Raw genomic sequence first — 56,556 nt, forward strand, 5'->3', positions numbered from 1 at the left:
GCGAGCGGACCACGGTCGAGAAGAAGAGCGCGATGGCCGCGACACCGAGCATGCAGAGCATCGCGTAGCCGAGCGCCAGGAAGGTCCGGGCGATCAGCTCCTGCTGGGAGAGCCCGCTGCCCGACACGCTGGTCGCGGTGGAGCTCGTGACGCTGTCGCTGCCGAGGAAGAGCGCGCCCACGAGGTACGCCGTCGCCGCCACCACCAGCACGGTGATGACGACGAAGGCCATCACGCTCACCAGCTTGGCGACCAGCAGACGGGTGCGCCCGACCGGCCGGATCAGGAGGTAGCGCAGCGTGCCCTGCTGGGCCTCGCCCGCGATCGCCTCGCCGGCCGTGACCGCGACGGCGATCGGGAGGAACAGCGGGAGCACGATGCCGAGCGCGGCGAGCGGGAAGAGGGTGCCGTCGGTCAGGACCGCGGAGAGGAACGCCGGGCCGGTGCCGGGGCGCGGGCCCAGGTCGGTGACGGCGAGCAGGATGCCGACCAGGGTGGGCAGGGCGTCGATGATGAGGATCGTGGCCCAGGTCCGCTTGCTCGAGACCAGCTTGCGCAGCTCGACGGCGATCATCGGCGGTCCCCGCTCTGCTCGGCGGCCTCGAGGACGATCTCCTCGAGCGTGCGCTGCTCGGGCCCGAGCTCGGCGACCCGGACTCCCCCGCCGACCAGCAGGGCGTTGAGCGCGAGCGGGTCGTCGGCGCGGATCCACAGCCGGTCGCCGTCGCGCCGTTCGACCCGTCCGTCGAGGAGTGCGTGTGCAGCGTCCCCGTCGGGAGTGCGTACGACGGTGCGCCCGGTCGGCCGGACCAGGTCGGTGAGCTGGTCCTGCAGCGCCAGCCGGCCGCGGTCGAGCACGCCGACGCGCGTGCAGAGCTGCTCGATCTCGGCGAGCAGGTGGCTGGAGAGGAAAACCGTCGTCCCGGCCCGGTTGAGGTCGAGCAGCAGCTGCCGGATCTCGCGGATGCCTTGCGGGTCGAGGCCGTTGGTGGGCTCGTCGAGCACCAGCAGCCTCGGCTTGCGGAGCAGCGCCGCGGCCAGGCCCAGCCGCTGCCGCATGCCGAGCGAGTAGGACCGGACCGGGCGCCTGTCGACGCCCCCCAGGCCGACCTGCGCCAGGGCGTCGTCGATCCGGCCGGCCCGCGTCCGGCGTACGCCGCCCGGGCCGCTGGCGTCGTGGAGCGCGAGGTTGGTGCGACCGGAGAGGTGGGGGTAGGCAGCCGGCCCCTCGACGAGCGCACCGATCTGCGGGAGGACCTCGCGGCCCGACGCGGGCATCGGCCGGCCGAGCAGCTCGATCGACCCCTCGGTCGCGAGCACCAGACCGAGCAGCATCCGCACGGTCGTGGTCTTGCCCGACCCGTTCGCCCCGAGGAACCCGTAGACATCACCCTCGCGCACGTCGAGGTCGACCCCGTCGACGGCGGTCACGTGGCCGAAGTGCTTGGTCAGTCCCTCGGTGCGGATCACCGGACGCCCCCACGGGCGAAGAAGCTCGTGTGGGCGTCGATGTCGGCGGCCGCATCGACGAGGGTGTCGGCGGTGACCGTCCCGGCGACGACCCAGCCGAAGTCGCCCTCCTCGCCGGTCACCAGCACCCCGAGCGGCCCGCTCGCCTCCATGACGCCGGCGTCGACCTCCTGGACGTCCGGGCTCTGCCGGAGCTGGTCGCGCAGCGCGTCGGCCTCGCGGTCGCGCAGCGGGATCGCGATCAGCTGGGTGATGCCGACGCCGTAGACGCCGACGGCGCCGTCGGACGCCCCGGTGCGCGCGAGGCCGCCGACCTCCTTGGGGGGACGCAGCGGCGCGTACTGGTTGGCCGCGTCGGCGATGTCGAGGACGTCCTCGTGATGGATCTCGGTGCCCGGCCCGGCGTCGAAGTCGGTGTCGTCGGAGCCGGGCGTGGCCGCGCTGAAGGTGCGGAGCTCGCTGACGAACGCCGGCGAGGACGCGCCCTCGCCGTACACCTCGACGCGCAGCGGGACCCCGCTGTCGGGGTCGGCCCACAGGTCGACGTGGTCGACGCTCGACTGCGGCGCGGACGGCTCGACCCGCAGCCCGGGCGCGGAGATGCCGGCGACCCGGCGGCTGCCGATACGGCGTACGGCGTCCGCGTCGACGTCACGCAGCAGTCGCTCGGCGAGCACCGGAGGCAGCAGGTCGGCGGTGCGCGGCAGGCGGATGCCGGGGTCACGGCTGAGCGTGGCCCTCGCATCCTCGTAGCTCCACTCGAGGGTCAGCCCGTGGTGGTGGACCAGGTCGGTCTCGCCGCTGACGAGCAGCCGGTCGACCCGCCAGTCGTCGCTGCCGCGCCACCAGGCGCGCAGCCGGGTGGCATCGCTGAAGAGCGCACCGACGTCCTCGAAGTCGTCGGTCACCGGCAGGTCCAGGGACCCCTCGGTCTCGACGAACCCCGACCACGGGTGGTCCGAGGACGCCGTCACCCGGTCGAGCAGCACCGTTGCGGTCACGTCCGAGCCCCCCGCCGGGATGGTCCGGAGCACGATCGGCACCCCGACGACCAGCCCCACCGCGAGTGCGACGACGCACCAGCGACGGAAACGGGTCATGCGACAAGACCGTACGTCGCCGTCCTAAGACGGCCGTGAGGCTAGGGCCGCCGGATCCGCACGGTGTTGTTCTGGATGTCGACCTTCATCGGGTCGTCGCCGTCGGGTGCGGGGGTGACCACGCCCTGGTGACGCTTGGACTCGAGCTCCAGCTCGGCGTCCTCGCGGGTCGGCTGGAAGACGTTGAACCCGCCGAGCGCGTTCGACGACGAGGTGGGCCCGCCCTGGCCGAGCATGCGGTTGCCCAGCCAGATCGCCGCGATGAGCGCGACCGGGACCAGCACGACGAGGGCGATCACGTGGGTCACACGCCGAGCCTACGCACCCGTCCTGAGTCGTCAGAGACGCGCGAGCACCGCCGCGGCCTTCTGGGCGTCGTCGTCGGAGACGTCGAGGTGCGTGACGAGGCGTACGGCGGTGGGGCCGACCAGCGACACCACGACCCCCTGCTCCCGGGCGGCCGTGACGAAGTCGGCCGCGTCGGAGCGCTGGACGACCACGATGTTGGTGTCGACGGTCGCCGGGTCGACGCCGCACGCCTCGGCCAGGAGGCGGGCGTGCGCGTGGTCGTCGGCGAGCCGCTCGACGTGGTGGTCCAGGGCGTGCAGCCCGGCCGCGGCGAGGATGCCGGTCTGCCGCATGCCCCCGCCCATCCGCTTGCGCCAGATGCGCGCCTCGGCGATCGCGTCGGCGGAGCCGACCATGAGAGAGCCGATCGGGGCACCGAGGCCCTTGGACAGGCAGACCGACATCACGTCCGCGACCGCGCCGTACTCCGCGAACGAGGTGCCGGTCGCGACGTGCGCGTTCCAGATCCGGGCACCGTCCATGTGGATGCGGGCGCCGACGCCGGTGGCGTACTCGCGCAGGTCGCGCAGGTCCGCGAGCGGCAGCACCGCTCCCCCGGCGAAGTTGTGGGTGTTCTCGACCGAGATCGCGACGGTCGGCACGAAGAACGGCCCCATGTCGGGGGCGAAGATCGACCGGATCGCGGGCAGGTCGACCTGACCGCGCGGGTGGATCCAGGTCCGCGTCGTGAGCCCCGTGTAGGCACCGTGGGCGCCCAGCTCCGCCCGCACGATGTGGGCGCTCGCCTCGCACAGGACCTCCTGGCCCGGACCGGCCAGGGAGCGTACGGCGAGCACGTTGCCCATCGAGCCGGTCGGGACGAAGAGCGCGGCCTCGTGGCCGAACATCCCCGCCACCCGCTCCTCGAGGCGGATCACGGTCGGGTCCTCGCCGTACACGTCGTCCCCGACCTCGGCGCCCGCAATCGCGGCGCGCATCTCGTCGGTCGGCTTGGTCAGGGTGTCGCTGCGCAGGTCGATCACGCAGTCATCCTGCCGCACCCGTCCGGTCAGCCCGTCGTGACCTTGACGGCAGGCGACCAGCCCGACGTGGCGGCGCCCTCCATGGTTCGCGCACGGACCGACCAGGTCCCCTTCTTCCTGAACGGCGCACTGGCGGCCGTCGTACCGTTCCTCAGCGCCTTCCACGCGCCCGTGCCCTTGCGGACCTGGACGTCGTAGGAGCGACCGCTGACGACACCGGTCGCCCAGCGCAGCGTCCAGCCGCTCGCCGACGAACCACTGCGCCCGACCGGGACGTTGACGACGCCGGTCATCGACGGGTGGATCGTGCACCGGTAGGGGTAGGCGCCCGACGAGGCGAACGTGTGGGCGTAGCTGTCACCGTCGCCCTTCGGGCCGCTGCTCCAGAAGCCCTGCGTGGACGTGGAGTTGTGGGTCATCGGGTCACCGAACTGCCAGGTGACCGTGCTGCCGAGCGGCGTGCTCAGCGTCGCGGGCGTGAACCGCATGTTCACGACCGAGACCGTCGGGCCGATGGCCGTGGAGGTGGCGACCGGCGTGACGGCCAGCCCGGTCGCCAGCACGGTGGCGCCCATGATGGACAGAGCGATGCGCGAGATCATGCGCCGGACGCTAGACCCGCTTGATGAGAGCCGAGACGACGTCGGCCAGCCGCGGGCCGGCGTCCTCCTGCAGGAAGTGGCCGGCGCCCGTGATCGTCACGTGCTCCTGGCCGCGCGCGCCGGGCACCCGCTCCTGGAAGATCGCCTCCCAGCCGCGCGTCGCCGGGTCGCCGTCGGAGTACGCCGTGACGAACGGCCGGTCGTACTCCTCGAGCGCCCGCATCGTGCGACGACCGATCCGCGCGCCGACGTCGTTGCGGGTCAGCGGCAGCAGCGCGATCATCTGCCGCAGGCCGGCGCTGTGGCGCTCGTCGGGGAAGGGCGCGTCGTACGCCGCGAGCACGTCGGCTGGCGGCGGGGTCGTGGTGGCCGCGCCGACGAAGACGCTGGCCCGGAGCTCGGGCGCGCGCTGCGTGTAGAGCAGGTAGTCGAGCAGTCCCTCCTCGATCACGACCCGTGACTCCCCCTCGCCGTGCACCGCCCACGTGAGCCGGTCGGCGAGGGCCGGGTCGGCCGTGTGCAGGATCGTGTTGGCGGCGACCACGCTCGCGAACCGGTCGGGCTCGGCCGCGAGGACGCTGAAGCCGATCGGGCCGCCCCAGTCCTGGGCCACGAGCGTGATGTCACGCAGGTCGAGACCGACGACCAGGCTGCGCATCCACTCGACGTGGCGCGCGAACGTGTAGTCGGTGGGGTTCACCGGCTTGTCCGATCGGCCGAAGCCGATGTTGTCGGGCGCGATCACCCGGATGCCCTGGTCGACGAGGACCGGGATCACCGTGCGGTAGAGGTAGGACCAGGTGGGCTGACCGTGCAGGAGCAGCGCGACCGGACCGTCCGCGGGGCCTTCGTCGACGTAGTGCATCCGCAGCGGGTCGACACCCTCTGCCGTGACCTCGGCGTAGTGCGGCTCGAACGGGTAGCCCGGCAGATCCGCGAAGCGCTCGTCCGGCGTTCGCACGACCTCGGTCATGCGTTGCGGAGCATCTCCGCGACGAGGAACGCCAGCTCGAGCGACTGCACCCGGTTGAGGCGCGGGTCGACGACGGACTCGTAGCGGTGCGCGAGCCCCGCCTCGTCGATCTCCTCGCCGCCGCCGATGCACTCGGTGACGTCGTCGCCGGTCATCTCGACCAGGACGCCGCCGGGCCAGGTGCCGAGCGCGCGGTGCACGTCGAAGAAGCCCTGGACCTCCTCGATGACGTCGTCGAAGCGGCGGGTCTTGTAGCCGGTGCTCGACTCGAAGGTGTTGCCGTGCATCGGGTCGCAGACCCACGCGACCTGGACGCCGGCGGCGGTGACCTTCTCGACCAGCTCCGGCAGGCCGTCGCGGATCTTGCCGGCGCCGAAGCGGGTGATGAACGTCAGGCGGCCGGCCTCGTTGTCGGGGTTCAGGCGGGCAGCCAGCGCGATCGCGTCGTCGGCGGTCGCCGACGGCCCGAGCTTGCAGCCGATGGGGTTCTGGATGTGGCGGAAGTACTCCACATGGGCACCGTCGAGCTGGCGGGTGCGTTCACCGATCCAGACGAAGTGGCCGGAGACGTTGTAGGGCTTCTCGGTGCGCGAGTCGATCCGCGTCATCGCGTGCTCGTACTCGAGCAGCAGCGCCTCGTGGCTCGAGTGGAAGTCGACCCGCTTGAGCTCCTCGGCGTCGACGCCGATCGCGGACATGAACCCCAGCGCCTTGTCGATCTCGGCGGCCATCGCCTCGTAGCGAAGGCCGGCCGACGACGACTTCACGAAGTCGGTGTTCCAGGTGTGCACCTGGCGCAGGTCGGCGTAACCACCGGTGACGAACGCGCGGACCAGGTTGAGGGTCGCGGCCGACGCGTTGTAGGCGTCCAGCAGCCGGCGCGGGTCGGGGATGCGGGCCTCGGGGGTGAAGTCGAACCCGTTGACCACGTCGCCGCGGTAGGCCGGCAGGGTCACCCCGCCGCGGGTCTCCAGGTCGGAGGAGCGCGGCTTGGCGTACTGACCGGCCAGGCGCCCCAGCTTCACGACCGGCACGGAGCCGGCGTACGTCAGGATCACGGCCATCTGGAGCAGCACCCGGAGCTTCTTGCTCACGTTGTCGGCGGTGACCTCGTCGAAGGTCTCCGCGCAGTCGCCGCCCTGCAGCAGGAACGACTCGCCCCGCGAGACGGCCGCCATCTTGGCCTTGAGGTCGTCGCACTCACCCGCGAACACGAGGGGCGGCATCCGGCGCAGGCGCGCGACGTTGGCCGCCACGGCCTCCTGGTCGGGGTAGGTCGGCTGCTGGGCCGCTCCGATGGCGTGCAGTGCTGCGAGATCGGGGATGGTGCTCACGCGTCAAGGGTACGGCGGGTCGCCGTACCCCTCCGATTCGGCGGGGTACGGCGAGACGGCCTCAGCCCGTCGTGTTGATCACGTGCGACCAGGTCGCGGTCGCGTTGCGGTACTTGTTGCAGATGTTGTCGTCGGCGGACGTGCACACGTCCCGCGGGATGTGGACGGTGACCTTGAACGACGGCTTAGCTCCCCGGGGGACCTTGACGATGCGTTGCGTCGAGAACCGCGCGACGTTGCGGGCGTCGTGCGCCATGAAGACGGTCCGGTTGGCGCCCTCGTGCCGGTCGATGTCGTACGACGCAGCCTTGTCGCAGAACTCGACGCTCCCCCAGCTGACCGAGGCCGACACCGGGCCGACGGCGTGCCCCATGGCGAGGCTCAGGCTCGTGCAGTCGGGGCTGTTCGCCGAGATCGACTTGGTGTCCGAGTAGTCGACCATGCGCACGGCGCGTCCCCGCGCGTTGGCGGCGTTCTCCACGAAGACCTGCGCCCAGCCGTTGTGCGACGCACCCCCGCGGGACCCGTTGTCGACGTCGACGTCGAGCACGTAGTAGTCGTAGTCGCGGATGCGCTCGACGAGCTTGTAGGTGTGCAGCTTGACGTGGAGGGTGCCGTTGGAGACGCGATAGCCCTTGAAGTAGCAGTGGGCGCCCACGCACGGCGTGATCTTCTCGGAGTAGTTGTTGTAGGCGAAGTCGTAGGTGCCGGAGACCGGCTGCTCGCCCACCATCCGCAGGTCACCCTTGACGTCGGCCGCGGCCGGCTCCATCGACACGGCGGTCAGCCCGGCCGCCACGACTGCCAAGACGGCAGCACCAGATATCCATCGCTTCACGTGCTCTGTCCTTCCCCGAGCCGACGCCCAGGCACGTCGGGCACGAGGGTCCTACCCCGTCCTCCCGGCTACGACACCGAGGAGCGGCGATCACTCCCCGAGGTGCTCGATGTCGCGGAAGCCGGTCTTCTTGGCGCGGACGCCGCGGTTGGTCAGCCAGGTGAACGCCCAGAGCACGATGCCGAGGAGCAGCAGCCCGCCGGCGACCTGGTACTGGATCCAGTCCTCCCGGTCGCGCGCCCACGGCCCCGCCAGGAAGAGGCACGCGGCAGCACCGGCGAACGGCACCCACCCGGGCGCCTTGAACCCGCCCTCGGCGCTCGGGTCGCGGCGCAGCATCACGCACGCGACGTTGACGACGGAGAAGACGCAGAGCAGGAGCAGTGCCGTGGTGCCGGACAGGGCGCTGATGAGCGAGGTGTCCGCGAGGAACGTGACCGCGATGATCAGCCCGAGCGCGAGGACCGTGGAGAACGCGATCCCGGCGTACGGCGTACGACGACCGGGCAGCACCTTGCCGAGCGACCGCGGCAGCACGTCCTGCTGGGCCAGGCCGTAGAGCAGCCGGCTGGCCATCAGCATGTTGAGCAGGGCGGTGTTGGCGACCGCGATCACCGTCAGGAACGGGAAGATCTTGTCGATCGGCAGGCCGGGCGCGCCGGTCGAGACGACGGCGAGCAGCACCTTGCCCTCGTCGGCGACCACCGACTCGATCTGGCCCTCGGGGATCACCGCGATCACCGAGATCGCGACCAGCACGTAGAAGACGACCGCGATCCCGAGGCCCGTCAGCATCACCCGCGGGAAGATCTTCTCGGGCTCCTGGGTCTCCTCGACCATGTTGACGGAGTCCTCGAAGCCGACCATCGCGAAGAACGCGATCGCGGTCGCGACCGTCACGGCGAGGAAGATGCCGCGGTCGGAGCCGGAGTTGAAGACCACGATCCGGCCCATGTCGGCGTCGCCCTTGGCCATCACCCAGAAGCCGATCAGGATCACGATCACCAGCGCGGCCATCTCGATCAGCGTCAGCACGACGTTGAACTTCACGCTCTCGCCGACCCCGCGCAGGTTGATCAGCGCGAGCAGGACCATGAAGCCCATCGCGACGACCGTGATCGCGGTGTTGCCCTGCGGCACGTGCCAGCCGAGGCCGTCGAAGCCGGCCAGCAGGTTGGTCGCCAGCAGGTTGGACGACGTCGACGCGCTGGTGATGCCGGAGCAGATCACCGCGAAGGCCACCAGGAAGGTGACGAAGTGGATGCCGAACGCCTTGTGCGTGTAGAGCGCGGCGCCGGCGGCCTGCGGGTACTTCGTGACGAGCTCGAGGTAGGAGAACGCCGTCAGCGTCGCCACCGCGAAGGCCACCAGGAAGGGCACCCAGACGATGCCGCCGACCTCGAGCGCCATCTCGCCCGTCACGGCGTAGATGCCGGCACCCAGGATGTCGCCGACGATGAACAGCAGCAGCAGCCTGGGGCCTAGGACGCGCTTGAGGTCGGGAGTCGGGCCGTTGACGTCGGGCTCAGCAGTCTCGGTCGTCATGGGGTCACCCTGCCCTGCCCCCTCCGCCTTTAACCAGCCCCTGGCCCGCTGGCCCGCCCGGGACGTCATACGGACGGAGCAAGGGGACACACCATCCGTATGACGTCCCGCAAAACCGTCAGCGAGGAAGGGTCAGCCGAAGAAGACCTGCGCCTCGGCGTACTCCTTGTCGCTGACCAGCTTGAGCTGGCCGGTGCCCTCGATGAGCGGGACGCGCACGATGTCGGTGCCGCGGAGCGCCATCATCGTCCCGAAGTCACCCTCGGCGACGGCGTCGATCGCCTGCAGGCCGAAGCGCGTGGCGAGCCAGCGGTCGAACGCCGTGGGCGTGCCGCCGCGCTGGATGTGGCCGAGCACGACGGCGCGGGCCTCCTTGCCGGTGCGCTTCTCGATCTCCTGCGCGAGCCGGTCGCCGATGCCGCCGAGGCGGACGTGGCCGAAGTCGTCGACGTCGCCGGAGACCAGGGTCATGTCGCCGCCGTCCTTGGGCAGCGCGCCCTCGGAGACCACCAGGATCGGCGCGTAGCGCGACTCGAAGCGGCTCTCGATGAGGGAGCACACCTCGTTGATGTCGAAGGGCTTCTCGGGGATCAGCACGATGTTGGCGCCGCCGGCGATGCCGCTGTGGAGGGCGATCCAGCCGGCGTGACGGCCCATCACCTCGACGACGAGGACCCGGTGGTGGGACTCGGCCGTGGTGTGCAGCCGGTCGATGGCCTCGGTCGCGATGTTGACCGCGGTGTCGAAGCCGAAGGTGAAGTCGGTGCCGGAGAGGTCGTTGTCGATCGTCTTGGGTACGCCGACGACGTTCACGCCGAGGTCGGCGAGCTTGGTGGCGACGCCGAGGGTGTCCTCGCCACCGATCGCGACGAGGGCGTCGACGCCGTCGCTCGCGAGGTTCTCCTTGATCCGTTCCACGCCGTTGTCGAGCTTGAACGGGTTGGTGCGCGACGAGCCGAGGATCGTGCCGCCGCGCGGCAGGATGCCGCGGCACTGGTCGATGCCGAGCTCCATCGTCACGCCCTCGAGCGGGCCCCGCCAGCCGTCGCGGTAGCCGACGAACTCGAAGCCGTGCTGCCTGACCCCCTTGCGGACCACCGCTCGGATGACGGCGTTCAGTCCGGGGCAGTCCCCGCCTCCGGTGAGCACTCCGATGCGCATGCCGCCAGTCTGGGGGGTCGGCGTCACCGGCTGCTAGTGCTGGGGCTGGCCGATCTGCTCCTGGAGCTCGCGGAACCACGCCACGGTCGGGTCGAACGCCTTGCCGCCCTTGATCCGCGAGAACTCGACGACCCGCAGCAGGTCGTCGGCCTCGTCGTCCTGGCCGACGACGCCGCTCTCGCCGCGCAGCGCCGCCTCGGCCGCGAGGTCGGCGCAAGCGCGGATCAGGGCGAGGTCCTCGTCGTTGGCAGCGGCGGAGCGGGCGAAGTAGCCGCTCTTCTGCACCAGCGTCTTCTCGGCCCCGAGCATCCCGGCGAACTGCTTGGCGAACCACGCACCCGGGTTGATCGAGTCGAGCTTGACGTGGCCGAACGCGTCCCGCTTCGGCTCCTCGCCGCGAGCGAGCATCTCCTCGACGATCGTCGAGACGCCGGCACCCTCGGAGAGGAAGACGTTGACGCAGCCCGTCTCGTCCATGACCGCCTTCAGCCGCTCGGCCTCGGCGGCGATGTCGAAGCCCAGCTCGGGCACGTAGACGCCGTGGAGCTCCCACGACTGCCGGGTGTTGTCGCCGAACCCGGCGAACTCCTGGGCGTCGAGCCACTCCCGGTACTTCACCGCGGTGGCAGCCGTCAGCCATCCGCAGTTGCGGCCCATGACCTCGTGGACGATCAGCATCCGCGGGTTGGAGGAGTGCTCGGCGACGACGTTGCGCGCGAAGATCGCGCCCTGCTCGGCGGCCGTCCAGGCACCCAGCGACTGCTTGATGGGCACGACGTCGTTGTCGATCGTCTTGGGCAGGCCGACGACCGTGAGCTCGTAGCCGTTCTCGTGGAGGTACGCCGCGAGGTCGGCCGCTGTCGTGTTCGTGTCGTCCCCGCCGATGGTGTGGAGCACGTCGACGCCGTCGCGGGTCAGCTGCTCGGCCGCGACGTGGAGGGGGTTCTGCCCCTCGGCGACCAGGCCGCGCTTGACGCAGTCCTTGACGTTGGTGAGCTTCACGCGGCTGTTGCCGATCGGGCTGCCACCGAACCCATGCAGCAGGTGGGCCCGCTCGCGCACCTCCGGCGTCACCGTGAGGTGCTTGCCGCCGAGCAGGCCGGCGTACCCGTCCAGGTAGGTGATGATCTCGATCCCGGGCTCGAGCTCGGTGTAGCGCTCGATCAGGGCGCCCACGGCCGAGGACAGGCAGGGGGCGAGGCCACCGGCGGTGAGGAGGGCGACGCGACGGACGGTCATGATCGGCACTTTCGGAACGAGGTTGAGTCTCTTGGAGACTAAAGTACCGCGGCCGACGCCTTGTTGGTGACTCGTTGGGCAGCCAGGGGCAGCACGCGCCCGAGCTGGGCCGCGAGCAGCGCGCCGACCAGGCTGAGGGCGACGAGCGCGAGCCAGGTCGGCGACGAGCCGCGGTCGAGCAGCCAGGCGAAGGTGACCGGCGCGATCGCGCCCGAGATCGTCCACGACAGCTGCATCAGCGACAGGTAGCGACCACGCAGGTGCTCCGGCGCCGCCTCCGCGCCGAGCGCCCCGAGCACGGGACCGCCGAGCAGCTCTCCGCCGGTGTAGACGACCGCCCCGATCAGCACCACGACGGTGGCGAGCACGACGGACAGGCCGCTGGCGCCGAGCATCACCACGAAGGACGCGGCGAAGACCAGGTTGGTCAGCACCAGCACCCGCCAACGACGGTGGCCGGTCAGCGCGCGCACCACGAAGCCCTGCCCGAAGCCGACCATCACCGTGTTGATCGTGAAGACCGCACCGGTCACCCAGCCCGGCAGCCCGAGCACCGTGACGGCGTAGATCGGGAGCGCGAAGTTGAGCACCATCATCGCCGTCGAGTAGGTGAACTGCGTCGCCCACAGGAGCCGGTAGGGCCGGTCGCGCAGGACCGTCGCCCACGCACCCTCCGGCGAGCGGTGCCCGGTCGCCCGGGTCGGCGGCACCGCCAGCAGGAGCAGGAACGCGACGGCGTACGAGAGCGCGTTGACCAGCACCACCGAGAGGTACGCCGCGTGCGTGCCGATCGTGATCGCGAGACCGGAGAGCAGGCCACCGACCGCGAAGCCGACGTTGCGCAGCGCGCCGAGGAAGCCGAACCACTTCTCCCGCTCCCCCGGCTGCGAGATCGCGGCGACGATGTTGCCGTAGGAGCCCCAGAACGCCGTGCGGCCGACCGCGACGACGACCGTCCACAGCACCAGCCCGGCGAACGAGTCGGTGAAGACGTAGGCGACGAAGCCGAGGAACTGCATCAGGTTGCCGACGAGCAGGATCCGCTTGGCGCCGTACGCGTCGACGAGCCCGCCGAGCAGCGGGCCGGCCGGGATGGCGACGGCCGACGCGACCGAGATCGCCGCGCCGATCTGCACCAGGCTCAGGTCGGTCGTGACGAGGAAGTAGAGCATCGAGACGGGCATGAAGACGCCGCTGCCGATGGCGTCGATCGCGATGGCGGTGACGAAGCGTCGGTGGTGGCCGAGGGACGGGAAGCCGAGCCTGTCGGTGATGCGGTCGAGCACCCGGACATCCTCGGACTTCAACCCCGCTTGAAGGCAAATCGTTGTCGCTAGTGTCTGGGCATGACCTTCTCGATCGTGGCCCGGTCCGCTGACGGTGAGTCGTGGGGCGTGGCGGTTGCTTCCAAGTTCCTGGCCGTGGGCTCGCCCGTGCCGGCCGCTGTGGCGGGGGTCGGCGCGATCGCCACCCAGGCCAGCGCCAACGTCGCCTACAAGGGCCAGGCGCTCTCCCACCTCGACGACGGGGCCACCGCGTCGGTCGCCCTGCAGCGACTGCTCGAGGACGACGAGGGTCGCGACCACCGCCAGGTCGGCATCGTCGACGTCGACGGCAACGCCGCGAGCCACACCGGTCCGGCCTGCCTCGACTGGGCGGGCAGCCTCACCGGCGACGGCTACGCGATCCAGGGCAACATCCTCACCGGTTCCGAGGTCGTCGAGGCGATGGAGGCGGCGTGGCTCGCCTCCCCCGAGGACGCGCCGCTCGAGCAGCGGCTGTTCGAGGCGCTGGCGGCGGGCGACGCGGCCGGCGGCGACTCCCGCGGCCGGCAGTCGGCAGCCCTCCTCGTGGTCCGCGACGAGGCGGGCTACGACGGCAACGACGACATCGCGGTCGACCTGCGCGTCGACGACCACCCCGAGCCGATCGGCGAGCTGGCCCGGCTGCTCACCCTCAACGAGCTCTACCTGACCGCCTCGACCGAGGAGGAGCAGGTGCCGATCACCCCCGAGCTGGAGGCCGAGCTCGAGCAGCTCGCGCACGCAGCCGGAGCCCGCGACTTCGCGGCCTGGGTCGGCACCGAGAACTACGAGATGCGGGTCGCGTCCGACTTCTCCTGGATCGACCAGCGGGTCCTCGACATCATCCGCGGCACGCGCGCATGAGCGTCCTCGCGATCGACGCCGGCACCACCGGCGTGACGGCGCTGGTCGTCGAGCACGACGGCCGGATCGCGGCGAAGGGCTACCAGGAGTTCGCGCAGCACTTCCCGAAGCCCGGCTGGGTCGAGCACGCACCGGAGGAGATCTGGCAGGCGACGCTGGAAGCGACCCGCCAGGTGCTGGAGAAGTACGACGCCAAACAGCTGCAGGCGGTCGGCATCACCAACCAGCGCGAGACCGTGATGCTCTGGGACCGAGAGACCCTCGGGTCGCCGCGGCGGGCGATCGTGTGGCAGGACCGGCGTACGGCCGACCTGTGCACGCGACTGCGCGACGAGGGCCACGAGGACCGGGTCCGCGAGCTCACCGGGCTGCGGCTGGACCCCTACTTCTCGGGCACCAAGCTGATGTGGCTGCGGGAGAACGAGCCGCACACCTGGGCGCTGGTCGAGTCGGGGCGCTACGCCGTCGGCACGGTCGACTCCTACCTGATCGCGCGGATGACCCGCGGCACCTGGCACGCCACCGACGTCTCCAACGCGTCGCGCACGCTGCTCTTCGACCTCGAGGCCGGCGACTGGTCCGACGAGCTGTGCTCGCTCTTCGGCGTGCCTCGCGACGCGCTGCCCGAGCTGGTGCCGAGCTGGGGCGAGATCGCGCGCACCGACGCCCGCTCGTTCCTCGGGTTGTCGATCCCGATCTCCGGGGTGGCCGGCGACCAGCAGTCGGCGCTGTTCGGTCAGACCTGCTTCGACGAGGGCGACTCGAAGTGCACCTACGGCACCGGGTCGTTCATCCTCACCAACACCGGTTCCGAGGTCCTGCGCTCCGATGCCGGCCTGCTGGCCACGGCGGCCTGGCGCTCACCGGACGGCGAGCTGACCTACGCCAGCGAGGGCTCGATCTTCGTGACCGGAGCGGCCGTGCAGTGGTTGCGTGACGGCCTGCAGATCGTCGGGTCGGCCGCCGAGACCGAGGCCATCGCGGCCACGGTCTCCGACAGCGAGGGCGTCGTCTTCGTGCCGGCGCTCACCGGCCTCGGCGCACCCCACTGGGACCCGCACGCGCGCGGCCTGATCATCGGCCTGACCCGCGGCACCACCCGCGGCCACATCGTTCGGGCCACCCTCGAGGCGATCGCTTTCGAGGTCCGCGACGTGCTCGACACGATGCCCGGCCTGTCGTCGCTGCGCGTCGACGGGGGTGCGGCCGCCAACGACCTGCTCTGCCAGATCCAGGCCGACCAGATCGGCGTACCCGTCGAGCGCCCGACCGCCGTCGAGACGACCGGCCTCGGCGCGGCCTTCCTCGCCGGTCTCGGCACCGGCGTGTGGGAGTCGACCGACGAGCTCCGCAACACCTGGTCGCTGGACCGTCGCTTCGAGCCCTCCTCCGACCGCGCCGCGGCCGACGCCACCCACGCCCGCTGGATGAACGCCGTCGAGCGCTCGAAGGCCTGGGCCGAGTAGGCGTCGTCGGGTTAGTAACGGACGTTCGGACCCATAAGAGGGCTCTCAAACCACCACAACGTCCGTGACTACCCCGACAGACGGTCCACCGCAGCCCGAGCGGCATCCCGGGCGCGGGTGGCCTCCTGGACGACCGACTCGGCCTCGGCGCGGGCGTCCTCGGACTCGCTGAGCTCGTCGTCGGTCTCCTCCGCCTCGGACTCGAGGGCCGCGATCTTGCCGCGCAGCTCGTCGATCTCGGCCTGGAGCTGGAGGCCGCGGGCCTCGAGGCGTTCGACGTCGGCGACGGTCTCGTCGTACGCCGAGGTCGCCTCGGCGAGCTCCTCCTCGGCCTCCTCGAGCTGCTCGTTCGCGGCAGCGAGGGCCTTCGCGTCGGCCTCGGGGTCGGGCACGACGCGCAGGTCCGGGCGGGCCGGCGGCTGCTCCTCGCGGGCGGTCGCCGCGAAGCCGAGGGCCGCGGGGAGGGCGACCGACGACGCGACGTCGGCGGCCTCCAGCCCGGTGGTGGCCAGCGCAGCGACCAGCAACCCGCTCCGCACGGCCAGCGAGCACTGCTCGTCGACCATCGCGGCCGTCAGCGTGCCCTCGACCTGGTCGGCAACGGCGTCGGTGACCTTGACCCCGGCCTCGCGCGCCGTACGCCGCGCCTGGGTGGTGACCGCCGCGGTCAGCTGCCGGCGCTGGCGGGTCAGCGCGCGCAGCTCGTCGGCCGACATCGACTCCTGGGCGGCCCGCAGCGCCTCGCCGACGGACAGCACCTGCTCCACCTGCTCGGTCTCGCGGCGCACCAGCAGGTTGACCACCCACGCGGCCGTCGACGGCTTCTTCAGCGCCTTCACCGGAGCGGCCAGCGGCGTGCCCTTGAGCTCCTTCGCCCTCGCATCACGGGCCGGCGTGAACTCGGGCAGCGTCAGCCCGTAGAGCTCGTCGGCGATCGCGAGCAGCTCGTCGTCGGAGTCGGCCATGACCGACAGCCTAGGGACGACCCGCCGCCTCCCAGGCGAGGTGGCCCGCCCACATGCGGTCGAACAGCGCCTCGAGCTCGGCGTCGTCGAGGCCGTCGAGCGGCAGCCCGAGGTCGACGAGAGCAGCACGCCAGGAGGCGAAGTCGGACAGCACGGTCGTGGTCTCCCCGCGCGTGCGCAGGCAGCCCCGGACCGTGTCGACGCCGGTCGCGTCGACCCGCTGGACGACCGTCAGCCCGGTGAACGGGCCGGGAGGCGTGGAGAGCACGGCGTGGGCCGCCTCGACCTCGGCGGGCCCGATCGGCGCCGACGTGACAGCGATGCCCGTGAAGGTGCCGCCCGGGTCGTGCAGGAAGCTCCAGCCGTCGGCCCGGACGTCCTCGAGCCGGTACGTCGCGCCGCCCTGCTGGTAGGTCCCGTCGACCAGCGGCAGCGGGTCGTGGAAGCCGTCACCGAGCCCGACGTCGAACCACCACTCGCCGCCCGGGTTGGCCGAGGTCGGGAGCCCGGACACGACCAGGACGAGGTGGTTGAGGTTCGGGGTCGCCAGCTCGTCGGGCTTGGTCCACACCTGGCCGTGCCGCCGCGACACGTCGTACCCGAGGTCGCGCAGCACGAGCTCGACCGCACCGTTCTGGTGGAAGCAGTAGCCCGCGCGGCCGACCTCGCCCACCCGGCGCAGGCAGTCGGACCCGTCCACCGACGGCGGGCGGCCGAGCATGATCGAGAGGTTCTCGTAGGGCACCTGCTCGAGGTGGCGGTGGTGGATCTCCACCAACGCGTCGAGCGTCGGCGCGGCGGGTCGGTCGACACCGAGCCGGGCGAGATAGGTGTCGACGGCGCTCATGGCCGGACCCACCGTCCCCGGCGGTGCACGAGCGGCTCGTCGTCCTCGCCGAGGTGGACCTCGTCGATCACGCAGGTGACCAGTGACGACCAGCCGACGGTCGCGACCGACTCGACGTGGACGCCGGCCCAGGTCGGTGCATCGACGAGCCGCGGGCCCCACGCGGTGTCCTCGAAGACGCCGGCCCGGAAGGGCCCGCCTGGCGAGGGCGCGGTGCCGGCGAACACCTCGGCGAGGTCGCGGTGCGGCCACGACAGCAGGGCGACGACGGCACGACCGGTGCGCTCGAGCTCGTCGGCCAGGTCGCTGTCGGGGTCGAGCAGCGCGAGCACCCGGGCCGGCTCGCCGTTGGCGACCATCAGGGAGGTGACGGTCAGCCCCGCACGACCTGCCGAGTCACCAGCGGTCCACAGCGAGACGGCGCCACCGAGGCGGCCGCGCAGCCGGCGTACGGGATCCGGGTCGGGATCCGCGAACGGGTGGCTCGCGTGGATCGTCAAGACGCGAGCTTGGGCTCGTCCGGCTCGTCGGAGCCGCCGTCGGTCTCGGCAGCCTTCTCGGCCTTGGAGAGCTCCTTGGCGCGGGTGGCGTACATGTCGACGTACTCCTGGCCCGAGAGCCGCATGATCTCGTACATGATCTCGTCGGTGATCGAGCGCAGGATGTAGCGGTCGTTCTCCATGCCCTCGTAGCGGGAGAAGTCGAGCGGCTTGCCGAAGCGCACCACCGGACGGGTGATCCGGCCGAAGGTCTTGCCGGGAGGCGCGACGACGTCGGTGCCGACCACGGCGACGGGGATGACCGGCGCCTTGGTCTCGAGCGCGAGCCGGGCGACGCCGACCTTGCCGCGGTAGAGCTTGCCGTCGTGCGAGCGGGTGCCCTCGGGGTAGATCCCGAAGAGCTCGCCCTCGTCGAGCAGCCGCTTCGCCGAGATGATCGCGCCCTCGGAGGCGTTGCCGCCCGAGCGGTCGATCGGCACCTGGCCGGATCCCGCGAAGAAGGTCTTCTGCAGCCAGCCCTTGATGCCCGGCGAGGTGAAGTACTCGGCCTTCGCCACGAAGGTGACCCGCCGCGGCAGCGTCAACGGCATGAAGAGCCAGTCGGCGTACGAGAGGTGGTTGCTGGCGAGGATCGCCGGACCTTCGTCCGGGACGTTCTCGGCTCCCGACACCCGGGGGCGGAAGACCAGCTTCAACCAGGGCCCGAGGGCGATCCACTTCAGGAACCAATAGAACACGCGGGCAGCCTAGACCGTCCTGCACCAGTTCCGTAGACCCCACTCAGCGGGTGGATCGGTGGTGCACAATCCGGGGCATGACCATCCATCCCCTCGCCTCGCCGTACTCCCGCCCGGCCCAGCCAGAGCTCACCGGCGGCCGCAAGATCGGCGTCCTGCTGAGCCACGGCTTCACCGGCCAGCCGGCCTCGATGACGCCGTGGGCCGAGTCGCTGGCCGCGAAGGGGTACGCCGTGGAGCTGCCGCGGCTGCCCGGCCACGGCACCACCTGGCAGGAGATGAACACGACCCGGTGGGAGAACTGGTACGCCGAGATCACGACCGCCTTCGAGAAGCTGGTCGCCGAGAACGACGCGGTCGTCGTCGGCGGGCTCTCGATGGGTGGGGCGCTGGTGCTGCGGCTCGCGGAGGACAACGCCGACCGGATCGCCGGCGTGATGGTGGTCAACCCCGCGATCGCCACCAAGCGCTTCGACGTCAAGCTGCTGCCGCTGCTCAAGCACCTGGTGCCGTCGTTCCCCGGGATCGCCAACGACATCAAGAAGGAGGGCGTCGAGGAGCACGGCTACACCAAGACGCCGCTCAAGGCCGCCCACTCGATGATGCAGGCCTGGCCGAAGATCGCGGCCGACCTGCCGAAGATCACCGCTCCGGTCATCTACTTCCGCTCGACCGTCGACCACGTCGTCGACGAGAAGACGCAGCCGCTGATCACGAGCAACATCTCGTCGCGCGACGTCACCGTCGTACCCCTCGAGAACAGCTATCACGTCGCCACCCTCGACAACGACGCCCCGCAGATCTTCGAGGAGTCGGCCGCGTTCATCGCCCGGGTGACCTCGGCGTCCTAACCCGGAGCGCCTACGCTTCAAGGGTGCAGCCCCAGAACGACGACGAGGCCTGGCGCGCGATCATCGAGAACTACGGCGACCGGCCGGAGATCGAGGAGCCGCCGGTCGCGCCTGAGAGCGACACTCCGACCGCGACCCCGGACGCTCCGTTCGGGGGACGCTTCGGCGTGCTCCCCGGGCCGATCGCACCCGAGGACGAGGACGACCCCTTCGTCGCCGACGAGGAGGAGGGCTACGACCCCCCGCCTCCCCCGCCCGTGCCGAGGACCACGCCCGACCGGCTCCTCGCCTGGATCGGGATCTTCGGCTCGCCGGCCGTGCTGCTCGCCTCGCTGATCCTGCAGATCAGCCTGCCGTCGCTCATCGGCTACCTGCTCATCCTCGGCTTCGTCGGAGGCTTCGTCTACCTGGTCGCCAAGATGCCCCGCGAGCCGCGCGACCCCTGGGACGACGGCGCGCAGATCTAGCGGAGACGCGCCAGCGGATCCGCTGATGGTGGTCGAGCGAGCCGCGCGACCGAGCCTGCGAGGTCGCGACCGGCGTGTCGAGACCCGGTGAGACGAAAGACGACGGTGATGGTCTCGATACGCTCGCTGGCGCTCGCTACTCGACCAGCGAAACGCGCCCGTTAGGGTGCACTCGTGAGCGCCAACGAGACCGTCGAGATCACCGGCCACCTGATGGACCACGGGATCCTGTCCCGGGTCCTCGACGACATCCGTGAGTACGGCGGCGACTACACCATCGACCGCTTCGACGTGGGCCGCGAGACCGATGACCCGTCGCACGCGCTGATCACGGTCACGACCGAGGACGGCGAGTCGCTCCAGCGCCTGCTGATGCGGCTGCAGACCCGTGGCGTCAACCAGGTCGACCCGGGCGAGGCCGAGGTCGCCGTCGCCGACCGCGACGGCGTCTTCCCGGACCACTTCTACTCGACCACCAACCTGGAGACCCGGGTCCGGATCGAGGGCGTCTGGCTGGAGGTCGGCAACCCCGAGATGGACTGCGGGCTGATCCTCGAGCGCGACGCCGAGGGCAAGCCGGTCCGGGCCTACACGCTGCCGATGTCCGACGTACGCACCGGGATGCTCGTGATCACCGGCGCGTCCGGCATCAAGGTCACGGTCCCCGCCCCGGACAAGAGCGCCGAGGCGTTCGGGTTCATGGAGTCCGAGGTCTCCTCCGAGAAGCCGCAGGCGGTGCTGGTCCGCCAGGTCGCCGACGGGATGCGCGAGGCGAAGGCCGCGGGCAAGAAGGTGCTCTGGGTCGGCGGACCGGGCGTCGTCCACACCGGCGCCGCTCCCGCGATGGTCGCCATGGTGAACGCCGGTTTCGTCGACGTGCTGTTCGCGGGCAACGCCCTGGCCACCCACGACATCGAGTCGGCGCTCTACGGCACCAGCCTCGGCATCGACCTGGCCATGGGCCGCGGGGTCGAGCACGGCCACGAGCACCACATCCGGGCGATCAACGCGATCCGCAAGGAGGGCTCGATCCGCGCGGCCGTCGACAGCGGCGTCCTGACCGGCGGGATCATGCACGCGCTGGTCAAGCACGAGAAGACGTTTGTGCTGGTTGGCTCGGTCCGCGACGACGGCCCGCTGCCCGACGTCTACACCGACGTGATCGACGGCCAGCGCGCGATGCGCGCCGAGGTCGACGGGGTCGGCTTCTGCCTGATGGTGGCGACCATGCTCCACTCGGTCGCGACCGGCAACATCCTCCCGGCCTCGATCCCGCTCGTCTGCGTCGACATCAACCCGGCGACGGTGACCAAGCTCGCCGACCGCGGGTCCTCACAGGCCCGCGGCATCGTCACCGATGTCGGGCTGTTTCTCGAGCAGCTCGCAGTCGAGCTCGTGCCCGAGTACCGGCGCTCCTGAACCGCTGACGCGCCAGGTCCGCAGCACCGATCGCCCCGGCCTCCGGGCCGAGCGCAGCGCGGACCAGCGGCGGCACGGTGCGGTACGGCGCGCCTACGAGCGACTCACGCAGCGCCTTGCGTGCGGGGGCGAGCAGCAGGTCGCCGGCGGCCGACACCCCGCCGCCGATGACCACGATCTCCGGGTCGAACGACGCGACCAGGTTGGCCACCCCGACGCCGAGCCACGTGCCGACGTCCTCGAACGCCGCCAGCGCGACCGGGTCGCCGGCCCCCGCCGCCGCCGTGATCGCCGGCCCGGCGAGGTCCTCGACACCCTGGGCCCGGACGAAGCGGGTGAGCGCGTTGCCGGAGGAGTACTGCTCCCAGCAGCCCGTGCCACCGCACTCGCAGGAGCGACCGCCCGGCACCACCTGGTTGTGCCCGAACTCCCCCGCCATGCCGTTGTAGCCGCGGATCACCTCGCCGTCGAGGATCAGCGCGCCCCCGATGCCGGTGCCGAGCGTGACCACGACGGCGCTCTCGGCGTCGCCGACCGCGCCGTAGGTCAGCTCCGCGCGGGCCGCGCAGTTGGCGTCGTTGTCGAGCACCACGGGGGCGCTCCACCGCTCCGCCAGCCGGGCCCGCACGCCCTCGTCGCGCCAGGGCAGGTGCGGCGCGAACCGGACCCGCTCCCCCTGCGCGTCGACGAAGCCGGCCGCCGCGATGCCGATCGCACCGACGCGTCGTACGCCGGCGATCTCCTCGACCGCCTCGGTCAGCGCGTCCTCGACCAGCCGGGCCTCGACCCGGCGTCCGGGCGTCGTACGCGTGGCGGTCCGGACGACCCGACCGGTCGACGAGACCGCCGTGGCGAGGACCTTGGTCCCGCCGATGTCGACACCGATGAAGAGAGGCACCCGGCTATTCGATCAGACGGACGGGATCTCCGCTGACGTACGCCGTCCACGTGGTCGTGTCCTGCACGGCGCCGGAGCCGAAGTTGACCTTCAGCCGGAACCAGCAGCCGCCGGGACTGTTGTAGGTGCAGGTGTAGCTCGACGGCACCGGCACCGCGATGGTCTCGGACTTGCCGTTCCAGGTCGAGTCGATGTTGATGGCGCAGGTCGGGAGCGTCTGGGTCTTGTACCCAGTCGCCTTGCAGCCGGTCAGCGACGTCGTCGTCTCCTGGGGCGGCATGACCGTCAGCGAGGCCGCGGCCTCGGCGTCACCGATGTCGAAGAACTTGAAGATCAGGGTCTGCCCCGCCGCGCCGGGGAGGATCCGGATCAGGTTGAAGGTCGGCGCCGCCGCGTTGGCGTTCGCGTAGATCGACATCTTGCCGAGGGCCGAGACCGAGACCGAGGCGGCCGGACCGCCGAAGGCCCGCACCGCGAACCGGTTGCTCCCGCCGCCGCGCACGCTGGTGTCGTCGCCGTTCTGGCTGTACATCGCGAAGCCGCTCAGCGACCCGGAGGGCGGCTGGTAGGCGCCACCGACCGCCCCCAGCGCGTTGTACGCCGCGAGGTTGCTCAGCGCAGGGCCCTTCCACGCGACGTTCGTGCGGACCTGGAGGTAGTAGTCGCCCGCCTCCGTCGGGACGAAGCTGCACAAGGTGTTCCACTGGTGGAAGACCTCGGCGAGCGCCCGGTTGTAGGTGGCCGCGTTGCTGGACTGCAGGGCCGCCGCCGTCACCTGGGCGGTGGTGTAGCCGGGGTACTGCTTGGTGCAGCCCGGCTGCGGTGTCGCCGCCATCGGGTTCTGGGAGTCCGAGGGCTCCCGGAGACCGAACGTGGTGACGGTCGGCGCGACCGAGCCGTCCGCGGTGTTGTCACCGGTGCAGTAGGCGCTGGCGGCCGTCTTCGACGGGCTCTTCAGGTAGCGCGTCTTGGCGTCGGTGGTGGCGTACGGGTTCCAGTTGTCGCTGCTGATCGTCCCGGTCGGGGCACTCGTGCACCAGTCGTCGGTCGAGGCGAACGCCGGGTCGTAGAGCTGCAGCGTGATGGTGCTGCCGACGGCAGCCGGCTTGACCCGGACCAGGTAGATGTAGCCCTGCGGGTCGAACTCGTCGTTGACCGCTCCGGTGCAGCCGGAGACCCCACTGGCGCAGCTGCGCACGGCGTACTGGTCGCCGTTGCCCTTCGGTACGTCGGGGCCGTTGACGTTCATCCAGAACTGCGAGACCGACGAGCAGTTGGCGCCGAGCGGGACGGAGAGCTGCGACGCCGCCGGACCGGCGCCGACCGTGCCGGGCGGCTCGTTGCCGAACGTGTTGCACGGGCTGCCCATCGGCTGCGGTCCCGTGTAGTCCGCCACCGCGTGCCGCGTGATCGTGCTCGAGTCGAGCCCGATCAGCTTGCCGAAGATGTTCGGGATCGTGCTGCTCACCGCGACGTCGAGCTGGCTGGGCTGGGTGCCCGGCTTCACGACGACCGAGCTCTGCCCGGAGTTGGGGTAGCCGTTGCGACCCGACACGTCGCGAGCGGCCGTCGTGGCCGCGGCGATGTCCTGCGGCATGTAGACGACGCCCGCCGACGCGGCCACGTCGGCCGCCTTCTGCACCCGCTGCGCCTCGGCGTACCACCGGGCGACGTCGACGGTGACGGCGCACAGCCCGAAGAGCAGCGCCGACACGAAGATCGTCACGATGATGGCGGCGGCCCCGCGCTCGTCGTCGCGGCGTTCTCCCCTGCTGCTCATGGGTGCGGGAACGGCGAGGTCGACTTGCAGTTGTCCGGCGGGAGCGGCTCGAACCTGCCGACCGCGCGGTCGTCGAGGCCGATGCTGCCCGGGAACAACCCGGTCAGGAACTGGTGGGTGATGTGCAGGTAGACGCCGACCGAGTCCGCCTCGCCGGCGCACGCGTTGACGCTCGTCGAGGCCCAGGTCCCGCTCTTGTAGCGGAACGCGTTGGCTGCGTCGGCCCACTGGAACTTCACACAGCTGCTGTAGCCGGCGCACGACGTCGGCATCGTCGTGTTGCCGTCGAGACCGGGATAGCCCTGCTTGTTGGCCTTGTAGACCAGGATGTAGTCGATCGTGTCCTTGTTCATCGAGGACCCCGAGGTCTGGATCGCGTCCGCCGCCAGCTCGGCCAGCCCGGGAGCCGGGCTGTTGCCGGCCGAGCAGGTCGTCGCCACGTCCTCGCGGTAGGTGCACGTGCCCGGTCCCGACATGACCGCCGCGGTCGTCGTCGCCGCACGCACCCCGACCCGGGCCGCGGACGCCACCGCGATGTTGTCGCGCACCAGCATCGTGAGCTCGATGATCCCGAACATCATCGTGACCAGCAGCGGCAGCACCAACGCCGCCTCGACGGCGACGGCCCCGCGCTGGTCGCGGGTCGTACGCCGCCCTGGGGTCTTCCCGAGAACACGCCTGCCGAGCACCGACGTCCCCTTCCGAGTGGTCCTCGGACGCTAGTGAGGACGCACCCGTGCAGGGGATCGGCCAGATGGCCAGTTTCGGGTCGCGGCCGGGCTATCTGCGCGAGAGGTCGGCGGCGCCGATCAGGCCCGCCTTGTTGCCCAGCCGCGCCTTCCGGATCTCGGGGATCGGGCGGAAGCCGCGGCCGACGAGCTGACCCGCGAACGCGCTCCGCATCGGCTCGAGCAGCAGGTCGCCGGCCTCGCTCACGCCGCCGCCGATGACGACGACGCCCGGGTCGAGGATCTCGGTCAGCGACGCGATGCCCTCGCCGAGCCAGCGGCCGAGCTCGGCCAGCTGCTGCCGGGCACCCTCGTCGCCGTGCTGGGCCGCGTCGGTGATCAACGGTCCGGTGATCTTGTGGATGTCGCCGCCCGCCCGGGCGAGCATGCCCTGGGCGATCATCGCGCCGCTCATCGCCAACGCCCGCGCCTCGCGCACGAGCGCGGACCCGCTGGCGTACTGCTCGAAGCAGCCGTGCTTGCCGCAGCCGCAGAGGATGCCGTTGGGGACGACGCGCATGTGGCCGATCTCGGCACCCACCCCGTTGGCGCCGCGGTAGAGCTCGCCATCCAGCACGAACCCACCACCGACTCCGGTGCCGACCGTGACCAGCAGCAGGTCCTCGGCGTCGTGGCCGGCGCCGTACGTGAACTCGCCCCAAGCCGCGGCGTTGGCGTCGTTCTCGATCACGACCGGGAGCTCGACGCGCTTCTCCAGCTCGCTCTTGAGGTCCTCGTTGCGCCACGCGACGTTGGGCGCGAAGAGCACCACCGCCCGGGACTTGTCCACGTAGCCGGCCGCGCCCACGCCCACCGACACGATGTCGTGGCGCTCGCGCAGCTCGGTCACCAGGCCGGCGATGGCCTCCTCGATCGCTTCGGCGTCGGTCGCGGGCGACTCGACGCGGAGCTCCTCCACGATCGTGCCGTCCTCGTCGACCACGCCCCCGGCGATCTTGGTGCCACCAACGTCGATCCCGCACGCCAGGCTCATCGGTCTCCCTCCTCAGGTCCGGGAAGATCCTCCCCGGCATCGGCCTCGTCGGGCCAGTCCGCCGCGCCGTCATCGAGATCGATGTGCTCGAAACCTGCGGTCGGACGCGGGTCGGCGGTCGCCGATGCGAGCAGCGTCGAGGCGGCCTGGAGCAGCGCCGTGCCCGCGGTCGCGAGCTGTGCGCGGACCTCCGGGCTCAGCTGTCGTACGGCGTGCACGGTGCGACAGACCGGGCAGTAGGTGCACTCGGCGGCGCCGGTCGCGAGGTGGTCCTCGAACCCGGCCGCGAACCCCGGCACGCCTCCCGGCAGGTGCGCCGTGTCCTTGGCCCAGTCGGCCAGGGCGCCGAACAGCTTCGCAGCCTCGTCCGCCACCGACCCGACATCGGGCTCGTCTCGTTCCCCGTTCACGTCATCTCCCAGCCTCGTCCACGGGGTCCTCGACGAACCGCACTTGCAGTTCCCCCTGCTCCACCCGGGCTCCGGCGATGCGGAAGCGTGCCAGCCCGGACGGAAGCGTGAGCAGCCGACGATACGATCCCACGGTCACGACCAGGTCGTCGCCATTGCGGGCGAGATCGACCTCGGCGCGCGACACCAGCGGCAGCGAGAGCCGCAGCACGGCACCCGCCTCGCTGCGGCTGATCCGGAACGGGCCCTTGCCCTTCGTGGTCGCCAGCGGGTCGGAGTCGGCGTACACCTCACGGGCAAGGTCGGTGAGCGCCTCGACCCCGACGGGCTCGCGAGGTCGGTACGCCGAGCGCCAGATCGGCAGCCCCGCGAAGGACTCCTCGACCCGCTCGAGCACCTCGTCCTGGGCGACCACCCACCCGGCTCGCCAGTCGTCGGCGCCCTCGGCCGGGAAGACCCGGTTGGCCACCACGCCGTCGACGCGGTAGCCGAAGAGCGACAGCGACGTGTAGGAGCGACGGGCCTCGGCGAGCACGACGTTCTCGGGCGTGAGCACCAGCCGGATGCTGGCCTCGGGGCCGCTGAGCAGCGACCGGACCTCGTCCAGCTCGGCGTGCAACCGTTCGATCGCGTCGAAGACGGAGTCGCCCGGCATCGGCACGCCGGCCGCGCGGTTGAGCACCGGGCGCAGCGCCTTGATCACGCGCCGTTCCATCGGGAGCACGCGCTGCATGTACCAGCCGAGCGCCTCGGGCAGCGCGAGCAGTCGCAGCGTCTCGGCGGTGGGCGCGCAGTCGACCACGATCACGTCCCAGGTGCCGGACAGCGCGTGCAGTCGCAGCTCGAGGAGCGCGAGCACCTCCTCGGCGCCCGGGATGACGGTCAGCTCCTCCGCGGCGACCGGGTCGACCCCGGCCACGTCGAGCACCGAGAGCAGGTAGCGCTGGATGTCGGCCCACGACTGCTCGAAGCGGAGCTGGGCGTCGACCTGCTGCACGAAGAGGGCGGGCGCGACCTCGGTCGGTTCGGACCCGATCGCCCCGGGCGCGCAGCCGAAGGCGTCGGCGAGGGAGTGGGCGGCGTCCGTGGAGAGCACCAGGGTGCGCCTGCCCTCGGCGGCCGCCAGCGCGGCCGTGCCGGCGGCGACGGTGGACTTCCCGACGCCACCCTTGCCCGTGAAGAGAAGAATCCGCACGCTAGCCGAGCGACTCGACGCGCTTCTTGAGACCCTTGAGGGCAGTGTCGATGAGGATCTTCTCGCCCTTGCGCTTGAGCATGCCGATCAACGGGATCGAGACGTCGAGCGAGAGCTGGTAGGTGACCTCGGTCGAGCCGTTGCCCAGGTCCTTGAGCAGGTAGGCGCCGTCCAGCGAGCGCAGCATCTTGCCCTCGACGAGGGTCCAGGTGACCGCGTCGTACCCGTCCCACTCGTAGGCGAGGGTGTACTCGTCCTTGATCGGGCTGACGTCGAGCGCGAAGAAGACCTTCTCCGCCCAGCCGTCCTCGTCCTCGGCGACCACGTCGGCCTTCGTGACGCCCTTGGCCCACTCGGGGTAGGCAGCGAAGTCGCCGATCACACCCATGATGTCGGCCGGGGCCGCGTCGATGACGATCGACGAGGTGGTCTGCTCGGCCATGGTGCCCCCTTGCTCGGATCGGCTCGGTGAGCGAGCGTACCGGATGCAGGCACCGGCACAGGCGGAGGTAATCTCCACCTGGTTCACGACCGTCGTTCCGGAGACCGAGGAGGCCCTGTGCGCGAGTTCTCGACGCCCATGACGATCGAGGTCCCCGCGACGGGGAACCTGACCGACGACGTCGTGACCAATGCCCGGGAGGCAGGCTCGAGCGTCGCGTTCAGCCGGCGGTCCGACGGGCCCGACAGCCCCTGGGTCGACGTCACCGCCGCGGAGTTCCTGTCCGACGTGACGGCCGTCGCCAAGGGCCTGATCGCGGTCGGCATCGAGCCCGGCGACCGGGTCGCCCTGATCTCCAAGACGCGCTACGAGTGGACCCTGGTCGACTACGCCATCTGGTTCGCCGGCGCGGTGACCGTGCCGATCTACGAGACCTCGTCGGCCGAGCAGGTCGGCTGGATCCTCCGCGACTCCGAGGCCCGCGCCGTCGTCGCCGAGACGCCCGAGCACCTGGCCCGGATCACCGAGGTGCGCGGCGACCTCGACCGCCTCAACCACGTGTGGTCGATCACCGACAACGCGATCGACACCCTCAGCCGGCTCGGCGGCGACATCTCGGACGACGAGCTCGAGAAGCGCCGTACGCTCGCGACCCCGCTGGACCTCGCCACGTTGATCTACACCTCCGGCACGACCGGACGGCCCAAGGGCTGCATGCTCACCCACGGCAACTTCATGTTCGAGCTGGGTGTGGCCGTCGACGAGCTGGAGCGGCTGTTCAACACCGAGGGCGCCGCGACCCTGCTCTTCCTGCCGCTCGCCCACGTCTTCGCCCGGATCATCCAGGTGGGCTGCATCAAGTCCCGCACCCGGCTCGGCCACAGCGCCGACATCAAGAACCTGCTGCCGGACCTCCAGGCCTTCAAGCCGACCTTCATCCTCGCGGTCCCCCGCGTCTTCGAGAAGGTCTTCAACACCGCCTCGCAGCGGGCGACCGCCGACGGCCGCGGCAAGATCTTCGACAAGGCCGCCGAGACCGCGATCGCCTACTCCCGCGCGCTCGACAAGGGCAGCCCGTCGGTCGCGCTGCGAGCGCGGCACGCCGTCTTCAAGCGGCTGGTCTACGGCAAGCTGCTCGCCGCGCTCGGCGGCGAGTGCCAGTTCGCGATCTCCGGCGGCGCGCCGCTCGGCGACCGGCTCGGGCACTTCTACCGCGGCATCGGCCTCGGCGTGCTCGAGGGCTACGGCCTGACCGAGACCACGGCCGCACTGACGGCCAACCTGCCCGACGCGACGAAGATCGGCTCGGTCGGCCGACCGCTGCCCGGCACCGCCGTACGCGTGGCCGACGACGGCGAGCTGCTCTTCAAGGGCGGCCAGGTGATGGCCGGCTACTGGCGCAACGAGGAGGCCACCGCCGAGGTGCTCGAGCGCGACGGCTGGTTCCACACCGGCGACCTCGGCGAGGTCGACGAAGAAGGCTTCGTCCGGATCACCGGCCGCAAGAAGGAGATCCTGGTGACCGCCGGCGGCAAGAACGTCGCGCCCGCGGTGCTCGAGGACCGGCTCCGCGCCCACCTGCTGGTCGACCAGTGCGTCGTGGTCGGCGACGGGCAGCCGTTCATCGCGGCCCTGGTCACCCTGGACCGCGAGTCCCTCCCGGTCTGGGCCGAGTCGCACGGCAAGTCGCGCCACGTCGCCGACCTCGTCAACGACCCCGACCTCCGTGCCGAGATCGAGGCCGCGGTCGAGGACGCCAACAAGGCGGTCTCGAAGGCTGAGTCGATCCGGAAGTTCACGATCCTCCCCGACGAGTGGACCGAGGAGGGTGGGCAGCTCACGCCCAGCCTCAAGCTCAAGCGCAACGTCGTCATGCGGGAGTTCAAGGACGACGTGGCTGCGCTCTACGCGACCTGAGGCGGCCGCTGCAGGATTACCCGGTGAACCGGTGAAACTGTCACTTCTCGGCCGTTGCAACGCCTGAGAAGTGACAGTTCTGGCCGAGATGTGTGACCAGAGTGGCGATCGGCAGCCCCGAGCAGCGCTCCGCGCGGAACCACGTCCACCGGGTCCAGTGGGACCACACCGGCCACACGGTGCTGCCCGAGCACCACCAGCAACTGGTCCAGACATTTCGGACAGGATGAGTCCTCCTCTCCTACATTGCTCTTGCTTCAGCCCGGCGGGGGCGGGAGGTCACGGCGCAGGTGCCGCGACCGACGTCTGCCTTGACCTCGTCCGGGGGTGACCCAGGACGCGGTCTCTCTCGGAAGGACTGGCGACCGTGGTCCGTCGGAAATTGCTGTTGATCGGAGCCGTGCTCGCTGCCGCCCTCGGCGCAGCGCTCGTCTTCGTCTACGTCCAGGGCGCCGATGCGCGCGCCGCGAGTCAGTACGACGTCGTCGACGTGCTCCGCGCGACGGCCGTCATCTCGTCCGGTGAGAGCATCGAGACCGCCTCCCAGAGCGGCAAGCTCGCGCTCCAGAAGGTCCCCCGCGCCCAGGTGATGCCCGACGCGCTCACCAGCATCGACCCGCTCTCCGGTCAGGTCGCCCTGACCACGATCTACCCGGGCGAGCAGATCATCACCGACAAGTTCGGCGGCCAGGCGGCCGCACCGACGGCGCTGCAGATCCCGAAGGGCAAGGTCGCGGTGTCGGTCAACCTCACCGACCCCGCCCGGGTGGCCGGCTTCGTCAACCCGGGCTCGGAGGTCGCGATCTTCCACAGCATGGCCGGTGTCTACACGCGACTCCTGCTCGGTCGGGTGACCGTGCTGGGGGTGGGGTCCACGACCCCGGTCTCCACGACGACCACGGACGACAGCGGGCAGCAGACCACCGAACAGCTCCCCCGCACCCTCATGACGCTGGCCGTCGACCAGGAGGACGCGGAACGGGTCATCTTCGGGTCGCTCAACGGCGAGCTCGCGTTCGGACTGCTCACCAAGGACAGCACTGTCAACCCCGACCCAGGCGTCACCACCGACAGCCTCTTCTGACCGCAAGACCCCAGCGCCACACGCATTGCAGTTCTGTGCCCCGACTCGGAGGGAGCTCGAAGTGCCAGTCGTCGTCGATCCGGACAGCGGCACCGTCGCCGCGCTGCTGCCCGCCCTGCCCGCAGGGACCCAGGGGGTGGAGTCGGGAGACCGGCTGCTCGCCTGGTTGGACACGCACCCTGCGGAGTACGTCGTCGTCCTCGGCCCGCACGTCGCGGTCGAGGAGGCGCTGCTGCTCTGCGAGGGACTGCGGGTCAGCCGGCCGACCGTCAGCCTGCTCCTGGTGGTCGAGACGGTCGACACCCACCTGCTCACCCGCGCCATGCAGTCCGGTGTCCGCGAGGTGCTGCTCGTCGGCGAGCTGGACGGGCTCGCCGGGGCCGTCGCCCGCGCCGAGGAGCTCCGGCTGGCGCTGCGCGGCCCCGCGGGCGCCGTCCAGGCCGGCCGGGTCGTGACCCTCTTCTCCCCCAAGGGCGGGGTCGGCAAGACGACCCTCGCCGTCAACCTCGCCCTCGCCCTCGCCGACGGCGGCGCCCGCCGGGTCTGCCTCGTCGACCTGGACCTCGCGTTCGGCGACGTCGCGATCAGCATGCAGCTCTTCCCGACCCACTCGATCGAGCACGCGATCGGGTCCGAGGCGGTCCTCGACCTGCCGCTCGTCGAGGGCCTGCTCACGCGCTACGAGGGCACCCTCATGGTGCTCGCCGCGCCCAACCACCCCGACGTGCGCGACCGGGTCACCGGGCTGCTGGTCTCCCGCCTGCTGCGCACGTTGCGCACCGGCTTCGACTACATCGTGCTCGACTCCGCGCCGACCTTCGACGAGCAGACCCTGACCGCTCTCGACGAGAGCGACGAGTGCGTGATGATCGGCGCGCTCGACATCCCGACGCTCAAGAACGTCAAGATCGGGCTCGAGACCCTGACCTCGCTCAGCATCGCCGCTGGCCACCACCACCTGGTGCTCAACCGGGCCGACGACGCCGCCGGCCTCACGGTCGCCAAGGCCGAGGAGATCCTCGGCCAGGAGATCCCCACCAAGATCGGCACGTCGTACGACGTCGCGGTGGCCACCAACTCCGGCGTACCGATCATCGCCTCGATGCCGGACCACCCGGTCAGCGTGGCGATCCGCGACCTCGCGACCCGCCTCGGCGCCGCCCCGATCGGGCCTGCCGACCAGCAGCAGCCCGCTGTCGCGGCGACCGACCGGGCCGCCGCCCGCCGACTCAAGATCCGGAGGTGACGCCATGACCACCCTGTCCGAGCGCCTGGCGGCGATGCGCATCAGCACGCAGCCGGAGGTGGCCGCCGCGCCCGAGACCCCTGCCGCCACGACCGAGGTCTCGGGGGCGGACCTGTCGTCCGGCTCGGGCAAGCGGCGGGCCCGGCCCGCGGGCGACGCCGCGGGCCAGCCGCGACGCCAGCGCTCGACCGAGGAGGAGCGTCTCGAGGAGGTCCGGGCCGCGGTCCACACCGAGCTCCTCAAGCAGCTCGGCCCGCAGCTCTACGAGTCGGACCTCGACGGCGAGGAGCTCGAGCAGGCCGTCCGGGGCGTGCTCGGTGACGTGCTGGCCGCGCAGGACCGGCCGCTCAGCAACAGCGACCGGATCCGGGTGACCCAGGAGATCCGCGACGACATCCTCGGGTACGGCCCGATCGACCCCTACCTGCGCGATCCCGACATCTCCGAGGTCATGGTCAACGGCTACGACAGCGTCTTCGTGGAGCGCAACGGCCGGCTGGTCCCGGTCGACGCCCACTTCGCCGACGAGGCTCACCTGCGTCGCACCATCGACAAGATCGTGTCGCGCATCGGCCGGCGCGTCGACGAGTCGAGCCCGATGGTCGACGCCCGTCTCGCGGACGGCTCCCGGGTCAACGCGGTGGTGCCGCCGCTCGCCGTCGACGGCTCGGCGCTCACCATCCGCAAGTTCGCCGCCGACCCCTACACCGCCTCGGACCTGGTGCGGTTCGGTTCGCTGACGCACCAGACCCGGGACTTCCTCGAGGCCTGCGTGCGAGGCCGGCTCAACATCATCGTGTCGGGCAGCACCGGCGCCGGGAAGACGACGACGCTCAACGTGCTCTCGTCGTTCATCCCCACCGACGAGCGGATCGTCACGATCGAGGACGCCGCCGAGCTCCAGCTGCACCAGGACCACGTCGTCCGACTGGAGTCCCGTCCGGCCAACATCGAGGGCAAGGGTGCGGTCGACATCCGCGACCTGGTCAAGAACAGCCTCCGCATGCGCCCCGACCGGATCATCGTCGGCGAGGTCCGCGACGCCTCCGCGCTCGACATGCTCCAGGCGATGAACACCGGCCACGACGGCTCCATCTGCACCGTGCACTCGAACGGCCCGCGCGACACGCTCGCCCGCGTCGAGACGATGGTCCTGATGGCCGGGATGGACCTGCCGGTGCGCGCCATCCGGGAGCAGGTCGCGTCGGCCGTCGACCTGATCGTCCACCAGACGCGGTTCCGCGACGGCAGCCGCCGCCTCACCCACATCACCGAGGTCGAGCGGATGGAGGGCGACGTGATCACCCTCCAGGACATCTTCGCCTTCGACCACTCCGCCGGCTACGACCGTGACGGACGGGCCCTCGGACGGCTGCGAGCGACGGGACTGCGACCCAAGCTGCTCGACAAGCTCCGCGACGCCAATGTCACCGTCGACCCGATGCTCTTCGCCACGGGGACCGGATGAGCGCCCGCCCACGCGCGATCCTCGCCGGCGTCGGGATCGCGCTCGCCTCGTGCCTGGCGCTCGCCACCCCGTCGTACGCCGACGACAGCGGGGCGACGATCACCCACCTCGAGGTCGCTGGCGACCAGCTGCGCGTGCTGGTGTCCGTCCCGGCCGACACCGACCTCGACCTCGCCGGTGTCACCGCGTCCGTCGACGACCACCGAGCCACGGCGAGCGCCGAGCTGGCGGCCGGCACCAGCGCCGTCCGTCGTACGTCGATCCTCGTCATCGACACCAGCGACTCGATGAGCGGCGCCCGGTTCACGGCCGCCCGCGCCGCCGCGCTGCGCTTCCTGGACCTGGTCCCGGACGACGTCTACGTCGGGGTGGTCGCCTTCAGCAGCACGGTCTCCCAGCCGCTGGCTCCCAGCCTCGACCGCGCGACCGCGCGCTCGGTGATCGCGGGTCTCCAGCTCAGCCACGGCACCCGGCTCTACGACGGCGTCTCGGCCGCTCTGGACCTGGCGGGCACGGACGGTCAGCGCTCGCTGCTGATCCTCTCCGACGGCGCCGACACGACCGACACACCGCTCGAGGACGTGGCCGACGCGGTGACCACGGACGGCGTCCTGGTCGACGCCGTCTCCCTGGACAGCGGCCCCGGCGACGGGGGCGCCGGGGCCGCCCTCCGGACCCTGGCCCGGGCCGGGTCCGGGACGGTCGTCAGCTCCGACCCGGCTGCATTGCGCGCGGCGTTCTCCGCCGAGGCCGATGCCCTGGCCCGTCAGGTGCTGGTCCGGCTCGACGTGCCGTCCGCCGCCACGCACGACGAGGCCACGGTCGAGGTCAGCATCCCCTCCGGCTCGACGACCCTGACCGCGAGTGCTTTCGGCGCCGTGCGATCGACCTCCGACGAGCCCGACTCCGCAGCGCTCGCGCCCGCCGACGCGGGGTCGTCTGGGCTGCCGTCGTGGGTGATGTACGCCGGGGTCGCGGCCGTCGGCGTCGGGCTCCTGCTGCTCCTGGTCCTGCTGGTGCCGGCCCGCCCCACTCCCCTGAGCCTGGTCGAGCGGGTCGCTCACTACACCTCCGCCGGATCGCACCGGGCCGCGAGCGAGGCCACACCCGAGGCGTTCGCGCCGGTCCGCGAGGCCGCGGCCGTGATGCTGTCGCGCAACCGGTCCCTGGAGGCGAGGATCGGGCGCCGCCTCGAGGGTGCGGGCAGCGAGCTGCGACCACCGGAGTGGGTCCTGCTGCACGCCGCCGTCGTCGTCGTCGTCACGATCCTGGGCCTGCTGCTGACCGGCGGCAGCATCCTCGTCGGCCTCGTCTTCCTGGTCGTGGGGATCGTCGGCCCGTGGGTCTACCTCGGCTTCCGCAGGGGGCGACGCCGCAAGGCCTTCAACGCGGCGCTGCCGGACGCCCTGCAGCTGATGTCCGGCTCGCTCGCCGCGGGCCTGTCACTGACCCAGTCGGTCGACACCATCGTCAAGGAGGGGCTCGAGCCGATCGCGTCGGAGTTCCGTCGGGTGCTGGTCGAGGCCCGTCTCGGCGTCGACCTCGAGGACGCCCTCGAAGGTGTGGCGGAGCGGTTGGACAGCAAGGACCTGGGCTGGGTCGTCATGGCGATCCGGATCCAGCGGCCGATCGGTGGCAACCTGGCCGAGCTGCTCGAGACCGTCGGGTCGACGATGCGCGAGCGTGAGTACATGCGCCGCCAGGTCGCGGCGCTGGCCGCCGAGGGCAAGCTCTCGGCCTGGGTGCTCGGCTGCCTGCCCCCGGTGTTCCTGCTCTACCTGCTGGTGTCGAACCGCGACTACGTGATGCCGCTGTTCACGACGCCGATGGGTCTGATGATGCTGACCGGCGCGGGCCTCCTGCTCGGCGTCGGAACGTTCTGGATGAGCAAGATGGTGAAGGTGGACGTCTGACATGGTGCTGCTCTTCGTGCTCGGTCTGGGCCTCGTCGCCCTCGCTCTCTCGCTGCTCGCCGCGGCCTTGCGCACGGGCGTCCAGCCCGGGGGCATCGCCCGCTCGATCGCCGTTCTCGAGTCGATGACCTCGCCGGCTCCGGTCGAGCTCACCCGCGAGATCAACCCGCCGTTCGGCGAGCGTGTCCTCGAGCCGCTGCGTCAGCGAGCGCTCCGGATCGGCCGGCGGCTCTCGGGCGCCGACTCCGGCGAACGGATCCGGCACAAGCTCGACCTGGCCGGCAACCCGGTCGGCTGGTCGGTGGACCGGGTGATCTCGGCGAAGGTGCTGTGCGGCGGGCTCGGGCTCGTCGTGGGCCTGTCCTTCTCGCTCCTGGTCGGACTCTCGCTCGCCACCGGTCTCGCGGTGGTCGCCCTCGGCGGAGCCGCCGGGTTCTTCGGCCCGAACCTCTACCTCTACCAGCTGACCCACGACCGGACCGAGCGGATCCAGCGCGAGCTGCCGGACGCGATCGACCTGCTCACCATCTGCGTCGAGTCCGGCCTCGGCTTCGACGCGGCGATCCAGCAGGTCGCGCGCAACACCGACGGTCCGGTCGCCGACGAGTTCAACCGGATGCTGCACGAGATGCAGATCGGGCAGGCCCGCGGCGCGGCGCTGCGGGCGATGAGCGAGCGCAGCAACGTCGCCGACCTGCGCAGCTTCGTCGGGGCCATGGCGCAGGCCGACGCGTTCGGCATCCCCGTCGGCCAGGTGCTGCGCACCCAGTCGGCCGAGATGCGGGTCAAGCGCCGGCAGCGCGCCGAGCAGAAGGCCCAGCAGGTCCCGGTGAAGATCACCGTCCCGTTGATCTTCTGCATCCTGCCGTGCCTCTTCCTGGCGGTCATGGGTCCGGCCGCGATCTCGATCATGGACACCTTCTGATGAGCCCGGCCTACCGGCAGCGGCTCTTCGTCGCCCTGGCAGCCCGGGGGTTCGGCTTCCTCGCCCTGCTCGGGCCGGCCGCGTGGGCGCAGGACGACGTCGGCGTCCTGGCGATCGCAGCAGTCGGCGCCAGCTGGGCGGTCGCCCTGATCGTCGAGGCTCTCCCCCGACCGCTGGTGCTCACGACCGAGCTGGTCGCGGCGGCGTTGGTTGGGACCATCTGCGGTCTCGCCGCCGGGTCGTCGACCGCGGCCCTGGGCGCGCTCGCGATCTCGCCACTCACCGCGGGCGTCTTCCGCGGAGTGCGCGCCGCGCTCGGCGCGCTCGGCATCTCGACCGTGGCGCTGGTCGTCGCCGCCGCGATCGCCCACGGCGGACTGGCCTTCCAGGGCGCTGTCGCCGGCTTCACCTGGACGATGACCGGCCTCGGCCTGGGCTTCATCGGCGCCTCGCTGCACGGAACCCTGCTGCGCACCGACCCGCTCGCGACCCAGCGCCGCGTCCAGTCGCTCATCCGTCGCCTGATCCACGAGTCCGACCGCCTGGTCTCCGGCCACGAGCCCGAGACCCTCGGCGCCGCGATGCTGGACCAGGTCCGCGCCGTCGTACCCGCAGGCGCCCTCCTCATCCAGGCGCCGCACGACAGCGTGCTCGCCCCGGTCGCCCTCGACCCCGGAGCACTCGCGCCACCCGACGAGCTGGCCACGGTCTCCCTCGCCGATCGCGCGTACGCCGAGGCCCGGCCGGTCCGCTCGGTCGACGGCTTCGCGCTCCCGCTCACCAGCGAGGGCCGGGTGGTCGCCGTGATCTCGGGCTGGTTCCTCCCGGGGCTCGACACCGAACCGGCCGCGCAGCTCGAGCAGCTGTCCCGGCTCGCCACCCGGCTGGAGGGCGCGGCCATCGACCTCGAGACCGCCCTGCTCTTCGCGACGTTCCGGACCATGGCGACCGTCGAGGAGCGCCGACGGCTCGCCCGCGAGCTCCACGACGGCGTCGCGCAGGACCTCGCGTCGCTCGGCTACCTCGTCGATGCCATCGCGGCCGGCAACACCGATCCCACCTACGTGGGCAAGCTCCGCGACCGGCTGACGGGCGTCCTCGAGGAGGTACGCCGCTCGCTCGTGACGCTGCGCGCCGACTCCGGACGCAGCCTGGGCGTCAGCCTCGACGACCTGGTCCGCAGCCTGGGTCCGACCACGGACATCGCGCTCTTCCTCGCCCTCGACGAGGGCCCCGCCCGGCTCCGCCCGGAGGTCGAGGCCGAGCTCTACCGGATCACCCAGGAGGCGATCATCAACGCCCTGCGCCACTCCGGTGCGACCACCGTGCAGGTCCGCTGCCGCGTCGACGCGCCGTCGGCCAAGATCACCGTCATCGACGACGGCCGCGGACTCGCCGACGCGCGGCCCGACTCCCACGGCCTCCAGATCATGCAGGAGCGAGCCCGGCTCATCGGGGCCGACCTGCAGCTGACCAGCCGCCCCGCCGGCGGCGTGGTCGTCCAGGTACGCCTCCCCGCCGGGGCGGCGGCCACCGCAGCAACCGCACGGAAGAAGGTCACGGCATGAGCGAAGGAACGACCCGGGTCCTGCTGGTGGACGACCACGACCTGGTCCGCGACGGGCTCAAGGGCGTGTTCGGGATGCAGCCGGACATGCAGGTCGTGGGTGCGGCCGGCTCGGTCGCCGAGGCGCTCGATGCGTACGCCGAGCACCGTCCCGACGTCGTCGTCACCGACCTGCAGCTGCCGGACGGCACCGGCATCGACATCGTGCGGTCCGTACGCCGTGACTGCGACCGCACCGGTCTGGTGATCCTGACCATGCACTACGGCGACCAGCAGATGTTCGCCGCGATGGAGGCCGGCGCCTCCGCGATGGTCGGCAAGGACGTGCCGTCCACCGACGTGGTGCGAGCCGCCCGCCAGGCCTCGATCTCGCCGCGCTCCTTCGCGGCGGCCGGTCTCGTCCAGGCGCTGACCCGACGCACGCTGCGGGAGTCCGGACGGCTCACGGACCGGGAGACGGAGATCCTGCACCTGCTCGCCGACGGCCTCGGCCTCGGCGAGATCGCCGCGCGGCTCTACGTCAGCCGGTCCACGGCCAAGACGCACACCGCGCGGATCTACCAGAAGCTCGGCGCCACCAACCGGGCGCAGGCGCTGATGATCGCGATGCGCACCGGGCTGCTGTCCAGCGTCGGGAGCGCGGACTTCAACTGAGCTACTGGCAGTCGGGGTCGACGGTCGTGCTGGTCGACAGCTGACCGGCGACGGTGTCGCAGCTGACTCCGAAGAGCCGGTCGTTCAGCATCCCTCCGAAGACGAAGATCACCGAGACGACGATGGTCGCGATGCCGGCCACCAACAGCCCGTACTCCACCGCGGACGCACCGCGCTCGTCGTGCTGGACCATGACGGTCCTCCCTCGGTCCGAAATGTGTTTCGGCCGTGGTCCACTGCGGGGGTGTGGACCACGGCCGAAGACGGGGTAGTGCGTTCGGATCAGGTGCAGTCGGCCGTGTTCGTCGTGGTGGCCACACCGTTGTTGCTGATCTGGTTGCAGGAGTCCTGGAACACGTTGCTGATCATGCCGCCGAAGACGAAGACGACGGCGACGATGAGCGCAGCAATGCCAGCCACCAGCAGGCCGTACTCGACGGCGGACGCACCGCGCTCATCGCGCTCGGAACGGGTGGCGTGACAGAGGTTGCGGAGATGTTCGAGCATGAGTTCTCGGTCCCTTCCTGGATCACCCGGAGACCCGGGAGGAGCGGCGCCCCTATGACCGGAATCGTGCTCCTGCCCGAGGTCCGGCGGGATCGGGTGACCGTCTCGACCGGGATAGCCCGTTCGGACTACTCCGGCGAGCCGTCCGGCCAGTCGTGCGACAGCTGCGACGCGATCGCGATCCGGGTCAGCCCGGTCGGGTGCGAGCCGAACCAGAGCTGCGACCACGCCGGCGGGGTCGGGTCTGCGAGCGAACGGAGGGCGAGCTGACGCTGCACCTCGACGAACGAGTCGGCGTCGTGGGTGACCTCGAGGGCGTCCACGTCGGCACGGGTCTCGATCAACCGGCTGATGCCGTTCTCGACCGGCGCCGAGAGCACGGTGCCCAGGGCGAGCAGGGCCAGCACCAGCGGCACGACCGTGGGGTCGCGCATCGACACGTGGCGTCGCTCCCCCGCCGCACCCACCACCAGCGCGAGCAGACCGACGCCGAAGACCGCACCGGCAGCGCCCAGGAGCGACCCGGTCAGCACGTCGTCGTGCTTGGCGTGGCCGAGCTCGTGCGCGACGACCGAGAGCACCTCGTCCTGCGGCACGTCGTTGACCAGGTTGTCGTAGAGCACCACCCGGCGGGTGCTGCCGAAGCCCGACACGTAGGCGTTCAGGGTCGTCGTACGACGCGACGCGTCCGCCACGAGCACGTCGTCGATCGGGACGCCCTCCTCGTCGGCGAGCGCGAGGATCTGGGTGCGCAGCGGCCCGTCCGGCAACGAGTGGAACGAGTTGAACAGCGGCTCGATCACCACCGGGTAGACGAACGACCCGGCCAGCACGAGCACGCCGAGCAGTCCGCCGGCGACCGCGGGCCAGGCCCGCTGCCACCGCCGGGCGCAGCCGACCAGGACGATCAGCAGCAACGAGGTGACCACGATGGTGATCGCCTCGTGCTTGACCATGTCGTGCGCGAACCCGCCCCACGACTGGGTGCTGAGGCCGTAGTCGAGGACCCGGCGGCGCAGCAGCACCGCGAAGGGCAGCGTGATGATCCGGCCGATCAGCTCGATCATCGCGACGGCGAGGACGATCCGGACCCACCACCAGCCCGGCAGCCGGTCGACCAGTCGGCGACCCCACGAGCTGAGGCCGATCACCAGCGCGACGACCAGCGACACCGCGAGCGAGCTCCAGCTCCACACCCGCGCCCAGCGGGAGAACTCCTCGGCCCGTGCGATCTGCTCGGCGCCGAAGACCGAGTCGGCGGGGACCGGCGCCGGGGTGCCACCCGGGACCGGGTGCCACGGCACCAGGAGCAGCGCGATGACGACGAAGGCGATGCCGCCGGCGGCGGTCACGACGAGAGCGACTCGACGCTCGGGGCTCCTCACTTCGCCCAAGTTATCCGGCCAGGCCTGACAGGAGGTTCCGCCACTCCTTCGTGAGCTCGGCCGTCGACAGCCCGAACGACGCCTCCAGGGCGGCACCGACCGGCTGACCTGCGTCGACCGATCGGTAGAACGTCACCAGCGCCGGCTCACCGCCGCGCTCGGCGAGCAGCCGGCAGATCAGCCAGGCACTCTCGTAGGTCGCGCCGAGGTCGGGCGTGCGCGTGCCGAACTCGCCGGCTCCCGGCAGGTGGCGCGGCGGGCCGTCCTTGCGGACCTCGGCGATGATCTGCGCCGCCGACCGGCTCACCGGCAGGTCGACGTCGCGGAGGGCGACGTAGTCGGCGAACCCCTCGAGCAGCCACAGCGGCATCCGCGCGTCCCAGGCGTCGGTCGCGACGTGCGTCGCCTCGTGGCTCATGACGACCTGGGCACCGGTGGGCCGCAGGGTGCCGAAGACGTCGGGGTTGGCGAAGATGTGCACCGGCGAGTCGGGCGCCGTCGAGCCGTCCGCCGAGGTGGTCACGGCAGCGATCTGGTCGTAGGTGCCGGGCTCCGCGTTGAGCGCTCGGTCGAGATCACCGACCGTGGCCGGCACCTCGACGACCAGGCCGGAGTGCCAGCTCGGCAGCACCCGGCGTACGACGGGGACGGCGGTCGTCGCTCGCGCGGCGTACGAGTCGGCCTGGGCGGGCGTGCCGGCGACCAGGACCAGGGTCGAGGGCGTACGTCGCACCTGCAGCGGGCCCGAGAGCCACAGCGGTGAGACCCGGTCGCGACCGCCGAACCCGGTGAGTGCGACGCGGTCCCCCTCGTCGATCAGGCGGACGGTGATCTCGGCACGTGCGGCCACGGTGTCGAAGCCGCGGAACGCCCAGGTCGCGTCGACCCCGGCGTCCCAGGAGCCGTCGGACGCCGGCGTGCCGTCGTCGTCGATGTAGCGCACCGTGAAGTCGGAGACCCGCAGCGCCTTCGCGTTGCGGACCAGGGCGGCCAGGGCGTCCGCGGTCGCGGCGTCGTCGTCGGGCGCCAGGGCGCGGGCCGCGGCGACGTCGCGGGTCCGCACCGCCTGCTGGAAGTCGGCGAGGGTCTCGGTCGCGAGCGTGGGTTGCACCGAGGGGTGCGCGGTGTGCGGGCTCGGGGCGACGTAGGTGTCATCGTCGGTGAGCGACCACGCCAGCAGGCCGGCACCCACCAGCAGGCACAGCGAAAGGCCGGCCACCCACCAGAGTGGGCGACCGGCCTGTCGACTCGGAGTGGGTGTGGCCAATCTCAGCCGGGCCGGACGGCGCCGACGTACGGCATGGCGTGCAGGCTGGTGACGCGGACGCCGGCACCGGGGTTCTCGGCGTTGACGATCATGCCGTTGCCGATGTACATGCCGACGTGGCTGATCGGGCTGTAGTAGAAGACCAGGTCGCCGGGCTGCAGGTCGCTCTCGGCGATGTGCGGGCCGGAGGAGAACTGGGCGCTCGAGGAGTGCGGGAGCGCGACGCCGGCCTGGGCCCAGGCCATCATCGTCAGGCCGGAGCAGTCGAAGGCGCTCGGGCCGGCGGCACCGTAGACGTAGGCCTTGCCGACCTGCGCCATGGCGTAGGCAACCGCGGCGGCGGCGCGACCGGAGGCGGGTACGTCGGACGGGACCCGGACCTCGCCGCGGGACAGGATCGCCTCGCGCTCGTCTGCCTTGAGGTCACCGAGCAGGGACTTGGCCTCGGCGAGCTTCTTGTCCGCCTCGGCCTTCTCCTGGGCGAGCTGCTTCTCGAGGGCGGCGATCTCGGCCGCGCGCTTCTCGGTCGCGGAGCTGCGGATGTCGAGGGCCTGGAGCTCGGTGGAGTACTTGTCGTAGAGCTGCGACTGCATGTCGTTGAAGGCCGACATGGTCGAGAGCTGGGAGAGGAACTTCTGCGGGTCGTCGGAGACGACGACCTGGCCGACGGCCGACAGGCTCTCGCCCTCGTACTGACGCACGATGGAGTCCTGCACCTGCGTGCGGACCGACTCGAGCGCGTCGTCCTGGCGGCTCTGGTCGGCCTTGAGCGACGCGAGGTCGCCCTGCAGGTCGCGCAGCTCCAGCTTGGCGTCGTTGTAGCGCTCCGAGGCCTGCTCGGCCTCGTGGTAGAGCCGGTCGACCCGTGCTTGGACGTCGTCGATGTCGGGCTTGGCCTGCGCCGGCGACGAGGGCATGAAGCCCACGGCGGCGATCATGGCGAGACCGGACAGGATGGTGATGAGTCGCTTACGGCCGTTCTGCACGAGCGAGCGGGCTCCCTTTGTAGTCGTACGCCTACCGGGTGAGCTGACGGGTTCGGGCACGACTTGCCCTACACCGGCTCCTCGGGGGCACACGTGCCTCCGACTCACCGGTGATTCACCCCAGAAAGGTTGGTTCCCCGGCTCCGGGCCCACCGACGAGTCGACAGGTCCGGACTAAGCGCGGTGACCGTGCGGATCCGAGTGATCCACATCCACGGCCACCTGAGCGACACACGGTAGTCGCGGCGCGAGGGCCTGACCAACTTTCCCCCCACGTGGCGCAACTTTTTTACGATCTCGTGCGTCGTGGCTGTCACACACGTCACACCCGTCACATCAGGCGGACTCGATCAGGGGTGCGGGGACCGATTGGACCAGTCGCAGCGGCGGGACCAGGCCGCCCGCGGCCAGGACGTCGAGCGCGCGCTGCTCGTCGTCGTCGAAGGTGAGCTCGGGGGGTGGGCCCAGCAGCACGGTGACCACGCAGTCGTGGCAGTGCAGCCCGCGCACCTCGCAGGTGTCGCAGTCGATTCTCGTTGTCATGCCAGGAACGCTCGCAGGGACCACCGACAGTCGGGTCCGAGATCCCGGTCCCCGGCGTGTCGACTACCGGGCGAGGAGGTCCAGGAGCGCGGAGGGAGGTACGACACGGGCGCCGTCGCGCAGCACGTCCCGGGCCACCTCGTGGTCGGCGGTCACGACCACCACCACCCGGCCCTCGGGCTCGGCGGCGACCAGGTCGCGGAGCACGTCGTCGGCGATCACGCCACGCGGGCTGTAGAGGACGCGGACGCCGCGGGGCGCGTTGACGGGTGGCCGCTGGTCGGTGTCGGCGGCGTCGAAGACGACCGTGGTCTCGGCACCGGTGCGCGCGACCAGGGGCGCGAGCCCGTTGACCAGCCGGATCCGCTGGGCCTCGAGCGAGGAGCTCGGCCACGCGGTCTTGCTGACGTTGTAGCCGTCGACGAGCAGCCGCGCCCGCGGCATCGCGAGGTAGTCGTCGAGAGAGGCCTGCACGGGCATCCGCTGCCCGGTCGTGGCGACGTCCGCCTCGACCCGGTCACCGGGCGCCCCGTCGACCGACGGCAGCGCGAGCTCCCGACGGAGCCCACTGGCGGCGTCGATGACGGTCTCCAGCAGGAGGCGGGCACGCAGGCTCGCCTCGTCGCGCTCCGAGCGGGCGTCGCGGCGCGACCGCGCCTCCTCGGCCTCGAGCCGCTCGACCTGCGCCCGGAGCCGTCGGTTCTCCTTCTCCAGCGCGGCCGACGAGGCCGCCGCCGAGGCGCGCGCCTCCTCGATCGCCCGGGCGGCGTCCTCCGCCGCGGCCCGCGACTCGCGCTCGGACGCACGGGTGTCGCCGAGCTTGCGCCGCAGGGCGGCGTTCTCCGCCTTGTACTCGTCGACCTGCGCTCGATGGGCCGCCCGCAGCTCGCGGGTCGCCTGCTCCGCCTCGGCCAGCCGGGAGCGCAGCCGCTCGAGCTCGCGGTCGTCCCGGGGCGCCGGCGGCTCGACCAGCCCCTCGGCGGCGGCCACGGCCTCCTCCCAGCCCTCGGGCCGGACCAGCCAGGCCCGGGCCGCGAGGCCGAGCGGGTCGTCGGGTGCCTGGCGCGCTGCGACCTGGACACCGACCCGCTCGCGGAAGTCCTCGTCGCCCAGCGCCTCGGAGATCGCACCGGCCCCGAGCCGCGCCCGGCGGGCCGGGGCGAACGACGCGACCCGCCGTACGGCCGGAGGGAGCCGGGGGACGACGGGCAGCGCCTCGGCGGTCATCGCCAGGACCCGGGCCCGGACCGGCTCGGGGAGCTCGGGCAGGCCGGGCAGGAGATCGGTGCTCATGGCTCGGCGGGCTGCTGTCGGTCGACGAGCTCGATCGCGTCGGAGCGGCCGCACCAGCGGCAGGTGACCTGCTCGACCGACTCGCCGCGCAAATCCGTCTCCTCGACCGTGTGCTCGCCGGCGAGGTCGAAGTGCCAGAACTCCGTCGTACGCCGGGTGCGCGTCACGTCGAAGCGGGTGAGGTTGCCGCAGCCCGCACAGCGATAGCGCTGGTGGTCGGGGAGCATCCGCGGCCTCCTCTCTCCTTGTGCGCACGAGCGTAGTCGGCGGGTCTGCGCGTCGTCCCCGAGATTGTCGGTGGGCCGATCTAGCGTCGAGCCCATGAGCAGCGCGGTCCAGGGTGCGACCTCCCGGTGGGAGTCGCAACGCAGTTTCGACGAGCTGGGCCGCTCGTTGCGCGACATCACCTTCTGCGTGGTCGACCTCGAGACCACGGGCGGCTCGGCCGACGGCGGCTCGATGATCACCGAGATCGGCGCGGTGAAGGTGCGCGGCGGCGAGGTGCTCGGCGAGTTCCAGACCCTGGTCAACCCGCGCACCGAGATCCCTGCGTTCATCGCGGTCCTGACCGGGATCACCAACTCGATGGTCTACGACGCGCCGTCGATCGAGTCGGCGCTCCCGGCGTTCCTGGAGTTCGCGACCGGCTGCGTCCTGGTCGCCCACAACGCGCCGTTCGACGTCGGCTTCCTCAAGCACTTCGCCGCGCAGCAGGGCCGACCCTGGCCGCGGTTCGAGGTGCTCGACACCGCCAAGCTGGCGCGCCGGGTGGTCACCCGTGACGACGCGCCCAACTGCAAGCTCTCCTCGCTCGCCAAGGCGTTCGGCTCCACGACGACGCCCAACCACCGCGCGCTGTCCGACGCGCGCGCGACCGTCGACGTCCTCCACGGGCTGATGGAGCGCCTCGGCGGGCTCGGCGTCCACACCCTCGAGGAGCTGCAGACGTTCTCGTCGCGGGTGTCGACCGCCCAGCGCAAGAAGCGTCACCTCGCCGAGGGTCTCCCCCACGCGCCGGGCGTCTACCTCTTCCGTGACGACCGCAAGCGGGTCCTCTACGTCGGCACCTCCCGCGACCTGCGCTCGCGGGTGCGCTCCTACTTCACCGCGTCCGAGACCCGGTCGCGGATGGGCGAGATGGTCGGCATCGCCAGCTCGGTCGACGGCATCGAGTGCGCGACCCCGCTCGAGGCCGAGGTGCGCGAGCTGCGGCTGATCGCGGAGCACAAGCCGCGCTACAACCGGCGCTCCCGCTTCCCCGAGAAGGTCCACTTCGTCAAGCTGACCCGTGAGCCCTGGCCGCGGCTGTCGCTGGTGCGCCGGGTGCTCGACGACGACGCCGACTACCTCGGTCCCTTCTCGTCCCGCAAGACCGCCGAGAAGTGCCTGGCCGCGCTCCACGACACGTTCCCGGTGCGGCAGTGCACCGACAAGCTCGGCAAGGACTCGAGCCGGTCGCCGTGCGTGCTCGCCGAGATGGGTCGCTGCCTGTCCCCCTGCGACGGCAGCGTCGACGCGTCGGCGTACGCCGCGGTGGTGCGCCAGCTGCGCGACTCGCTGCTGCGCCGCCCCGACGACGTGGTCGAGGCGATCAACGCCCGGATGTCGCTGCTCGCCGCCGACGAGCGGTTCGAGGAGGCCGGGGTGCACCGCGACCGGCTGTCGGCGTTCGTGCGCGCCGCCGCCCGCACCCAGCGGCTCTCGGCCCTGACCCGCTGCCCCGAGGTGGTCGCCGTCCGCCGCGAGGAGGACGGCCGCTGGGCGGTCCACGTCGTGCGCTTCGGCCGGTTGGCCGCTGCCGGGGTGATCCCGCCGGGCGCCGACGCCACCGCCTACGTCGACGGCCTGCGGCTCTCGGCCGAGACCGTCGCCACCGCGCCCGGACCCGTGCCGGCCGCGACCGCCGAGGAGACCGAGAAGGTCCTGCGCTGGCTCGAGTCCTCCGGCATCCGCCTGGTCGACGTCGACGGCGAGTGGACCTGCCCGGTCGCCGGCGCGACCCGCCACCTGGCGGTCCACGACGCGGTCAACCAGTCCCGGCTCTCGCTGGTGCCGTTCGACGACCGGCGCGAGCTGGCCACGGTGCACCAGCCCGCGAGGTAAGTTGCGGCCCATGATCACCGCCATCGTGTTCGTGAAGGCCGACGTCGCCCGGATCCCCGAGGTCGCCGAGGCGATCGCCGCCCTCGAGGGCGTGAGCGAGGTCTACTCCGTGACCGGCCAGATCGACCTGATCGCCCTGGTCCGGGTCCGCGACCACGACGACGTCGCGACCGTGGTCGCCGACCAGCTCAACAAGGTGCCCGGTGTCACCGACACCGAGACCCACATCGCCTTCCGCGCCTACTCGCGCCACGACCTCGAGTCGGCGTTCTCCCTCGGGCTCGACTGATCTCTAGGAGCGGCGGGTGATCGTCACCGAGACGACGCCCTTGCCGGAGCGACGTACGTCGACCAGGTGGTCACCCGCGCGCACCGCCGTACCCCCGTCGACCCGCACCCGGTAGCCGTCGGGGTAGTGCAGCGGGCTGACGAAGATCTCCGTCGGCGCGTGGATCGCGCGGTCCGGGCGGTAGCGGTAGTGGAACTCGCCGTTGCGCGCGTTGAAGTGCATCGACAGCGGCGTCCCGGCCGTGGCCCGGGCGTAGGTGCGCACCAGCAGCTTGGCCTTGCCCATCCGCAGCGTCGACAGGTCGGCGTCGTCGTCGAACATCCCCTGGACGTTGCCTCCGGAGGTCGTCGGGTCGTCCCACTCCTTGTAGGCCCAGTGCGTCCAGCCCATCAGGTGCTTGTCCGCGGCAGCGGCGTCGATCGCGATCACCTTCAGGTTGTCGGTCGCACCCCACTCGCTCATCATCGGGACCGCGTGCATCCGGCGGGACTGGTCGATCGCCCCCTTCTGGTGGGTGTCGCTGAAGTCCTTGCAGGGGGTCACGTCCGGCGGGCCGCCGCCCTGCCCGGCCACGAACAGCGACGGGCAGTAGTTGTGCCAGGAGAAGCCCAGCTGTCGCTCCCCCGCCGCCGGCGTGAAGTACGTGTCCGCCGTGGAGCCGCCCGCGAACTGCTGGGGCTCCCACCAGACGATGTTGTCGGGGTCGGCGGACCGCACCGCCGCCAGGCCGCGCTCCATCGCCGGCTGCAGCTCGGCGGGGTACGACGCCGGGCAGCCCGTGAAGCAGCTCCGCCACTCCATGCCCATCCACGGCTCGTTGAGCAGGTCGTAGCCCATCAGGTAGGGCTGGTCCTTCCACTGCTGGGCGGTCAGCTGCCAGGCCTCGGCCCAGTCGGTCAGCAGTCCGTCGTGGTCGGCCCAGAAGTTGTCGAACACGGTCGAGACCTCGTCGGTCCAGTAGCCCTTCGGGAAGGGCACGAACTCGTACGGCTCCTCGTCGTACGGCGCAGGACGGATCACGGCCCAGTCGGGCACGCCCTCGCCGCCGTAGTACTCGTTCCACTGGTCCTGGTGCATGTCGAGCTGCATCCAGATGTGCCGCTGGGCCAGCAGGTCGAGCACCCGCTGCACGCCGGCGACGTACGTCGGGTCCAGCTGGTCGGCCGACTCCGGGGTGAGCCCGGCCCAGAGCGTCCCGACCCGGGCGGCGTTGAAGCCGTGGTCGGCCAGCCACTGGGCGTCGGCCTCGGTGAAGCCCGCCGGGTCATCGGGTGGCGAGTAGGGCGCGAGCTTGTAGACCATGTTGAAGCCGTGGACGATCACGGTCCGGCCCTGCTCGTCGACCAGCCAGCGACCCTTGCGGTGCAGCTGTGGTGGCGCGTCTCCGTCGTGCGCGGACGCAGGGGCGGGCAGCCACAGAGCGGCCGCAAGCAGGACCAAGACGAAGCCGACACCCAACCGACGCATGCGGCGCACCGTACTGCCGCCAGCAGCTCTCGTCAGGCAGACGCCGCGATCCAGCGGTCGAGAGTAGACCGGGCAGCGCCCGAGTCGATCGACTCGGTGGCCTTGGCCAGCCCGGCGGCCAGGGCGGCCATCGGCTCGGCGGAGGGGTCGTCGTAGACCGCGAGCGCGGCCCCGGCGTTGAGCACGACGGCGTCGCGGACCGCGCCGGTCTCGCCGTCGAGGAGGCGGCGTACGACGTCGGCGTTGTGCGCCGCGTCGCCACCGCGCAGGGCCTCGGTGGTGCCGCGTGGCACGTCGAGGTCGGCCGGGTCGACCGTGTGCTCGGTGATCTCGCCGGCGTGGACGTGCCACACCCGCGAGGTCGTCGTGGTCGTGAGCTCGTCGAGGCCGTCGTCGCCGCGGAAGACCCACGCGTCGATGCCGCGGGCCGCGAAGACGCCGGCCATGACAGGGGCGGCGCGCACGTCGGCGCAGCCGATCGCCCGAGCGCCGGCGTGGGCCGGGTTGGTGAGCGGGCCGAGCAGGTTGAACGTGGTCCCGATGCCGAGCTCGCGCCGGGGCACCGCGGCGTGCCGCATCGCGGGGTGGAAGGCGGCCGAGAAGCAGAAGGTGATCCCGGCCTCGGCGGCGACGGTCGCGACCCGGTCGGTCGGCAGGTCGAGCCGGATGCCGAGGCTCTCGAGCACGTCCGCCGAGCCCGACATCGACGACGCCGACCGGTTGCCGTGCTTGACGACCATCGCGCCGGCGCCCGCGGCGACGATCGCCGCCATCGTCGAGATGTTGACCGACATCGAGCGGTCGCCGCCGGTCCCGACCACGTCGAGGAGGCGGCCGGGGATCGCGAGCGGCGTCGAGACGGCGTACATCGCGTCGACGAGGCCGTTGACCTCCGCCGGCGTCTCACCCTTGGTGCGCAGCGCCACCGCGAAGCCGGCGATCTGGACCGGTGTGGCGGCGCCGTCGAGGATCTCGCCCATCGCCCACGAGGTCTGCTCGGCGGACAGGTCCCGGCCCGCGACCAGGGCACCGAGGACCTCGGGCCAGGTCGACATCAGGTGGCGGCGGGCACGCGCGACCGGAGCAGGGACACGACCGTCTCGGCCAGCTGGATCGGGTCCAGCGGGTGAGGTACGGCGGCCTCCGCGCGCGACCAGGTCGCGAGCCACGCGTCCTGGGGCCGACCGGTCAGCACCACCACCGGCGGGCACTGGTAGATCTCGTCCTTGAGCTGCTTGGCGATCCCCATGCCACCGGCCGGGACGGCCTCGCCGTCGAGGATCGCGAGGTCGATGGTGCCGGAGTCCATGTTCTGGATCACGACGGGCTCGGTGGCCACCTCGACGTACTCGAGCTCGGGCAGGTCGGGGTGCGGTCGTCGACCGAGCGCCAAGATGACCTGCTGGCGGGTGTTCACGTCGTCGCTGTAGACGAGGACCCGCAGGGCCGTCGTCGGGGAGGTCGAGTCGCTCACGGCGGCGATGCTACCCGTCGGCGTCGGCGGCGCGCGCCGTTGCGGCCTGTTCCTGCCCGGCTCTGTCTCGCGCCTCGAGCAGATCCAGCCGTCGGTCCTCGCGCTTGGCCTCGGCGAGCGAGGAGCGCACCCACTGGGTGAAGAGGACGCCGAAGAGGATCAGCGCCACCAGGTCGCCCGAGCCCCAGAGGATGCCGCCGGCGAGGTGCTGGTCGTCGATCGGGGCTGGCAGCCACGAGCCCATCGGACCGTCGTGGAGGTCGGCGTACCAGGAGCCGCCGATGATGTCCTCCTCGCTCATGATCGTGACGCCGAGGAAGGCGTGGAACGGCAGCGTGAGCACGACCAGCAGCATCCGGAACGGGTAGGCGACCTTCCCGGGCACCGGGTCGATGCCGACGATCGGCCAGAAGAAGAGGCAGCCGACGACCACGAGGTGGATGTGCATCATCTCGTGGAGGTAGGCGGAGTGGAGCGTGGCGGGGTACCACCCCGAGAAGTAGAGCGCCCACGGCGAGATCACGTAGAGCAGGAACGTCAGGGGCGGGAAGGACAGCACCTTCGCGACCCGGGAGTGCAGGACGACGAGCAGCCACCGTCGCGGGGTGGTCGGGAGCGTGCGCAGCGCGAGAGTCACCGGTGCGCCGAGGGCGAGCGCCATCGGGACCAGCATCGACAAGATCATGTGCTGGACCATGTGGACGCTGATCAGGGTGTCGTCGTAGGTGCCCAGACCCGACGCGGTGGCGAAGTAGAAGAGCCCCATCCCGACCAGCGCGAACGCCAGCGTCCGGCCCACCGGCCAGCGGTCGCCACGGCGGTGCAGCACGCGGACGCCGTACAGGTAGAAGCCGGCCACCCACACCGTGATCACGAAGGCGACGGGCTGCAGCGACCACCCCGTGAAGACGGTCCCGAGCGTGAAGCGTGGGAGGGCGTCAGCGGCGTCCATCACGGGAGACAGAAGCGGCGACATGAGGGGAAGGAGCACGCTGTGAACTTTATGACGGCGAAACACAGGGGGTCGGGGTGCCCTCGTCGCAAGGTCACGACATAATGGCGCTGTGGCGACAGCAACCGCGATTCCGGCATCCCGTCTGCACGGGCACCACGACCGGCCCAGCATGGTCAGCGTGGGAACCATCATCTGGCTTTCGAGCGAGCTGATGTTCTTCGCGGCGCTGTTCGCGTCGTACTTCACGATCCGGGCGGTGAGCCCCGAGCTGTGGGCCGACAACACCGCCCTGCTCAACGTGCCGTTCGCCTCGGTCAACACCACGATCCTGGTGCTGTCGTCGCTGACCTGCCAGCTGGGCGTGTTCGCCGCCGAGCGCGGCCAGGTCGGTCGCTCCGGGTCGATCTTCAAGATCAAGGGCTGGGGCCTGCGCGAGTGGTTCGTGCTCACCTACATCATGGGTGCGATCTTCATCGGCGGTCAGGCCACCGAGTACGCCTCGCTCGTCCGCGAGGGCGTGACGATCCAGGACTCGGCGTACGGCACGATGTTCTACCTGACCACCGGCTTCCACGGTCTCCACGTCACCGGCGGTCTCATCGCCTTCCTCTTCGTCCTCGGACGCACCCTCGTCGCGCGCAAGTTCACCCATGAGCAGGCCGTCAGCGCGATCGTCGTGTCCTACTACTGGCACTTCGTCGACGTCGTGTGGATCGGGCTCTTCGCCACGATCTACCTCGTCAAGTAGCCCGCCGACCGACCAACGCTAGGACTGAATGTGCGTCTCCTGAATCGATCCGCAGGTCGACTCTCGCGGCACCGCCGCGGCCCGGTCGCGGGGCTCGTCGTCCTCCTGCTCGGGCTGCTCATGGCCGGCGGTCTCTACGCCGCCTTCGCGCCCGCCCAGGCCGACAGCTCGGCGTCCAGCGAGGAGCAGGTGGCCCAGGGCCGTGACCTGTTCCTGGTCAGCTGCGCCTTCTGCCACGGCCAGAACGGCGAGGGCGTCCCGACCCAGGACGGCAACCAGCTCGGCCCGTCGCTCGTCGGCGTCGGCGCTGCGGCCGTCGACTTCCAGGTCGGCACCGGCCGGATGCCGATGGTGCAGCCGGGGGCACAGGCCCCCGAGAAGCCGCCGGTCTTCACCGACGACGAGATCGCGGCGCTCGGCGCCTACGTCGCCTCGCTGGGCCCCGGCCCGGCGGTCCCCGACGAGAGCGACTACAGCACCGAGGGCATGACGGACGAGGAGCGCCAGGCCGCGATCGTCCGTGGTGGCCAGATCTTCCTGACCAACTGCACCGCCTGCCACAACTTCGAGGGCTCCGGCGGCGCCATGCCGCGCGGCGGCTACGCCCCCAAGATCCGCGGCGTCGAGCCGCGCTACATCTACGAGGCGCTGCTCACCGGCCCGCAGAACATGCCGAACTTCGGCAACGGCAACCTGTCGCCGGACGAGAAGCGCGACGTGATCGCCTACCTCGGCTCCCTCGACGAGATGCCCAGCTACGGCGGCTTCGGTCTCGGCGGCCTCGGCCCGGTCCCGGAGGGCCTGGCCGCCTGGATCGGCGGCATCGGCATCCTCGTCGGCGCGGCCGTCTGGATCGCTGCCCACACGACCCGTTCGAGCAAGAAGAAGGTGGAGGCGTGAGCACCCCCCCGGCCATCACGGATGGTCACGACGACGGCCACGACGAGCCCGTCGACGACAACCTGCCGGCGCGCGACGACCTGTTCGCCAACCCGGGCCTGCCCGAGCACCACTGGCGTCCGACGGACGTCGACCCCAAGGCCGAGAAGCGCGCCGAGCGTCAGGTCGCGACCCTCTTCGGTCTGTCCGCGATCTGCACGATCCTGCTGATCGTCAGCTACTTCGCGTTCAGCATCGGCGAGGACCCCGACACCTTCGCCGGTCTCGGCTCCTCCAACCTGTTCATCGGCCTCTCCCTGGCCGGCGCGCTGCTGTTCATCGGCATCGGTGTCATCCAGTGGGCCCGGAAGCTGATGGCCGACCAGGAGATCGTCGAGTACCGCCACCCGGCTGCCTCCTCCGACGAGGACCGCAAGGCCACCCTCGAGGCGCTCAGCCTCGGTCTCGAGGAGTCCGGCGTCGGTCGTCGTCCGCTGGTCCGCAACTCGCTTCTCGGTGCGGTCGGCCTGCTCGGCCTGCCGGCCATCGTGATGCTGCGCGACCTCGGCCCGACCCCGAGCCAGGTCGGTCCGGGCAAGAAGTACGACTACCCCGGCGCGGGCATCGAGCACACCATCTGGGCACCCGGCATGCGCGTCGTACGCGACGTCGTCGGCACCCCGATCAAGCCGTCCGACCTGCAGATCGGTGACCTGGTCAACGCCGAGCCCGAGGGCATCTTCAACGGCGGCGAGGACGGCGAGCCCCTCGAGGGCGTCGTGCTCCAGATCAACAAGTCCAAGGGCGCTGTCGTCCTGGTACGGATGCAGCCGGAGGAGATCATCCCCGGCAAGGGCCGGGAGAACTGGTCGATCGACGGCATCACCTGCTACTCGAAGATCTGCACGCACGTGGGTTGCCCGATCTCGCTCTACGAGCGGACCACCCACCACCTGCTCTGCCCCTGCCACCAGTCGACCTTCGACCTGGCCGACTCGGCACGCGTCGTCTTCGGCCCGGCGGCACGTCCGCTGCCGCAGCTGCCGCTGATGCTCGACGACGAGGGCTACCTCGTGGCGCAGAGAGACTTCGATGAACCCGTGGGACCGAGCTTCTGGGAGCGTGGCTGATCATGGTTGATACCAGCAAGGTCGCCAACAGCAACACGACGACCGCAGCGACGGCTCAGAAGCCCAGCAAGGTCGGAGCGGTTGCGACCTGGGCCGACGACCGTCTCGGTCTGGCCGCGATGGGCAAGAAGCAGCTGCGCAAGGTCTTTCCTGACCACTGGTCCTTCATGCTGGGCGAGATCGCGCTGTGGAGCTTCGTCGTACTCCTCCTCACCGGCGTCTTCCTGACCCTGTGGTTCACGCCGAGCATGGGTGAGACGACCTACCAGGGCAGCTACCAGCAGCTGCGCGGCATCCAGATGTCCGAGGCCTACGCCTCGAGCCTGAAGCTGTCGTTCGACGTGCGTGGCGGTCTGCTCATGCGCCAGATGCACCACTGGGCCGCGATGCTCTTCATCGCGTCGATGATGGTCCACCTGCTGCGCGTGTTCTTCACCGGCGCCTACCGCAAGCCGCGCGAGCTCAACTGGGTGATCGGCTCCCTGCTGCTGATCCTCGGCACGCTCGAGGGCTTCACCGGCTACTCCCTGCCCGACGACCTGCTGTCCGGCACCGGCGTCCGCGCCGCCGACGGCTTCATCAAGGCGTCGCCGGTGGTCGGCACCTACATGTCGTTCTTCCTCTTCGGAGGCGAGTTCCCGGGTGACTCGATCATCCCGCGGCTCTACACCGTCCACGTGCTGCTGATCCCGGGCCTGCTGCTGGCGCTGATCGCCGCGCACATGCTGCTGCTCGTCTACCACAAGCACACCCAGTGGCCCGGTCCCGGCCGGACCGAGAAGAACGTCGTGGGCTACCCGATGCTCCCGGTGTACGCCGCCAAGGCCGGTGGCTTCTTCTTCATCGTCTTCGGTGTCACCGCGTTCATGGGCGCGGTGCTCTCGATCAACCCGGTGTGGAAGTACGGCCCCTACGACCCGTCCAAGGTGACCGCGGGCTCCCAGCCCGACTGGTACATGGGCTGGCCGGACGGCGCGCTGCGGATCATGCCCGGGCTCGAGAGCCACATCTGGGGCTACACGATCTCGTGGAACATCATGCTCCCGATCCTGATCCTGCCCGTGGTGTCGTTCCTCCTGGTGATGATGCTGCCGTTCCTGGACGCCTGGATCACCGGTGACAAGCGCGAGCACCACCTGCTCGAACGCCCGCGCAACGCACCGACCCGCACGGCGTTCATGGTCGCGCTGATGACCTGGTACGGCCTGTTCTGGATCGCCGGCGGCAACGACATCATCGCCATCAAGCTGCACTCGTCGATCAACGCGATCACGTACTTCCTGCGCGGCGCGGTCTTCATCGGCCCCGTCATCGCCTTCGTGATCACCCGACGCTGGTGCATCTCGCTGCAGCGTAAGGACAACGAGACGCTGCTGCACGGCTACGAGACCGGCATCATCATGCGCTCCGCCGAGGGCGGCTACTCCGAGCGTCACCTGCCGCTTCCCGAGTCGCGGGCCTACACGCTCACGGCGCGCGACCGCGACCCGGTGCCGAACGGCCACCACGAGGGCGTCGACGCCAACGGCGTACCCGCTCCGGCCACCGGCAAGCTCTCGGGCCTGCGCAACCGGATCCGGACGCTGATGTGGTCGGACAACATCCAGAAGCCGACGCCGGCGGAGCTCGAAGAGGGCCACCACCACGCCGAGCACGAGCACGACGAGCAGGTCGCGCTGGAGGGCCACGCAGCCGACGGCCACCAGTTCGACGGCCACCACCTGGTCGAGGACGAGTCGCTCCGCGGCCACTGATCCACCCGCTCCACCACATCCGGCCCGTCCGAGCACTGCTCGGGCGGGCCGGTGTCATTTCAAGGTCCACTCCCCTCCGGCCAGCTCGGCGGTGAGTAGGCAACCGAACTGACCCGCCAGACGCCCGCGAACGGTTGCTGGCTCACCGGGGCCAGCGCCACCGTGGACCTGTTGAGCGGTGAGGGAGCAACCGAACCGACCCGCCAGACGCCTGCGAACGGTTGCTGGCTCACCGCCACCCCGCGACGCGACCCTCAGCGGTGAGTCAGCAACCGAACCGACCCGCCAGACACCCGCAAACGGTTGCTGGCTCACCGCCACCCCGCGACGCCCGCTCAGCGGTGCCTGAGCAACCGAACGAACGCGCCAAACGGTTGCTGGCTCACCGCGACGCGCCGCTCAGCGGTGAGTCAGCAACCGAACCGGCCCGCCAGACGCCGCAAAAGGTTGCTGGCTCACCGCCACCCCGCGACGCGACCGCTCAGCGGTGAGTCAGCAACCGAACCGACCCGCCAGACGCCCGCAAACGGTTGATGGCTCACCGCCACCCCGCGACGCGACCGCTCAGCGGTGAGTCAGCAACCGAACCGACCCGCCAGACGCCCGCAAACGGTTGATGGCTCACCGCCACCCCGCAGCGGCAGCCGCTCAGGAGAGGGCAGAACCGGCGCGGTACTTCGCGAAGGACTCGTTCCAGTCGCCGTAGCCGTTGTCGAGGGTCATCGGCTTGTCGGTGCCGGTGGTCTCGACGACATCACCGCGGCGTGTCATGGCGTAGAGCCAGGCGGCGTTGTCGGTGCTCATGCCGGTGCAGCCGTGGGAGACATTGGCGTAGCCCTGGGAGCCGACCGACCACGGGGCTGCGTGGATGAACTCACCGGAGTAGGTGAGGCGCATCGCCCACTGCACGTTGTCGATGTCGTAGGCCTCGGAGCCGCCGATGCCGACCGTCTCGGAGTTCATCCGCTTCACGGGGAACTTCTCGATGATCACCTTCGTGCCGGAGCGCGTGGTGAAGCCGGGCTTGCCGGTCGTGATCGGGATCGTGCGCAGCAGCTTGCCGTTGCTGAAGACCCGCATCTGGTGCGTCTGGGCACTGACCTTGTAGACGTGCGCGGCACCGACGTGGAAGTTGACCTCGCGGCTCTCCTGGCCGTAGATGCCGTTGCCGGCCGGGACGCCGTTGATGTCGACGTCGACGTGGACGTCGGTGTTCGGCTTCCAGTAGGTCTTCGGGCGCCAGTGCACCTCGTTGTCGCTCAGCCAGTGCCACGAGCCCGCCTGCGCGGGCTCCGAGGTCACCGTGAGGTGCTTCTCGATCGACGCGCGGTCGGTGACCGGGACGTCGAAGGTCACGATCACCGGCATGCCGACACCCACGGTCTCGCCGGCCAGCGGCGCGACGGACGGGAAGGTTTGCTGGTCGAGGGTGAGCGCCTGGGTGGTGAAGCGCGTCGTACGCCGGACCTCGCTGCCGTCCTCGCCCTGGGCGACCGTCTTCATGGTGTACGACGTGCCCGGCTCGAGCCGGTCGTCGGCGCG

56 protein-coding genes and 1 riboswitch (2 of these 57 cut by a window edge) are annotated in these 56,556 nt (G+C 71.1%); of the genes, 19 read left to right on the forward strand and 37 right to left on the reverse strand.

Annotation, left to right across the window (positions count from 1 at the left end; translation table 11 throughout):
- The 13 genes from ABLE68_RS21610 to ABLE68_RS21670 all read right to left on the reverse strand — a co-directional run.
- Window positions 1–574: the 5' portion of an ABC transporter permease gene (locus ABLE68_RS21610; protein ID WP_348874195.1), read on the reverse strand. Its footprint begins 245 nt before the window's first position; the window shows 574 of its 819 coding nt (coding positions 1–574); the start codon lies at window positions 572–574; its stop codon lies off the left edge, out of view.
- Window positions 571–1,470, reverse strand: coding sequence for an ABC transporter ATP-binding protein (locus ABLE68_RS21615; RefSeq protein ID WP_348874196.1), 900 nt, complete (start codon window positions 1,468–1,470; stop codon window positions 571–573). The genes ABLE68_RS21610 and ABLE68_RS21615 overlap by 4 nt, the downstream gene beginning before the upstream one ends.
- Entirely contained in the window at window positions 1,467–2,570 is a 1,104-nt protein-coding gene (locus ABLE68_RS21620) for a LolA-like protein (RefSeq protein WP_348874197.1), read from the reverse strand. The genes ABLE68_RS21615 and ABLE68_RS21620 overlap by 4 nt, the downstream gene beginning before the upstream one ends.
- A gap of 41 nt (window positions 2,571–2,611) precedes the next feature.
- Window positions 2,612–2,878, reverse strand: a complete 267-nt coding sequence (locus tag ABLE68_RS21625) for a hypothetical protein (RefSeq protein WP_348874199.1) — start codon at window positions 2,876–2,878, stop codon at window positions 2,612–2,614.
- A gap of 30 nt (window positions 2,879–2,908) precedes the next feature.
- Complete coding sequence (locus tag ABLE68_RS21630; RefSeq protein WP_348874201.1) at window positions 2,909–3,901, reverse strand: threonine aldolase family protein; 993 nt, start codon at window positions 3,899–3,901, stop codon at window positions 2,909–2,911.
- A 26-nt stretch (window positions 3,902–3,927) separates the two neighbouring features.
- Window positions 3,928–4,503 (reverse strand): plastocyanin/azurin family copper-binding protein, encoded by a 576-nt coding sequence (locus ABLE68_RS21635; RefSeq protein ID WP_348874203.1) that lies wholly within the window; start codon window positions 4,501–4,503, stop codon window positions 3,928–3,930.
- A 10-nt stretch (window positions 4,504–4,513) separates the two neighbouring features.
- Window positions 4,514–5,476 carry a haloalkane dehalogenase gene (locus ABLE68_RS21640; protein WP_348874205.1) on the reverse strand — a complete coding sequence of 321 codons (963 nt, stop codon included), beginning with the start codon at window positions 5,474–5,476 and terminating at the stop codon, window positions 4,514–4,516.
- Entirely contained in the window at window positions 5,473–6,810 is a 1,338-nt protein-coding gene (locus ABLE68_RS21645) for a class II 3-deoxy-7-phosphoheptulonate synthase (protein WP_348874206.1), read from the reverse strand. The genes ABLE68_RS21640 and ABLE68_RS21645 overlap by 4 nt, the downstream gene beginning before the upstream one ends.
- A 61-nt stretch (window positions 6,811–6,871) precedes the next feature.
- On the reverse strand, window positions 6,872–7,618 hold the full coding sequence (locus ABLE68_RS21650; protein WP_348874208.1) for a hypothetical protein: 747 nt from the start codon (window positions 7,616–7,618) through the stop codon (window positions 6,872–6,874).
- Between the two features lie 120 nt (window positions 7,619–7,738).
- Window positions 7,739–9,193 carry an APC family permease gene (locus ABLE68_RS21655; RefSeq protein ID WP_348874209.1) on the reverse strand — a complete coding sequence of 485 codons (1,455 nt, stop codon included), beginning with the start codon at window positions 9,191–9,193 and terminating at the stop codon, window positions 7,739–7,741.
- 132 nt (window positions 9,194–9,325) lie between these two features.
- On the reverse strand, window positions 9,326–10,354 hold the full coding sequence (locus ABLE68_RS21660) for a 6-phosphofructokinase (protein WP_348874211.1): 1,029 nt from the start codon (window positions 10,352–10,354) through the stop codon (window positions 9,326–9,328).
- 33 nt (window positions 10,355–10,387) lie between these two features.
- Window positions 10,388–11,593, reverse strand: a complete 1,206-nt coding sequence (locus ABLE68_RS21665; protein ID WP_348874213.1) for a pyrophosphate--fructose-6-phosphate 1-phosphotransferase — start codon at window positions 11,591–11,593, stop codon at window positions 10,388–10,390.
- A gap of 38 nt (window positions 11,594–11,631) precedes the next feature.
- Window positions 11,632–12,879, reverse strand: a complete 1,248-nt coding sequence (locus ABLE68_RS21670) for an MFS transporter (RefSeq protein WP_348874215.1) — start codon at window positions 12,877–12,879, stop codon at window positions 11,632–11,634.
- 60 nt (window positions 12,880–12,939) lie between these two features.
- On the opposite strand from ABLE68_RS21670, the gene ABLE68_RS21675 reads away from it, so the two are divergent.
- Together ABLE68_RS21675 and glpK are read left to right on the forward strand one after the other, a co-directional pair.
- On the forward strand, window positions 12,940–13,761 hold the full coding sequence (locus ABLE68_RS21675; RefSeq protein ID WP_348874216.1) for a DUF1028 domain-containing protein: 822 nt from the start codon (window positions 12,940–12,942) through the stop codon (window positions 13,759–13,761).
- Complete coding sequence (glpK, locus tag ABLE68_RS21680) at window positions 13,758–15,227, forward strand: glycerol kinase GlpK (RefSeq protein WP_348874218.1); 1,470 nt, start codon at window positions 13,758–13,760, stop codon at window positions 15,225–15,227. The genes ABLE68_RS21675 and glpK overlap by 4 nt, the downstream gene beginning before the upstream one ends.
- Window positions 15,228–15,295: 68 nt before the next feature.
- Here the strand turns inward: glpK and ABLE68_RS21685 are convergent, their stop codons facing one another.
- The 4 genes from ABLE68_RS21685 to ABLE68_RS21700 are packed head-to-tail and all read right to left on the reverse strand — an operon-like array spanning window position 15,296 to window position 18,276.
- Window positions 15,296–16,192: a hypothetical protein gene (locus ABLE68_RS21685; RefSeq protein ID WP_348874220.1), complete on the reverse strand. Its 897-nt coding sequence runs from the start codon at window positions 16,190–16,192 to the stop codon at window positions 15,296–15,298.
- 10 nt (window positions 16,193–16,202) lie between these two features.
- Complete coding sequence (locus ABLE68_RS21690) at window positions 16,203–17,039, reverse strand: arylamine N-acetyltransferase family protein (protein WP_348874221.1); 837 nt, start codon at window positions 17,037–17,039, stop codon at window positions 16,203–16,205.
- Complete coding sequence (locus tag ABLE68_RS21695) at window positions 17,036–17,539, reverse strand: flavin reductase family protein (RefSeq protein WP_348874222.1); 504 nt, start codon at window positions 17,537–17,539, stop codon at window positions 17,036–17,038. Before ABLE68_RS21695 ends, ABLE68_RS21690 begins: the two co-directional genes overlap by 4 nt.
- A complete protein-coding gene (locus tag ABLE68_RS21700; protein WP_348874223.1) occupies window positions 17,536–18,276 on the reverse strand; it encodes a lysophospholipid acyltransferase family protein in 741 nt (246 codons plus the stop codon). Before ABLE68_RS21700 ends, ABLE68_RS21695 begins: the two co-directional genes overlap by 4 nt.
- A gap of 77 nt (window positions 18,277–18,353) precedes the next feature.
- Here ABLE68_RS21700 and ABLE68_RS21705 point away from each other — a divergent pair, with 77 nt between their 5' ends.
- The 3 genes from ABLE68_RS21705 to ABLE68_RS21715 all read left to right on the forward strand — a co-directional run bounded on the left by ABLE68_RS21705 (window position 18,354) and on the right by ABLE68_RS21715 (window position 21,013).
- A complete protein-coding gene (locus tag ABLE68_RS21705; protein WP_348874225.1) occupies window positions 18,354–19,127 on the forward strand; it encodes an alpha/beta hydrolase in 774 nt (257 codons plus the stop codon).
- Between the two features lie 23 nt (window positions 19,128–19,150).
- Entirely contained in the window at window positions 19,151–19,594 is a 444-nt protein-coding gene (locus ABLE68_RS21710) for a hypothetical protein (protein ID WP_348874226.1), read from the forward strand.
- 174 nt (window positions 19,595–19,768) lie between these two features.
- Window positions 19,769–21,013, forward strand: a complete 1,245-nt coding sequence (locus ABLE68_RS21715) for an ornithine cyclodeaminase, nickel-pincer nucleotide-dependent (RefSeq protein ID WP_348874228.1) — start codon at window positions 19,769–19,771, stop codon at window positions 21,011–21,013.
- Here the strand turns inward: ABLE68_RS21715 and ABLE68_RS21720 are convergent.
- The 7 genes from ABLE68_RS21720 to ABLE68_RS21750 all read right to left on the reverse strand — a co-directional run bounded on the left by ABLE68_RS21720 (window position 20,946) and on the right by ABLE68_RS21750 (window position 27,460).
- Window positions 20,946–21,911, reverse strand: a complete 966-nt coding sequence (locus ABLE68_RS21720; protein ID WP_348874229.1) for an ROK family protein — start codon at window positions 21,909–21,911, stop codon at window positions 20,946–20,948. The two genes, ABLE68_RS21715 and ABLE68_RS21720, sit on opposite strands and share 68 nt — an antisense overlap.
- Window positions 21,912–21,915: 4 nt before the next feature.
- Window positions 21,916–23,691, reverse strand: coding sequence for a TadE/TadG family type IV pilus assembly protein (locus ABLE68_RS21725; protein ID WP_348874231.1), 1,776 nt, complete (start codon window positions 23,689–23,691; stop codon window positions 21,916–21,918).
- Window positions 23,688–24,380 carry a TadE/TadG family type IV pilus assembly protein gene (locus ABLE68_RS21730; RefSeq protein WP_348874232.1) on the reverse strand — a complete coding sequence of 231 codons (693 nt, stop codon included), beginning with the start codon at window positions 24,378–24,380 and terminating at the stop codon, window positions 23,688–23,690. The genes ABLE68_RS21725 and ABLE68_RS21730 overlap by 4 nt, the downstream gene beginning before the upstream one ends.
- Window positions 24,381–24,471: 91 nt before the next feature.
- Window positions 24,472–25,413 (reverse strand): ROK family glucokinase, encoded by a 942-nt coding sequence (locus ABLE68_RS21735; RefSeq protein ID WP_348874234.1) that lies wholly within the window; start codon window positions 25,411–25,413, stop codon window positions 24,472–24,474.
- Window positions 25,410–25,823: a hypothetical protein gene (locus ABLE68_RS21740; RefSeq protein ID WP_348874235.1), complete on the reverse strand. Its 414-nt coding sequence runs from the start codon at window positions 25,821–25,823 to the stop codon at window positions 25,410–25,412. The genes ABLE68_RS21735 and ABLE68_RS21740 overlap by 4 nt, the downstream gene beginning before the upstream one ends.
- Window position 25,824: 1 nt before the next feature.
- The gene (locus ABLE68_RS21745) at window positions 25,825–27,018 is read right to left on the reverse strand and encodes an ArsA family ATPase (protein WP_348874237.1); all 1,194 of its coding nucleotides are present in this window, start codon (window positions 27,016–27,018) and stop codon (window positions 25,825–25,827) included.
- Window position 27,019: 1 nt separating this feature from the next.
- Entirely contained in the window at window positions 27,020–27,460 is a 441-nt protein-coding gene (locus tag ABLE68_RS21750) for an SRPBCC family protein (protein WP_348874238.1), read from the reverse strand.
- 117 nt (window positions 27,461–27,577) lie between these two features.
- On the opposite strand from ABLE68_RS21750, the gene ABLE68_RS21755 reads away from it, so the two are divergent.
- The 8 genes from ABLE68_RS21755 to ABLE68_RS21790 all read left to right on the forward strand — a co-directional run bounded on the left by ABLE68_RS21755 (window position 27,578) and on the right by ABLE68_RS21790 (window position 38,234).
- Window positions 27,578–29,377, forward strand: a complete 1,800-nt coding sequence (locus ABLE68_RS21755) for an AMP-dependent synthetase/ligase (protein ID WP_348874239.1) — start codon at window positions 27,578–27,580, stop codon at window positions 29,375–29,377.
- 367 nt (window positions 29,378–29,744) lie between these two features.
- A complete protein-coding gene (gene cpaB / locus ABLE68_RS21760; protein ID WP_348874241.1) occupies window positions 29,745–30,461 on the forward strand; it encodes a Flp pilus assembly protein CpaB in 717 nt (238 codons plus the stop codon).
- A gap of 61 nt (window positions 30,462–30,522) precedes the next feature.
- On the forward strand, window positions 30,523–31,707 hold the full coding sequence (locus tag ABLE68_RS21765; protein WP_348874243.1) for a CpaE/TadZ family protein: 1,185 nt from the start codon (window positions 30,523–30,525) through the stop codon (window positions 31,705–31,707).
- A gap of 4 nt (window positions 31,708–31,711) precedes the next feature.
- The gene (locus ABLE68_RS21770) at window positions 31,712–33,175 is read left to right on the forward strand and encodes a TadA family conjugal transfer-associated ATPase (RefSeq protein WP_348874245.1); all 1,464 of its coding nucleotides are present in this window, start codon (window positions 31,712–31,714) and stop codon (window positions 33,173–33,175) included.
- Window positions 33,172–35,088 (forward strand): type II secretion system F family protein, encoded by a 1,917-nt coding sequence (locus ABLE68_RS21775; protein ID WP_348874246.1) that lies wholly within the window; start codon window positions 33,172–33,174, stop codon window positions 35,086–35,088. The genes ABLE68_RS21770 and ABLE68_RS21775 overlap by 4 nt, the downstream gene beginning before the upstream one ends.
- Before the next feature lies 1 nt (window position 35,089).
- Window positions 35,090–36,013, forward strand: a complete 924-nt coding sequence (locus ABLE68_RS21780) for a type II secretion system F family protein (RefSeq protein ID WP_348874247.1) — start codon at window positions 35,090–35,092, stop codon at window positions 36,011–36,013.
- On the forward strand, window positions 36,013–37,581 hold the full coding sequence (locus ABLE68_RS21785; protein ID WP_348874249.1) for a sensor histidine kinase: 1,569 nt from the start codon (window positions 36,013–36,015) through the stop codon (window positions 37,579–37,581). Before ABLE68_RS21780 ends, ABLE68_RS21785 begins: the two co-directional genes overlap by 1 nt.
- Window positions 37,578–38,234 (forward strand): response regulator transcription factor, encoded by a 657-nt coding sequence (locus ABLE68_RS21790; protein WP_348874250.1) that lies wholly within the window; start codon window positions 37,578–37,580, stop codon window positions 38,232–38,234. Before ABLE68_RS21785 ends, ABLE68_RS21790 begins: the two co-directional genes overlap by 4 nt.
- A gap of 1 nt (window position 38,235) precedes the next feature.
- Here the strand turns inward: ABLE68_RS21790 and ABLE68_RS21795 are convergent, their stop codons facing one another.
- The 8 genes from ABLE68_RS21795 to ABLE68_RS21830 form a co-directional block, all read right to left on the reverse strand.
- Window positions 38,236–38,427 carry a Flp family type IVb pilin gene (locus tag ABLE68_RS21795; protein WP_348874252.1) on the reverse strand — a complete coding sequence of 64 codons (192 nt, stop codon included), beginning with the start codon at window positions 38,425–38,427 and terminating at the stop codon, window positions 38,236–38,238.
- Window positions 38,428–38,516: 89 nt separating this feature from the next.
- The gene (locus tag ABLE68_RS21800) at window positions 38,517–38,741 is read right to left on the reverse strand and encodes a Flp family type IVb pilin (RefSeq protein ID WP_348874253.1); all 225 of its coding nucleotides are present in this window, start codon (window positions 38,739–38,741) and stop codon (window positions 38,517–38,519) included.
- Window positions 38,742–38,869: 128 nt separating this feature from the next.
- A complete protein-coding gene (locus ABLE68_RS21805) occupies window positions 38,870–40,126 on the reverse strand; it encodes a M48 family metallopeptidase (RefSeq protein ID WP_348874254.1) in 1,257 nt (418 codons plus the stop codon).
- 10 nt (window positions 40,127–40,136) lie between these two features.
- Window positions 40,137–41,345, reverse strand: a complete 1,209-nt coding sequence (locus ABLE68_RS21810; protein ID WP_348874255.1) for a hypothetical protein — start codon at window positions 41,343–41,345, stop codon at window positions 40,137–40,139.
- Window positions 41,346–41,395: 50 nt separating this feature from the next.
- Window positions 41,396–42,379 (reverse strand): C40 family peptidase, encoded by a 984-nt coding sequence (locus ABLE68_RS21815; RefSeq protein ID WP_348874256.1) that lies wholly within the window; start codon window positions 42,377–42,379, stop codon window positions 41,396–41,398.
- 13 nt (window positions 42,380–42,392) lie between these two features.
- A riboswitch (cyclic di-AMP (ydaO/yuaA leader) is annotated at window positions 42,393–42,570 on the reverse strand.
- Window positions 42,571–42,715: 145 nt separating this feature from the next.
- A complete protein-coding gene (locus ABLE68_RS21820; protein WP_348874257.1) occupies window positions 42,716–42,922 on the reverse strand; it encodes a hypothetical protein in 207 nt (68 codons plus the stop codon).
- A 63-nt stretch (window positions 42,923–42,985) separates the two neighbouring features.
- Window positions 42,986–44,215, reverse strand: a complete 1,230-nt coding sequence (locus tag ABLE68_RS21825; protein ID WP_348874259.1) for an NYN domain-containing protein — start codon at window positions 44,213–44,215, stop codon at window positions 42,986–42,988.
- Window positions 44,212–44,442, reverse strand: a complete 231-nt coding sequence (locus tag ABLE68_RS21830; protein ID WP_348874260.1) for a hypothetical protein — start codon at window positions 44,440–44,442, stop codon at window positions 44,212–44,214. The genes ABLE68_RS21825 and ABLE68_RS21830 overlap by 4 nt, the downstream gene beginning before the upstream one ends.
- A gap of 94 nt (window positions 44,443–44,536) precedes the next feature.
- Here ABLE68_RS21830 and ABLE68_RS21835 point away from each other — a divergent pair, with 94 nt between their 5' ends.
- Window positions 44,537–46,318: a DEDD exonuclease domain-containing protein gene (locus ABLE68_RS21835; protein WP_348874261.1), complete on the forward strand. Its 1,782-nt coding sequence runs from the start codon at window positions 44,537–44,539 to the stop codon at window positions 46,316–46,318.
- A gap of 10 nt (window positions 46,319–46,328) precedes the next feature.
- Window positions 46,329–46,607, forward strand: coding sequence for an Lrp/AsnC family transcriptional regulator (locus tag ABLE68_RS21840; protein ID WP_348874262.1), 279 nt, complete (start codon window positions 46,329–46,331; stop codon window positions 46,605–46,607).
- A gap of 3 nt (window positions 46,608–46,610) precedes the next feature.
- Here the strand turns inward: ABLE68_RS21840 and ABLE68_RS21845 are convergent, their stop codons facing one another.
- From ABLE68_RS21845 to ABLE68_RS21860, 4 genes are read right to left on the reverse strand one after another with little or no spacing between them, the layout of a single operon-like run.
- Window positions 46,611–48,074 (reverse strand): cellulase family glycosylhydrolase, encoded by a 1,464-nt coding sequence (locus ABLE68_RS21845; protein WP_348874264.1) that lies wholly within the window; start codon window positions 48,072–48,074, stop codon window positions 46,611–46,613.
- 32 nt (window positions 48,075–48,106) lie between these two features.
- The gene (trpD, locus tag ABLE68_RS21850) at window positions 48,107–49,129 is read right to left on the reverse strand and encodes an anthranilate phosphoribosyltransferase (RefSeq protein ID WP_348874265.1); all 1,023 of its coding nucleotides are present in this window, start codon (window positions 49,127–49,129) and stop codon (window positions 48,107–48,109) included.
- A complete protein-coding gene (locus ABLE68_RS21855) occupies window positions 49,129–49,548 on the reverse strand; it encodes an Rv3143 family two-component system response regulator (protein ID WP_348874266.1) in 420 nt (139 codons plus the stop codon). Before ABLE68_RS21855 ends, trpD begins: the two co-directional genes overlap by 1 nt.
- A gap of 10 nt (window positions 49,549–49,558) precedes the next feature.
- The gene (locus ABLE68_RS21860) at window positions 49,559–50,539 is read right to left on the reverse strand and encodes a cytochrome c oxidase assembly protein (RefSeq protein ID WP_348874268.1); all 981 of its coding nucleotides are present in this window, start codon (window positions 50,537–50,539) and stop codon (window positions 49,559–49,561) included.
- Window positions 50,540–50,612: 73 nt separating this feature from the next.
- On the opposite strand from ABLE68_RS21860, the gene ctaE reads away from it, so the two are divergent.
- Genes ctaE through qcrB form a run of 4 tightly spaced genes read left to right on the forward strand, consistent with a single transcriptional unit; the run spans window position 50,613 to window position 55,014 of the window.
- A complete protein-coding gene (gene ctaE, locus ABLE68_RS21865) occupies window positions 50,613–51,251 on the forward strand; it encodes an aa3-type cytochrome oxidase subunit III (RefSeq protein WP_484549430.1) in 639 nt (212 codons plus the stop codon).
- A gap of 30 nt (window positions 51,252–51,281) precedes the next feature.
- On the forward strand, window positions 51,282–52,151 hold the full coding sequence (gene qcrC, locus ABLE68_RS21870) for a cytochrome bc1 complex diheme cytochrome c subunit (RefSeq protein WP_348874269.1): 870 nt from the start codon (window positions 51,282–51,284) through the stop codon (window positions 52,149–52,151).
- Window positions 52,148–53,260 carry a cytochrome bc1 complex Rieske iron-sulfur subunit gene (gene qcrA / locus ABLE68_RS21875; RefSeq protein WP_425475658.1) on the forward strand — a complete coding sequence of 371 codons (1,113 nt, stop codon included), beginning with the start codon at window positions 52,148–52,150 and terminating at the stop codon, window positions 53,258–53,260. The genes qcrC and qcrA overlap by 4 nt, the downstream gene beginning before the upstream one ends.
- A gap of 2 nt (window positions 53,261–53,262) precedes the next feature.
- A complete protein-coding gene (qcrB, locus tag ABLE68_RS21880) occupies window positions 53,263–55,014 on the forward strand; it encodes a cytochrome bc1 complex cytochrome b subunit (RefSeq protein WP_348874270.1) in 1,752 nt (583 codons plus the stop codon).
- Between the two features lie 648 nt (window positions 55,015–55,662).
- Here qcrB and ABLE68_RS21885 read toward each other — a convergent pair.
- Window positions 55,663–56,556 carry the 3' portion of a L,D-transpeptidase gene (locus tag ABLE68_RS21885; RefSeq protein WP_348874272.1) on the reverse strand. It continues 312 nt past the right edge of the window, so 894 of the gene's 1,206 nt are visible here — the last part of the coding sequence; the start codon falls outside the window, past its right edge — the gene reads right to left on this strand; it ends in the stop codon at window positions 55,663–55,665.

It is taken from the genome of Nocardioides pollutisoli (assembly GCF_040045055.1).
Taxonomy (GTDB): domain Bacteria; phylum Actinomycetota; class Actinomycetes; order Propionibacteriales; family Nocardioidaceae; genus Nocardioides; species Nocardioides tweenelious.

Coding starts and splice junctions, on each gene's coding strand:
- ABLE68_RS21780 (WP_348874247.1), top strand. CDS start 35,090: ATGGTGCTGCTCTTCGTGCTCGGTCTGGGCCTCGTCGCCCTCGCTCTC.
- ABLE68_RS21830 (WP_348874260.1), bottom strand. CDS start 44,442: ATGCTCCCCGACCACCAGCGCTATCGCTGTGCGGGCTGCGGCAACCTC.
- ABLE68_RS21800 (WP_348874253.1), bottom strand. CDS start 38,741: ATGCTCGAACATCTCCGCAACCTCTGTCACGCCACCCGTTCCGAGCGC.
- ABLE68_RS21655 (WP_348874209.1), bottom strand. CDS start 9,193: ATGACGACCGAGACTGCTGAGCCCGACGTCAACGGCCCGACTCCCGAC.
- ABLE68_RS21845 (WP_348874264.1), bottom strand. CDS start 48,074: ATGCGTCGGTTGGGTGTCGGCTTCGTCTTGGTCCTGCTTGCGGCCGCT.
- ABLE68_RS21790 (WP_348874250.1), top strand. CDS start 37,578: ATGAGCGAAGGAACGACCCGGGTCCTGCTGGTGGACGACCACGACCTG.
- qcrB (WP_348874270.1), top strand. CDS start 53,263: ATGGTTGATACCAGCAAGGTCGCCAACAGCAACACGACGACCGCAGCG.
- ABLE68_RS21690 (WP_348874221.1), bottom strand. CDS start 17,039: ATGAGCGCCGTCGACACCTATCTCGCCCGGCTCGGTGTCGACCGACCC.
- ABLE68_RS21820 (WP_348874257.1), bottom strand. CDS start 42,922: ATGACAACGAGAATCGACTGCGACACCTGCGAGGTGCGCGGGCTGCAC.
- ABLE68_RS21635 (WP_348874203.1), bottom strand. CDS start 4,503: ATGATCTCGCGCATCGCTCTGTCCATCATGGGCGCCACCGTGCTGGCG.
- ABLE68_RS21835 (WP_348874261.1), top strand. CDS start 44,537: ATGAGCAGCGCGGTCCAGGGTGCGACCTCCCGGTGGGAGTCGCAACGC.
- ABLE68_RS21725 (WP_348874231.1), bottom strand. CDS start 23,691: ATGAGCAGCAGGGGAGAACGCCGCGACGACGAGCGCGGGGCCGCCGCC.
- ABLE68_RS21795 (WP_348874252.1), bottom strand. CDS start 38,427: ATGGTCCAGCACGACGAGCGCGGTGCGTCCGCGGTGGAGTACGGGCTG.
- ABLE68_RS21640 (WP_348874205.1), bottom strand. CDS start 5,476: ATGACCGAGGTCGTGCGAACGCCGGACGAGCGCTTCGCGGATCTGCCG.
- ABLE68_RS21705 (WP_348874225.1), top strand. CDS start 18,354: ATGACCATCCATCCCCTCGCCTCGCCGTACTCCCGCCCGGCCCAGCCA.
- ABLE68_RS21660 (WP_348874211.1), bottom strand. CDS start 10,354: ATGCGCATCGGAGTGCTCACCGGAGGCGGGGACTGCCCCGGACTGAAC.
- ABLE68_RS21785 (WP_348874249.1), top strand. CDS start 36,013: ATGAGCCCGGCCTACCGGCAGCGGCTCTTCGTCGCCCTGGCAGCCCGG.
- ABLE68_RS21665 (WP_348874213.1), bottom strand. CDS start 11,593: ATGACCGTCCGTCGCGTCGCCCTCCTCACCGCCGGTGGCCTCGCCCCC.
- glpK (WP_348874218.1), top strand. CDS start 13,758: ATGAGCGTCCTCGCGATCGACGCCGGCACCACCGGCGTGACGGCGCTG.
- ABLE68_RS21750 (WP_348874238.1), bottom strand. CDS start 27,460: ATGGCCGAGCAGACCACCTCGTCGATCGTCATCGACGCGGCCCCGGCC.
- ABLE68_RS21825 (WP_348874259.1), bottom strand. CDS start 44,215: ATGAGCACCGATCTCCTGCCCGGCCTGCCCGAGCTCCCCGAGCCGGTC.
- ABLE68_RS21775 (WP_348874246.1), top strand. CDS start 33,172: ATGAGCGCCCGCCCACGCGCGATCCTCGCCGGCGTCGGGATCGCGCTC.
- ABLE68_RS21735 (WP_348874234.1), bottom strand. CDS start 25,413: ATGAGCCTGGCGTGCGGGATCGACGTTGGTGGCACCAAGATCGCCGGG.
- ABLE68_RS21675 (WP_348874216.1), top strand. CDS start 12,940: ATGACCTTCTCGATCGTGGCCCGGTCCGCTGACGGTGAGTCGTGGGGC.
- ABLE68_RS21620 (WP_348874197.1), bottom strand. CDS start 2,570: ATGACCCGTTTCCGTCGCTGGTGCGTCGTCGCACTCGCGGTGGGGCTG.
- ABLE68_RS21770 (WP_348874245.1), top strand. CDS start 31,712: ATGACCACCCTGTCCGAGCGCCTGGCGGCGATGCGCATCAGCACGCAG.
- trpD (WP_348874265.1), bottom strand. CDS start 49,129: ATGTCGACCTGGCCCGAGGTCCTCGGTGCCCTGGTCGCGGGCCGGGAC.
- ABLE68_RS21840 (WP_348874262.1), top strand. CDS start 46,329: ATGATCACCGCCATCGTGTTCGTGAAGGCCGACGTCGCCCGGATCCCC.
- ABLE68_RS21685 (WP_348874220.1), bottom strand. CDS start 16,192: ATGGCCGACTCCGACGACGAGCTGCTCGCGATCGCCGACGAGCTCTAC.